58 protein-coding genes and 9 pseudogenes (2 of these 67 cut by a window edge) are annotated in these 57,671 nt (G+C 37.5%); 27 read left to right on the top strand and 40 right to left on the bottom strand.

The window, feature by feature from the left end; all coding sequences use genetic code 11:
• From AC012T_RS26595 to AC012T_RS26580, 4 genes are all read left to right on the top strand, one after another.
• Positions 1-521: the 3' end of an FAD-dependent oxidoreductase gene (locus tag AC012T_RS26595; protein WP_487066854.1), read on the top strand. 1,105 nt of this gene lie to the left of the window's left edge; only the last 521 of its 1,626 coding nucleotides appear in the window; the start codon falls outside the window, past its left edge; it ends in the stop codon at positions 519-521.
• A 121-nt stretch (positions 522-642) separates the two neighbouring features.
• Positions 643-966, top strand: coding sequence for a 4Fe-4S binding protein (locus AC012T_RS26590; RefSeq protein ID WP_487066852.1), 324 nt, complete (start codon positions 643-645; stop codon positions 964-966).
• A gap of 26 nt (positions 967-992) precedes the next feature.
• The gene (locus AC012T_RS26585) at positions 993-1,940 is read left to right on the top strand and encodes a D-2-hydroxyacid dehydrogenase (RefSeq protein ID WP_487066850.1); all 948 of its coding nucleotides are present in this window, start codon (positions 993-995) and stop codon (positions 1,938-1,940) included.
• Between the two features lie 85 nt (positions 1,941-2,025).
• Positions 2,026-2,835 carry a prohibitin family protein gene (locus AC012T_RS26580; protein WP_487066848.1) on the top strand — a complete coding sequence of 270 codons (810 nt, stop codon included), beginning with the start codon at positions 2,026-2,028 and terminating at the stop codon, positions 2,833-2,835.
• A 154-nt stretch (positions 2,836-2,989) separates the two neighbouring features.
• Here the strand turns inward: AC012T_RS26580 and AC012T_RS26575 are convergent, their stop codons facing one another.
• The 5 genes from AC012T_RS26575 to AC012T_RS26555 all read right to left on the bottom strand — a co-directional run bounded on the left by AC012T_RS26575 (position 2,990) and on the right by AC012T_RS26555 (position 7,247).
• The gene (locus tag AC012T_RS26575; RefSeq protein WP_487066846.1) at positions 2,990-3,436 is read right to left on the bottom strand and encodes a DUF7980 family protein; all 447 of its coding nucleotides are present in this window, start codon (positions 3,434-3,436) and stop codon (positions 2,990-2,992) included.
• Between the two features lie 128 nt (positions 3,437-3,564).
• Entirely contained in the window at positions 3,565-4,122 is a 558-nt protein-coding gene (locus AC012T_RS26570; protein WP_487066844.1) for a DUF1634 domain-containing protein, read from the bottom strand.
• A gap of 2 nt (positions 4,123-4,124) precedes the next feature.
• Positions 4,125-4,961: a sulfite exporter TauE/SafE family protein gene (locus tag AC012T_RS26565; RefSeq protein ID WP_487066842.1), complete on the bottom strand. Its 837-nt coding sequence runs from the start codon at positions 4,959-4,961 to the stop codon at positions 4,125-4,127.
• A gap of 79 nt (positions 4,962-5,040) precedes the next feature.
• Entirely contained in the window at positions 5,041-5,727 is a 687-nt protein-coding gene (locus AC012T_RS26560) for a cadmium resistance transporter (RefSeq protein ID WP_487066840.1), read from the bottom strand.
• A gap of 59 nt (positions 5,728-5,786) precedes the next feature.
• Positions 5,787-7,247 carry an APC family permease gene (locus AC012T_RS26555; RefSeq protein ID WP_487066838.1) on the bottom strand — a complete coding sequence of 487 codons (1,461 nt, stop codon included), beginning with the start codon at positions 7,245-7,247 and terminating at the stop codon, positions 5,787-5,789.
• Between the two features lie 780 nt (positions 7,248-8,027).
• Here AC012T_RS26555 and AC012T_RS26550 point away from each other — a divergent pair.
• Positions 8,028-8,681: a hypothetical protein gene (locus tag AC012T_RS26550; RefSeq protein ID WP_487066836.1), complete on the top strand. Its 654-nt coding sequence runs from the start codon at positions 8,028-8,030 to the stop codon at positions 8,679-8,681.
• 80 nt (positions 8,682-8,761) lie between these two features.
• On the opposite strand, the gene AC012T_RS26545 is transcribed toward AC012T_RS26550, so the two are convergent.
• Complete coding sequence (locus tag AC012T_RS26545; protein WP_487066834.1) at positions 8,762-9,517, bottom strand: phosphatase PAP2 family protein; 756 nt, start codon at positions 9,515-9,517, stop codon at positions 8,762-8,764.
• Positions 9,518-9,994: 477 nt separating this feature from the next.
• On the opposite strand from AC012T_RS26545, the gene AC012T_RS26540 reads away from it, so the two are divergent.
• On the top strand, positions 9,995-10,792 hold the full coding sequence (locus tag AC012T_RS26540) for a sulfite exporter TauE/SafE family protein (protein ID WP_487066832.1): 798 nt from the start codon (positions 9,995-9,997) through the stop codon (positions 10,790-10,792).
• Positions 10,793-10,815: 23 nt separating this feature from the next.
• Here AC012T_RS26540 and AC012T_RS26535 read toward each other — a convergent pair whose 3' ends face one another.
• On the bottom strand, positions 10,816-11,478 hold the full coding sequence (locus AC012T_RS26535) for a cadmium resistance transporter (RefSeq protein WP_487067151.1): 663 nt from the start codon (positions 11,476-11,478) through the stop codon (positions 10,816-10,818).
• 144 nt (positions 11,479-11,622) lie between these two features.
• Here AC012T_RS26535 and AC012T_RS26530 point away from each other — a divergent pair, with 144 nt between their 5' ends.
• On the top strand, positions 11,623-12,249 hold the full coding sequence (locus AC012T_RS26530) for a transglutaminase-like domain-containing protein (RefSeq protein ID WP_487067149.1): 627 nt from the start codon (positions 11,623-11,625) through the stop codon (positions 12,247-12,249).
• Between the two features lie 141 nt (positions 12,250-12,390).
• Positions 12,391-13,119: a cadmium resistance transporter gene (locus AC012T_RS26525; protein WP_487067147.1), complete on the top strand. Its 729-nt coding sequence runs from the start codon at positions 12,391-12,393 to the stop codon at positions 13,117-13,119.
• A 4-nt stretch (positions 13,120-13,123) separates the two neighbouring features.
• On the opposite strand, the gene cysK is transcribed toward AC012T_RS26525, so the two are convergent.
• Together cysK and AC012T_RS26515 are read right to left on the bottom strand one after the other, a co-directional pair.
• The gene (cysK, locus tag AC012T_RS26520; RefSeq protein ID WP_487067145.1) at positions 13,124-14,086 is read right to left on the bottom strand and encodes a cysteine synthase A; all 963 of its coding nucleotides are present in this window, start codon (positions 14,084-14,086) and stop codon (positions 13,124-13,126) included.
• Positions 14,087-14,104: 18 nt separating this feature from the next.
• Positions 14,105-14,587 carry an RrF2 family transcriptional regulator gene (locus tag AC012T_RS26515; RefSeq protein ID WP_487067143.1) on the bottom strand — a complete coding sequence of 161 codons (483 nt, stop codon included), beginning with the start codon at positions 14,585-14,587 and terminating at the stop codon, positions 14,105-14,107.
• Between the two features lie 245 nt (positions 14,588-14,832).
• Here AC012T_RS26515 and AC012T_RS26510 point away from each other — a divergent pair, with 245 nt between their 5' ends.
• On the top strand, positions 14,833-15,420 hold the full coding sequence (locus AC012T_RS26510) for a Crp/Fnr family transcriptional regulator (RefSeq protein ID WP_487067141.1): 588 nt from the start codon (positions 14,833-14,835) through the stop codon (positions 15,418-15,420).
• 212 nt (positions 15,421-15,632) lie between these two features.
• Here AC012T_RS26510 and AC012T_RS26505 read toward each other — a convergent pair whose 3' ends face one another.
• Positions 15,633-16,832: an AIPR family protein gene (locus AC012T_RS26505; protein WP_487067139.1), complete on the bottom strand. Its 1,200-nt coding sequence runs from the start codon at positions 16,830-16,832 to the stop codon at positions 15,633-15,635.
• A gap of 371 nt (positions 16,833-17,203) precedes the next feature.
• Between AC012T_RS26505 and AC012T_RS26500 the strand changes: the two genes are divergently transcribed.
• Complete coding sequence (locus tag AC012T_RS26500; RefSeq protein WP_487067137.1) at positions 17,204-17,821, top strand: DNA-3-methyladenine glycosylase family protein; 618 nt, start codon at positions 17,204-17,206, stop codon at positions 17,819-17,821.
• Positions 17,818-17,991, top strand: a pseudogene (locus tag AC012T_RS26495) (SAM-dependent methyltransferase); the annotation flags it as partial. The gene AC012T_RS26500 and the pseudogene AC012T_RS26495, both read left to right, overlap by 4 nt.
• Positions 17,992-17,997: 6 nt before the next feature.
• Here AC012T_RS26495 and AC012T_RS26490 read toward each other — a convergent pair.
• Positions 17,998-19,338 carry a transposase gene (locus AC012T_RS26490; protein ID WP_487059178.1) on the bottom strand — a complete coding sequence of 447 codons (1,341 nt, stop codon included), beginning with the start codon at positions 19,336-19,338 and terminating at the stop codon, positions 17,998-18,000.
• A 915-nt stretch (positions 19,339-20,253) separates the two neighbouring features.
• On the opposite strand from AC012T_RS26490, the gene AC012T_RS26485 reads away from it, so the two are divergent.
• The gene (locus AC012T_RS26485) at positions 20,254-20,892 is read left to right on the top strand and encodes a PAP/fibrillin family protein (RefSeq protein WP_487067135.1); all 639 of its coding nucleotides are present in this window, start codon (positions 20,254-20,256) and stop codon (positions 20,890-20,892) included.
• A 187-nt stretch (positions 20,893-21,079) separates the two neighbouring features.
• Here AC012T_RS26485 and AC012T_RS26480 read toward each other — a convergent pair whose 3' ends face one another.
• Complete coding sequence (locus AC012T_RS26480) at positions 21,080-21,361, bottom strand: hypothetical protein (RefSeq protein WP_487067133.1); 282 nt, start codon at positions 21,359-21,361, stop codon at positions 21,080-21,082.
• Positions 21,362-21,711: 350 nt separating this feature from the next.
• On the opposite strand from AC012T_RS26480, the gene AC012T_RS26475 reads away from it, so the two are divergent.
• Together AC012T_RS26475 and AC012T_RS26470 are read left to right on the top strand one after the other, a co-directional pair.
• Positions 21,712-22,077, top strand: coding sequence for a VOC family protein (locus AC012T_RS26475; protein WP_487067131.1), 366 nt, complete (start codon positions 21,712-21,714; stop codon positions 22,075-22,077).
• A 330-nt stretch (positions 22,078-22,407) separates the two neighbouring features.
• Positions 22,408-22,668 (top strand): hypothetical protein, encoded by a 261-nt coding sequence (locus AC012T_RS26470; RefSeq protein ID WP_487067129.1) that lies wholly within the window; start codon positions 22,408-22,410, stop codon positions 22,666-22,668.
• 522 nt (positions 22,669-23,190) lie between these two features.
• On the opposite strand, the gene AC012T_RS26465 is transcribed toward AC012T_RS26470, so the two are convergent.
• The 7 genes and pseudogenes from AC012T_RS26465 to AC012T_RS26435 all read right to left on the bottom strand — a co-directional run.
• The gene (locus AC012T_RS26465; protein ID WP_487067127.1) at positions 23,191-23,430 is read right to left on the bottom strand and encodes a hypothetical protein; all 240 of its coding nucleotides are present in this window, start codon (positions 23,428-23,430) and stop codon (positions 23,191-23,193) included.
• Positions 23,424-24,323 (bottom strand): hypothetical protein, encoded by a 900-nt coding sequence (locus AC012T_RS26460; protein ID WP_487067125.1) that lies wholly within the window; start codon positions 24,321-24,323, stop codon positions 23,424-23,426. Before AC012T_RS26460 ends, AC012T_RS26465 begins: the two co-directional genes overlap by 7 nt.
• A 271-nt stretch (positions 24,324-24,594) precedes the next feature.
• A complete protein-coding gene (locus AC012T_RS26455) occupies positions 24,595-25,635 on the bottom strand; it encodes a hypothetical protein (RefSeq protein WP_487067123.1) in 1,041 nt (346 codons plus the stop codon).
• Positions 25,636-25,742: 107 nt separating this feature from the next.
• Positions 25,743-26,162: a four helix bundle protein gene (locus tag AC012T_RS26450; RefSeq protein ID WP_487067121.1), complete on the bottom strand. Its 420-nt coding sequence runs from the start codon at positions 26,160-26,162 to the stop codon at positions 25,743-25,745.
• Positions 26,163-26,397: 235 nt separating this feature from the next.
• Positions 26,398-26,688 (bottom strand): annotated as a pseudogene (locus tag AC012T_RS26445) (ATP-dependent helicase); the annotation flags it as partial.
• 130 nt (positions 26,689-26,818) lie between these two features.
• On the bottom strand, positions 26,819-27,994 hold the full coding sequence (locus AC012T_RS26440; RefSeq protein ID WP_487063466.1) for an ISH3 family transposase: 1,176 nt from the start codon (positions 27,992-27,994) through the stop codon (positions 26,819-26,821).
• Between the two features lie 182 nt (positions 27,995-28,176).
• Positions 28,177-28,710: pseudogene (locus AC012T_RS26435) on the bottom strand (helicase-related protein); the annotation flags it as partial.
• Between the two features lie 480 nt (positions 28,711-29,190).
• On the opposite strand from AC012T_RS26435, the gene AC012T_RS26430 reads away from it, so the two are divergent.
• The gene (locus AC012T_RS26430; RefSeq protein ID WP_487067119.1) at positions 29,191-30,075 is read left to right on the top strand and encodes a DUF1186 domain-containing protein; all 885 of its coding nucleotides are present in this window, start codon (positions 29,191-29,193) and stop codon (positions 30,073-30,075) included.
• A 106-nt stretch (positions 30,076-30,181) separates the two neighbouring features.
• On the opposite strand, the gene AC012T_RS26425 is transcribed toward AC012T_RS26430, so the two are convergent.
• From AC012T_RS26425 to AC012T_RS26410, 4 genes are all read right to left on the bottom strand, one after another.
• Positions 30,182-30,532: a HepT-like ribonuclease domain-containing protein gene (locus AC012T_RS26425; RefSeq protein WP_487067117.1), complete on the bottom strand. Its 351-nt coding sequence runs from the start codon at positions 30,530-30,532 to the stop codon at positions 30,182-30,184.
• Positions 30,522-30,812, bottom strand: a complete 291-nt coding sequence (locus tag AC012T_RS26420; RefSeq protein WP_015213383.1) for a nucleotidyltransferase family protein — start codon at positions 30,810-30,812, stop codon at positions 30,522-30,524. The genes AC012T_RS26425 and AC012T_RS26420 overlap by 11 nt, the downstream gene beginning before the upstream one ends.
• A gap of 322 nt (positions 30,813-31,134) precedes the next feature.
• The gene (locus tag AC012T_RS26415) at positions 31,135-31,527 is read right to left on the bottom strand and encodes a type II toxin-antitoxin system death-on-curing family toxin (protein ID WP_487067115.1); all 393 of its coding nucleotides are present in this window, start codon (positions 31,525-31,527) and stop codon (positions 31,135-31,137) included.
• Positions 31,524-31,751: an AbrB/MazE/SpoVT family DNA-binding domain-containing protein gene (locus AC012T_RS26410; protein WP_016953657.1), complete on the bottom strand. Its 228-nt coding sequence runs from the start codon at positions 31,749-31,751 to the stop codon at positions 31,524-31,526. Before AC012T_RS26410 ends, AC012T_RS26415 begins: the two co-directional genes overlap by 4 nt.
• Before the next feature lie 420 nt (positions 31,752-32,171).
• Here AC012T_RS26410 and AC012T_RS26405 point away from each other — a divergent pair.
• Positions 32,172-32,730 (top strand): annotated as a pseudogene (locus AC012T_RS26405) (Uma2 family endonuclease).
• Positions 32,731-32,788: 58 nt separating this feature from the next.
• Here AC012T_RS26405 and AC012T_RS26400 read toward each other — a convergent pair.
• Both AC012T_RS26400 and AC012T_RS26395 read right to left on the bottom strand, forming a co-directional pair.
• Entirely contained in the window at positions 32,789-32,962 is a 174-nt protein-coding gene (locus tag AC012T_RS26400) for a hypothetical protein (RefSeq protein WP_487067167.1), read from the bottom strand.
• 9 nt (positions 32,963-32,971) lie between these two features.
• Positions 32,972-33,604 (bottom strand): type I restriction enzyme HsdR N-terminal domain-containing protein, encoded by a 633-nt coding sequence (locus tag AC012T_RS26395; protein WP_168540468.1) that lies wholly within the window; start codon positions 33,602-33,604, stop codon positions 32,972-32,974.
• A gap of 528 nt (positions 33,605-34,132) precedes the next feature.
• On the opposite strand from AC012T_RS26395, the gene AC012T_RS26390 reads away from it, so the two are divergent.
• The 5 genes and pseudogenes from AC012T_RS26390 (at position 34,133) to AC012T_RS26370 (ending at position 36,336) form a co-directional block, all read left to right on the top strand.
• On the top strand, positions 34,133-34,396 hold the full coding sequence (locus AC012T_RS26390; protein ID WP_168507672.1) for a hypothetical protein: 264 nt from the start codon (positions 34,133-34,135) through the stop codon (positions 34,394-34,396).
• A gap of 293 nt (positions 34,397-34,689) precedes the next feature.
• Positions 34,690-34,995, top strand: a complete 306-nt coding sequence (locus AC012T_RS26385) for a type II toxin-antitoxin system TacA family antitoxin (protein ID WP_168507674.1) — start codon at positions 34,690-34,692, stop codon at positions 34,993-34,995.
• Complete coding sequence (locus AC012T_RS26380; protein WP_487067112.1) at positions 34,983-35,483, top strand: GNAT family N-acetyltransferase; 501 nt, start codon at positions 34,983-34,985, stop codon at positions 35,481-35,483. Before AC012T_RS26385 ends, AC012T_RS26380 begins: the two co-directional genes overlap by 13 nt.
• 67 nt (positions 35,484-35,550) lie before the next feature.
• Positions 35,551-35,937: pseudogene (locus AC012T_RS26375) on the top strand (four helix bundle protein).
• A gap of 159 nt (positions 35,938-36,096) precedes the next feature.
• Positions 36,097-36,336, top strand: a complete 240-nt coding sequence (locus AC012T_RS26370) for a hypothetical protein (RefSeq protein WP_487067110.1) — start codon at positions 36,097-36,099, stop codon at positions 36,334-36,336.
• 294 nt (positions 36,337-36,630) lie between these two features.
• On the opposite strand, the gene AC012T_RS26365 is transcribed toward AC012T_RS26370, so the two are convergent.
• The 6 genes and pseudogenes from AC012T_RS26365 to AC012T_RS26340 all read right to left on the bottom strand — a co-directional run bounded on the left by AC012T_RS26365 (position 36,631) and on the right by AC012T_RS26340 (position 42,243).
• The gene (locus AC012T_RS26365; RefSeq protein WP_487067108.1) at positions 36,631-37,731 is read right to left on the bottom strand and encodes a tyrosine-type recombinase/integrase; all 1,101 of its coding nucleotides are present in this window, start codon (positions 37,729-37,731) and stop codon (positions 36,631-36,633) included.
• A gap of 317 nt (positions 37,732-38,048) precedes the next feature.
• On the bottom strand, positions 38,049-38,915 hold the full coding sequence (locus AC012T_RS26360) for a hypothetical protein (protein ID WP_487067106.1): 867 nt from the start codon (positions 38,913-38,915) through the stop codon (positions 38,049-38,051).
• Positions 38,916-38,917: 2 nt separating this feature from the next.
• Positions 38,918-39,979, bottom strand: coding sequence for an AAA family ATPase (locus AC012T_RS26355; protein WP_487067104.1), 1,062 nt, complete (start codon positions 39,977-39,979; stop codon positions 38,918-38,920).
• 52 nt (positions 39,980-40,031) lie between these two features.
• Positions 40,032-40,229, bottom strand: a pseudogene (locus AC012T_RS26350) (PIN domain-containing protein); the annotation flags it as partial.
• A 118-nt stretch (positions 40,230-40,347) separates the two neighbouring features.
• Positions 40,348-40,851 (bottom strand): Uma2 family endonuclease, encoded by a 504-nt coding sequence (locus AC012T_RS26345; RefSeq protein ID WP_487067102.1) that lies wholly within the window; start codon positions 40,849-40,851, stop codon positions 40,348-40,350.
• A gap of 288 nt (positions 40,852-41,139) precedes the next feature.
• A complete protein-coding gene (locus AC012T_RS26340; protein ID WP_487067100.1) occupies positions 41,140-42,243 on the bottom strand; it encodes an alkene reductase in 1,104 nt (367 codons plus the stop codon).
• Positions 42,244-42,314: 71 nt separating this feature from the next.
• On the opposite strand from AC012T_RS26340, the gene AC012T_RS26335 reads away from it, so the two are divergent.
• Complete coding sequence (locus AC012T_RS26335) at positions 42,315-42,938, top strand: TenA family protein (protein WP_487067098.1); 624 nt, start codon at positions 42,315-42,317, stop codon at positions 42,936-42,938.
• Positions 42,939-43,662: 724 nt separating this feature from the next.
• Positions 43,663-44,106: a DUF2214 family protein gene (locus tag AC012T_RS26330; protein ID WP_487067096.1), complete on the top strand. Its 444-nt coding sequence runs from the start codon at positions 43,663-43,665 to the stop codon at positions 44,104-44,106.
• Between the two features lie 188 nt (positions 44,107-44,294).
• Here AC012T_RS26330 and AC012T_RS26325 read toward each other — a convergent pair whose 3' ends face one another.
• Together AC012T_RS26325 and AC012T_RS26320 are read right to left on the bottom strand one after the other, a co-directional pair.
• Positions 44,295-44,894 carry a DNA-3-methyladenine glycosylase family protein gene (locus AC012T_RS26325; protein ID WP_487067155.1) on the bottom strand — a complete coding sequence of 200 codons (600 nt, stop codon included), beginning with the start codon at positions 44,892-44,894 and terminating at the stop codon, positions 44,295-44,297.
• A gap of 201 nt (positions 44,895-45,095) precedes the next feature.
• Positions 45,096-45,971: an alpha/beta fold hydrolase gene (locus AC012T_RS26320; protein ID WP_487067094.1), complete on the bottom strand. Its 876-nt coding sequence runs from the start codon at positions 45,969-45,971 to the stop codon at positions 45,096-45,098.
• A gap of 356 nt (positions 45,972-46,327) precedes the next feature.
• Here AC012T_RS26320 and AC012T_RS26315 point away from each other — a divergent pair, with 356 nt between their 5' ends.
• Both AC012T_RS26315 and AC012T_RS26310 read left to right on the top strand, forming a co-directional pair.
• Positions 46,328-47,203: a bile acid:sodium symporter family protein gene (locus AC012T_RS26315; RefSeq protein WP_487067092.1), complete on the top strand. Its 876-nt coding sequence runs from the start codon at positions 46,328-46,330 to the stop codon at positions 47,201-47,203.
• A gap of 85 nt (positions 47,204-47,288) precedes the next feature.
• Complete coding sequence (locus AC012T_RS26310; RefSeq protein ID WP_487067090.1) at positions 47,289-47,726, top strand: YidH family protein; 438 nt, start codon at positions 47,289-47,291, stop codon at positions 47,724-47,726.
• Here AC012T_RS26310 and AC012T_RS26305 read toward each other — a convergent pair.
• Entirely contained in the window at positions 47,723-50,380 is a 2,658-nt protein-coding gene (locus AC012T_RS26305; RefSeq protein ID WP_487067088.1) for a caspase family protein, read from the bottom strand. The genes AC012T_RS26310 and AC012T_RS26305 overlap by 4 nt on opposite strands.
• A 5-nt stretch (positions 50,381-50,385) precedes the next feature.
• Complete coding sequence (locus AC012T_RS26300) at positions 50,386-50,769, bottom strand: hypothetical protein (protein WP_487067086.1); 384 nt, start codon at positions 50,767-50,769, stop codon at positions 50,386-50,388.
• A 273-nt stretch (positions 50,770-51,042) separates the two neighbouring features.
• Between AC012T_RS26300 and AC012T_RS26295 the strand changes: the two are divergent.
• Positions 51,043-51,243, top strand: a pseudogene (locus AC012T_RS26295) (NACHT C-terminal alpha/beta 1 domain-containing protein); the annotation flags it as partial.
• 192 nt (positions 51,244-51,435) lie between these two features.
• Here the strand turns inward: AC012T_RS26295 and AC012T_RS26290 are convergent.
• Positions 51,436-51,600 carry a hypothetical protein gene (locus tag AC012T_RS26290; RefSeq protein ID WP_487067084.1) on the bottom strand — a complete coding sequence of 55 codons (165 nt, stop codon included), beginning with the start codon at positions 51,598-51,600 and terminating at the stop codon, positions 51,436-51,438.
• A 238-nt stretch (positions 51,601-51,838) separates the two neighbouring features.
• Here AC012T_RS26290 and AC012T_RS26285 point away from each other — a divergent pair.
• Positions 51,839-53,554: pseudogene (locus AC012T_RS26285) on the top strand (arylsulfatase); the annotation flags it as partial.
• Here the strand turns inward: AC012T_RS26285 and AC012T_RS26280 are convergent.
• From AC012T_RS26280 to AC012T_RS26265, 4 genes and pseudogenes are all read right to left on the bottom strand, one after another.
• Positions 53,554-54,138, bottom strand: a pseudogene (locus AC012T_RS26280) (RtcB family protein); the annotation flags it as partial. The pseudogenes AC012T_RS26285 and AC012T_RS26280 sit on opposite strands and share 1 nt — an antisense overlap.
• 493 nt (positions 54,139-54,631) lie before the next feature.
• On the bottom strand, positions 54,632-55,858 hold the full coding sequence (locus AC012T_RS26275; RefSeq protein ID WP_487067082.1) for a PQQ-dependent sugar dehydrogenase: 1,227 nt from the start codon (positions 55,856-55,858) through the stop codon (positions 54,632-54,634).
• A gap of 409 nt (positions 55,859-56,267) precedes the next feature.
• Complete coding sequence (locus AC012T_RS26270; RefSeq protein WP_487067080.1) at positions 56,268-56,696, bottom strand: hypothetical protein; 429 nt, start codon at positions 56,694-56,696, stop codon at positions 56,268-56,270.
• A 225-nt stretch (positions 56,697-56,921) separates the two neighbouring features.
• Positions 56,922-57,671, bottom strand: the 3' portion of a protein-coding gene (locus AC012T_RS26265; RefSeq protein ID WP_487059515.1) for an ISL3 family transposase. 498 nt of this gene lie beyond the right edge of the window; the window shows 750 of its 1,248 coding nt (coding positions 499-1,248); its start codon lies beyond the right edge, outside the window; it ends in the stop codon at positions 56,922-56,924.

Genomic DNA, 57,671 nt, shown 5'->3' with positions numbered 1-57,671 from the left:
ATAATGCAGCTTGGGCGCTATCTTCAGGGTATTGGGCAGGACAATCTGCGGCTACATACTCCCGTGATTTAGGTGTGCAAGCCAACCAAAGACCAGTTCAAGCTGTAGGTGGAACAGGATTTATATCTGGTAGTCAGCGTCAAACCAACAGTGAAGAAATAATTAAAGCTACTCAAGCAGAAGTTTTCCCTTATGATCGCAACTATTTCCGTAATGAACAAGGTTTGACCGAATCATTGCAAAGATTGCATTTCCTTTGGCATAAAATTCGCAACAGCGAGGTTGCAGATGATAGCAATATTGTTCGCACCAGAGAAGCAGCCGCAATGGTAGCAACAGCCAGATGGATGTACAGCAGCGCCTTGGAACGCAGGGAAACTCGCGGAATGCACAAACATTTAGATTATCCACAACAGGATGCTAACCAACAACATCATTTAATTAGTGGTGGTTTGGATCAAGTTTGGGTGAAAACTACACCTATTCAGGAAGTAAAACCAAAAGAACTGGTAACTGTGTAAATCGTAGGTTGGGGAGCCATCGCGTTTGACGGAAGGAAACCCAACATTATCAAAACTTTTGTTGGGTTGCGCTGTCGCTTAACCCAACCTACTTTAATATTAATTTTGGTGGTTTTTTATTATGATTGAATTAGTTAGTGAATCACGGTGCATTGAATGTAATATCTGTGTCAAAGTTTGCCCGACAAATGTTTTTGACCAAGTACCAAATGCACCGCCGATAATTGCCAGACAAAGCGACTGTCAAACCTGTTTTATGTGTGAATTGTACTGTCCAGTAGATGCGCTATATGTTGCACCGGATGTAGAACCTTTAGCAGGGATAAACGAACAATCATTAGAAGAAGCTAAACTTTTAGGCAGCTATCGGAAAAATATTGGCTGGGGAAAATCTCTCACAACTACAGCTAAACAAGATTCAACATATCAATTGTTAAAAAAATGAAATAAACTCTCAGAGATTTACTAGCCATGAAACTCATTTTACCAATAGAAATTACTAGCGAAATTGAACCTCATTTACCTGAGACTACTATTGTAGTCCGTGTAGATGGTGATGGCAATTTAGATGATGATGCGACAGATGCTGAAGTTTACTATAGTTGGTTTTATCTCAAACCTACAACTTTACATCGAGTGTTAGATGCTGCTCCTTCATTACATTGGCATCATGCTCCAAATGCAGGTGTAAATCATATTTTGACACCAAAATATTTAGAAAGAGATTTAATTTTAACCAATGGTGCAGGGATTCATGCTATTCCCATTGCCGAATTTGTAATTGCTTATTTACTTTCTTACAGTAAGCAATTACCAACATTATATAAGCTACAAGCTGAACATAATTGGCAAAGAGGCTGGCAATTTCAAGAACTACTAGATAAAACTTTATTAATTATCGGTGCAGGTGGAATTGGTCAAGAAATTGCTGTTCGTGCTAAGGCTTTTGGAATGCGTATTTTTGGTAGTTCTCGTCACCCAAAACCATTACCAAATTTTGACCGCGTGGTAGGTGCTAATGAGTGGAAAGAATTACTTCCAGAAGCCAATTTTATTGTTATTGCTACACCTTTAACGCCAGAAACAAAGGGAATGATTGATGTGGAAACTTTGCGTTTATTTCGCCCCGATGCCTATTTGATTAATATTGCACGAGGACCAATTGTTGATGAATCAGCACTTACCCAGGCTTTACAGGAAGGATGGATTGCTGGGGCAGCTTTAGATACAGTATTTACAGAACCATTACCAGCAGAGAGTCCTTTATGGTTATTACCTAACCTTTTTATCACACCTCACTGTTCTGGTCATTCTCCCAGGGCTAAAGAGCGATCGCTTGCCCTGTTTCTTGATAATCTAACCCGCTATCGTCAAGGGCTACCTTTACGTAATATAGTAGATAAAAATGCAGGTTATTAATCAGCCAATTAATTCGATGTTTAGGAGGATTTTTAGAAAAAAGTGATAAAAAAGCCTATCTCAGAGATTAGATCATGCCATAGGGATGAAAAAACATAACACTTTTAACAATGCTGGTAAACTGACTGCTTTACTATGTTTACTCACCCTCTTACTCACACCTTTTGTAATAGTTAATGCGGGTGAACGCGGTGTATTAATGCAATTTGGTCACGTCCAAGAACAAATATTAGGAGAAGGAATCCATTTAATTATTCCTGTCGTCAATACAGTTAAAAAAATCAGTATCAGAATTCAACAGCAGGAAATATCGGCTGAGGCTGCTTCTAAAGATTTACAGAATGTTTTTATTGATGTAGCTCTTAATTGGCATATTCTTCCAGATAAAGCCAACACTATTTTTCAACAAATTGGTGATACGACTAATGTTATTGAAAGCATTATTAATCCAGCAATTGAAGAGGTATTAAAATCAGTTATCGCCCAATATACGGCTGAAGAAGTAATTACAAAACGTGCCAATGTTAAGATAGAATTGGATCACGCATTAACCGCTAAACTAGGGAGCTACAACATAGCTTTTGATGATATATTTTTAGTTCATATTCGCTTTTCTGACAAATTTAGAGAAGCTGTAGAATCAAAACAAATTGCGGCTCAGGAAGCAAAGCGGGCAGAATTTATTGCCTTAAAAGCAGTAAAAGAAGCAGAAACTAAAGTTAATTTAGCTAAAGGTGAAGCAGAAGCTCAAAGCTTACTCAGAAACATTTTGACACCCCAATTACTACAAAGGCAAGCTATAGAAAAATGGAATGGGAAGCTGCCATTAATTATAGGTAAAGATAATCTGAAGCTTGGAAATATTCAGGAGTTAATTACAGTCGGTGAACATTAAATTTGATGAGATCATAGAAAACAAATTTTAGGAACTACTTAAACAAAATTATTTAGACATTTTTGAATACACATGAAATCGCTGTATTCTTTCGCTGTTGCCCGTTCCTTATTCCCGTACCCAATTAGGCAATTTATTTTGCACGAGTACTAAATTACCCATTAGCAAATAAAACAGGAGTATCAATAATCTTCAATTGAATTAAAAGTACAATCACTAATGTATATACAGTTGAAGAAATTAGACCGTGAAATAAGTCTTTTTTCAGATTACGTTCTTTGTCTTCTTGTTGAAACATATCTACTGAACCAAATTGCATCAACAGAATGCCTATAATATTTGATAACCAGTAGCCAAGAATAGTACAGGGAAAAAGTAATTTGGGCGATAATAAACTACATAAATACCCAAAAAAGTAAGCAATTGGTAAATTGAATAATAAATCATTCCACCAACATAGGGGAGAAAGCAAGTATCCCAGTACTAGCAAGAATCCACCTCTTAGTTTCTTCCAAATATTGATACTGGAATGTGCTGGAGGTATTGTTGCATTTTCACAACTGACACTGACTTCTGGACTTTCTGTTTGGAGGATACTCATAAAAACACACTAATTCTATCGACTTAATGTAGTTTAACTTGGAAAGCGAGAAAATGTCCAGCTTTTAGCAATAGTATAGCGATTGTCATAATAAACCTCATCCAAGTTGAGAACTAGAGTTTTTCAAATTAGTAATATGCTCCAATTAGGCTGTAAGTCAGACTAGCAAGGACTAATAATGTAATGATGACATAGATAAAATTTCGCTGTACAAGAAAAGTGAAGAAAGAAATAAACACACGTAAAATAGGGATAGCAATGAGTAGTAACAGTCCTAGTTGAATAATTCCTCGTCTGCTACCTGCTAAAACCGCATTTACTACACCTGTTGGGGAGCGAAACTCTGATGGTGTGCCTAAAAATACTTGATATTCAGCAGGTTCAGAGCCATGATGGATTAAGTACAATATTCCACCGAATAATACTACAGAACTAGCGATTAAAACTCCATACTTAAGGAGGTTACTGAGTAAATATTCTAATTGTTTTTCACTTGTTGATTTTGTAAGTTTTTGATTACTCACATTTTCATCATGATGACTTATTTGTGCTGCATGATTGAAACGCTGTTCTTTTAACTCTTGAATATCAGAATCTCGCTCCTCTAATTCAAAAGTGAAAGTTCCAACTTTTGTTTCTATCTGTGTTGTGCAAGTCCACCTAAAACCAGAATTTAATTTATACATAATTACAGCCCTCCTATTAGACTGTTATAGACCATTTTTAACGCCATTACTACCAATACAAAACTGAAAATAATTCTGAGAATTTGGGTTTTAGCACCAATTAAGATTCTGGCTCCCAAAAAAGCACCTGGCAACACTCCCAACATGACTGGCATAGATAAACCTGGATCTATGTATCCCTTTGTTAAATAAACACCTGCTGAAGCGGCGGCTGTTACGCCAATCATGAAATTACTGGTGGTAGTAGAAACCTTAAAAGGAAGACGCATGGCTTGATCCATCGCCAATACTTTGAATGCTCCTGAACCAATCCCCAACAGCCCAGAAAGCACTCCTGCTACTAACATAATACTAAACCCAGCAGGTAAAGCATGAACTTGGTAAGGGATTACACCATCAGAAGTAGGGTAAGTACCATTAAGCTGGAGATATTCTGCTAAGGGATCTGGTGAAATAATTTCTGTTTGTTCTGCTCTGGGTCGTTGAGATAGATATGCTGAATAAATTAGTACAATTGCCAGAATCAATGAAAGTATTTTTACAGTTACATGAGTGGCAATTAAAGCACCGATGAGAGCGCCTGTGGTGGTGGCTACTTCTAAAAACATTCCCAAACGCAGATTAGCGTAGCCTTTTTTAATATATGTAGAGGCTGAACCTAAGGATGTGGCAATGACTGATACTAATGATGCACCAACGGCGTAGCGAATATCAACACCAAAGACAGAAGTTAGTAATGGAACTATGACGACTCCACCACCTAACCCTGTTAATGCTCCGACTAAGCCGGCACTAAATGATCCCAGCCAAACTAGTAAAGAAAATGCTAGTATGCTCAATTTAAATTCCTCTTTTTTAATTTATATTTATGATGCCTAAATAATTTTAGTCAGCAGGATGTAAACATAAGCAAAGAGTTTATTTATGAATAAGATTGAGGAGGCTAAAACTATTACTGTCGATGAAAATAAAAGCACCTAATCCTATTAAGATAAAGGGCATGAAACGATTACCATATTTAGTGAAGAGATGAGCAATAGCTTGGTTGTGAGTTAATTTATGTGCTATGTAACACAACACTCCTACCAGGAGAAAGAAAACACCCAAAATTACTAGTAGGCTTTCCCAATTACTGCTGGCAAATATCGGCACATAAATACTAATGTTATCCGTTCCATTGGCAAATGTCACAGCTGCCACACTATAAGTTTGCAAATTGAAAAACTTCGCTAAGTGCGATAGCGAAGCGCTCCGTAGGAATCGCACAGAGTGCAGTGCCGGAGGCAATCGCTCTGAGACTTCTGTATCTGTCTCCACATCCTCGGATTCATCCCCTTCTGGATTAATTAAACTCTTGATCCCAATTATGATTGGGACTAAACCAAATAAGCCAATCCAAGGACGGGGTAAGATTAAACCGCCAAAAAAACCAGGCAAACTAGCCAAAATCAAGGCAGTGAAACCCAGATACTGACCGATAATAATGTGCCAACGGCGAAATTTAGCATTTACCTGAGAGAAAAATAAGGTCAAAATGACTAAATCATCAATGTTCGTGGCACTAAAAGCCATTGTTCCGGTACTAATTGCAGTTACTATACTCATAGCGATTTTAGATTTTATAGTTTGATTTTTTCCAATTACCAATTACCCATTACCACCCCTTAATAGTTATTTCTTTCTGCGAACCGGGCATGAATATCATCAACTCTTTGACGTATTCCTGCTACTAAAAGAGGAGAACGCTGTTTTTTGATGAAAAACCAACTACAAGTAGCAAAAAGATACAACAAGAACAAATAAGGAAAAGTATTATAAGGAGCTTCCGGTACTGGAAACAGATTACTACCAGGAATCCCTACACTCCCTAAAACGGGAATCATCATAAACGCCACAGCTAAAACTGCAAACACCACATCTATCGGTTGGAGTTTTCTAATTTTGTATAAATAGACTGGAGCCGCTACGGAAATTAGAATATAGACAGTTAAAAATCCATAACTGCAAATAGCTCCTAAATAGCCCATACACTCAAATAATTTGATATCAAAGAAGGACATCATCGCTGGAATAAAAAATGTCAATAGTGAACACATTGTTATCGCAACATGAGGTGTTCTATTAGCTGCGTGGGCGTTACCTAAAGAGGCGTGAAACAAACCATGACGAGCCATCAAAAAAGCTACTCTAGCCGCAGGATTAATACTGCCAAGAATGCAAGCAAAAAAACTAAACAACGCCCCTAAAGCCACTAATTCTCCTAAAAAGCCAACTCCTGCTTGTCGGGAAAGGAAACCCAAAGGTTCTTCGGTGTCAGTAATAGAGATTCCAGTACCTTGAAAACCAAGAATTTCTATATAGGTTGTGGAAACGAAAAATAATCCTGCAAGGACGACACTACCCATCACAGCCCTGGGTATGGTGCGTAATGGCTTTTTGGCTTCATCACCTAAGCTAGTAGCACTTTCAAAGCCGGAAAAACCAAACATTACCAATACCAGCCCTGTGGCTACACTACCAGGAGTCACACCAGAAAGGGTGATTTGGGACATATCCACAGCAAAACCTTTGTGCGCCCAAATGATCATGCACAAGATAATTATTAAAACTAAGGAAGCACCTTCTAGCCAAAGCATAGCTACAGCCGAAAGTTGGATATCTTTATAAGCTGCATACCAGGAAATACCAGCACCAATAGCTAAAAGTGTAATGCTAGAAGGATGAATACCCAAATGACCAATCAGCATTCCACTAAAATTAGCAAATCCGCACAGAACAGACATTCCCGTAAATAAATAAGCCAGCACTAAACTCCAACCGCAAATTACTCCTGCTGTTGCTCCTAAACCTTGGGTGATGTAGGAATAGAGGGAACCAGGAGACGCGGAACGACTAGCAAATTGGTTAATGTTAATGCTGACTAACAATAGCCCAACCAACCCAATCACAAAACTTAGCCAAGTACCATTTCCTGAAAGTGCCACAATTAAGCCAATATTAGATGCTGGAATAGTTGTGGGTGCAATTACAGCAAATGATTGCGCTAATACTTCGGAAAAAGAAAGGCAATTTGCCCGTAATCCATGAATACTTTGATGGGAAGATATTTCTTTACTCACTTTCATGTTTCTCTAATTTGAAATGACGCATATATAGATAGATGATGGGGAGATTTTAATGTTTGTCTGATAAATAACTATGGTTAATAGAAATGTAAAATCTTCTTTTTGTGTGGATGCTGTCAAGCCTATTAGACAGCCTTAAATTCTGCATCTCTATTAAGCTATGGATAATTTTAGTGATACATTCTAGGCTCGCCGATTCAATTATTTGTAATTTGTTTGCAAAACTCTCTCTAATAATAAGCTGCAACTGTTATTCATGGATAACCCCCATATCTATTAATTACAGTTACTATCATTAGTTGTATTTTATCGAACAAATCAAATACTACCTGATGTATTTATATTATGCAAGTGTTTAGTATTATTTTTTAGAAATTTTATTGATCATTGATAAATCCTCAAAAGTTCATCGGAGTTTGTGCGAATTGATTTGTATAAAAAAATATTTAGAAATTAATTATTAATAGTCTAAAAAAATACACTACTTCGTTATGAGGATTTTAGATTGATATATGACTAGAACCGTTGAAAAGGCTGGGAATATTGACTCAGTAAATACATAAATCAACTAAAATACTGGGTATTTTAACAATAAGAATGATATTGTTGCAAATCTGAATTAATGATGGTAATTTGAAATTGCTCATTGTTTGGTGAGTAAAAATAATTATGACTTTGTAGTTTTATTTTGGTCAGAAAAATAATTTTTGACGTTCTTTCAAATTGTTTGCTACTTCTGCTCACAGGGATAAGCTTATTATTAAGCCAGGAATTACTGCCATGAAAAGTTTGAAATACATACTGATGATTGCAATATGCTGTATCAGTCTATTATTTTCTGAATCTGCATTAGCAGATCCGCCACGATATAAGAAAAATCCTGATTACATAGCACTAACTCAACAACTGCATCAGTTAGAAACTGCTAAAGCTACACAAACTCCGCCTGAAGGCTATACACCAGAGCAAATTGACCAAGAAATCAGTGAATTAGAGTTTCAAAAAATCGCCTTTGAGTCAGGAATTGATTGGGGACAATGCAGTAATCAAACAGGAAAAACTCTAGCCATATATGGTCCAGAACCAAATTTGGAAGAAGATGATTACTCAAATGGAGCAGCATTATATTTTTTAGGTGATATTCAAACGACAAAAGACAGATGGAATTGCAAAGGAATATATCTACCCGCTGATGTTCAAGCTGTAGCTTTAGCATCAGATGGACAAAACCAAGTATTAACTGGTGGTATTGTCATTAAAGTTCCTAATGGCACTAAATTAGTGTTAAAAACCAATCCAGATACAGGTACAATTGAGTTTAGTCAAGCGGGGACACAAATTCTCAAACCTGATAAAATTAACTGGTTTATTCCTAATGTTTCCCAAGCAATTGTAGATGCAAGAGTTACTAACGCACCTACTAAAAAAGCTTAAAAAGGCAACAGGGAACAGAAGGTATATAGAATTGATACTAGATCCCCTACTTTTTCAAGAAGTAAGGGATCTGGATAGTCTCATTTTAATTTTGACGTGGTTAATTGTTTTTCTTCAGGAAGTAGAGTTGTTTCAGTTTGTATGTTGCTATTAGTAGCGGTGACTTTATACAAATTAGGCTTGATAATGAAACTGACACCAATAGCCCAAGCTAATGCAACCATCCAACCGGCGAGAATATCGCTGGGGAAGTGAACTCCAAGATAAAGACGCGTCCAAGCAATGGCTAAGAGGTACAAACTACCAATAGTTAGAACTAACCAGCGCCAAGGACGATACCAAGTTAAAATGACTAAAATTGCTACCAATGTCATACTTGTCATCGCATGACCACTGGGAAAGGCATAATCAAATTCAGGTGCTTTTGATATCCATAACTGGGGACGCACTCGGTGCATAAATTCTTTGGCTGTGCGGTTGATAAGGAGAGTTCCCAAAGCCGTAGTGAGTAAGTAAGCAAAAGTTCTCCATCTGCGATCGCGTAATAATAGAATAGCGATCGCACTTAACACAGGTAACGCAGTCCAGAATGACCCCCATTTAGTCAACACTACGGCGAAAATATCCAGTTGCGGATTAGCCGTAGAGTGAATTGCCCACAAAATTGGCACATCCCAAGGAAAACCGTCTTCACTTTGCCAAATCTTCACCGCTAGTATTTCTACAACCTGCAAAGGTAAATACACACCCATTAACATCAGCAACAAAGAACGCCAATGAGAAAGCAGGAGGTTTTTCAGAAAATTAAGCGGTGACTTGCGTCTATCCTTAAACATCTTTGGTTTATTTATAACTACAAGCCTAATTTATATTATGTCTGCTTGAATACTTTGATGCAAACCAACAGAGAGTTGTTGGATCATCAATTAGCCAGAAATTATATTAAACCATCAGCCATATCATATTTTTTTTAGTTGACTACTTAATTTAATTTAATCAGCAATACAATCCTACACAACTGTAGTTTGTATTGTTCTAGATTTTTGATCCTATGATTCTCTATCCTCGACAAGAGAATCACAGAAAAGAAGATAAGTTTACAGACATTGACACTGGACTTTTAACAATTTTAATATTAAAATACAGTAAGTCAATCGGAATAACGGACTTTATGCTAAGTTAAAAAAATAACCACCTGTATTTTCATCAAGAGTAAAACTCATCCTTTAGAAAGGATGACAGTTTATTCACCAGATTTATAATCATGCTCAACTTTTACACATCACCGCTAAAAACAACTACCAAATAGGAATATGGACTACTTATTACTACCAGTTTACAGTTTTTTTATTGGCATTGTCGTCGGTTTAACAGGAATAGGCGGTGCATCTCTGATCACTCCCATGTTAATTTTTGTTTTTCAAGTACCACCCTCTATTGCTATCAGTTCAGATGTGGTTGCTGCCACATTAATGAAAGTAGTAGGTGGGGTCAAACACTGGCAACAAAAAACTCTTGATTTAGAAGTAGTCAAATGGCTGGCAATAGGTAGTGTTTCCGGTTCATTGCTAGGTGTAGGAGTTTTACACCAACTCAGACAAAGTGGAGAACATAACATAGATAGCCTCTTGCTGCGGTTACTGGGAGTCATGATTTTGATAGTTACATTAACAGCATTAGTCCAAATGTTGTTAATGACATTTTTTCCTAAAGTCAATTTACCCGAACTGCCAAAATTAAATTTAAAAACTAATCAAGGACGTTTTCTCACCGTACTTATTGGTGCAATTTTAGGTTTTTGTGTGGGTATAACAAGTGTCTCATCAGGGTCTATGTTTGCCTTAACTCTGATAGCATTTTTTCGGTTAGATGCACGCAAATTAGTGGGTACAGATATTACTCAAGCAGCGATTTTATTAATATTTACATCCCTAGGACATTTGACATTAGGAACTGTTGATTGGAGTCTGGTCATACCTATTTGGATAGGTTCTGTTCCAGGAGTTCTCATTGGTGCAAAACTTTGCGAGATCACCCCTCAACGTCCACTAAAATTTATTATTTATAGCATCTTAATGATGGTAAGTTGGAAACTAGTTGCACAAGCATAACTACCTCCGCAGACCTCTGCTTTTTAATTTTTCTTAAAAGTCAATAAATCAAAACTACCTCGTTCGTACATAATAAATAAACCCAAACCAATTAACACAAAAGGAACAATAGCCTTACCATAGCGACTTAAAATATTACTAATAGTAGATTGACGGTTTAATAAATAAGCAATGCTATACCAAATACCTACCATGACAAAAAATACTGCCAAAATTATGCCTAAACCAACAATATTTTGACCTGCAAATAAAGGCATATAAATACTAATATTATCACCGCCATTAGCAAGTGTTATAGCTGCAACTTTATAAGTGTTTGGATGGAGAATACTCAATAAAAAAGAAGATGCAGTTTTAGACTGTGATGACTCGGCAAACTCAATATTGACTGTCTGAACTTCTGTACTTTCTTCTTCCCGATTTATTAATTGCTTGATCCCAATAGCAATTGGTAATAGTCCTAGTAACCCAATCCATTCTCGCTGGATGACTAAACCACCAAAGAAACCTGGTAAGCTGAGGATAATAATAGCTGAAAAGCCAATGTATCGACCGATAAAAATATGTCTACGGCGAAAATTTCTATCTATCTGCGAAAAAAATAGTAACAGAATAATGATATCGTCAATATTAGTGGCAGCAAAGGCAATTATCCCTTCTGTAAAAGCGGTAGCAAGCCTACTCATGGTGAAATTTTATAATCTACAATTTATCAACATACCAAATTTTAATTCTTTAATTGCATATAAAAATATTTTTTAACTGACTATTACACTAAAAGCTCAAAATTCATGTATTCTAAATACTATTCATTTTAAAAAGATTGACATATGGAAGAATATCTGCAATCTAGTAAAATTATTGATTTGCAGCATCCTTTAGTTATGGAACTGGCGCGAAAAATTGGTTCACAATATCAAACTTTGGAGGAAACTGCTCAGGCTTGTTTTGAATGGGTACGGGATGAAATTCGTCATAGCTACGACTATCAAATGAATCCTGTTACCTGTAAAGCTTCAGATGTACTTCAATACAAAACAGGTTATTGCTATGCGAAAAGTCATTTATTAGTAGCACTGCTTAGAGCTAATGGAATTCCATCAGGTTTTTGCTATCAGAGATTGAGCATTAATGATAATGGTGAACCTTATAGCTTGCATGGATTCAATGCAATATATTTACCGAAAATAGGTTGGTATCGTGTTGATGCTAGAGGAAACCGTCAAAGTGTTAATGCTCAATTTATTCCCCCAAAAGAGCAATTAGCTTTTAAAATTCAATTTCCCGAAGAAGCCGACTTTCAAAACATTTTCGCTGAACCGCTTGAACTAGTAGTAGAAGCTTTAGAAGCTTACAATACATGGGATGATCTGCTGATTAATCTTCCTGATATTCCTCTAAAATCTTTTAAAGAATATGGAATGATTGTAAATAAAGCTAGACCTATGGAGTGTTAGCCAAAAGTACGATACCATTCTTATCCAGTATTAATGATGCGTTCATAACGCACTACAAATTTTAGATTTTTAAAATTAGAAGTCCTTGATCTGAAAATGGCTGTAGTAAAATATTTATCTGCAAAATCCAGGGATATGTAAATGAGCAATATTATTACTCCAATACTCACAGGGGTAGTTGCCTTTAGCGCTACTAATATTGATGATATTGTGATTTTATTGGTGTTTTTTTCTCAAGTAAAAGAAAATTTTCGACCTTGGCAAATTGTTATGGGTCAATATTTAGGTTTTACTATTCTCGTCATCTTCAGTTTACCCGGTTTATTAGGTGGACTGATTCTGCCTCAAGCATGGATTGGTTTACTAGGTTTAATTCCTATAGGTATTGGTATTAGTAGCTTAGTGAATAGAGAACCGGAACAATTAGCTGATATTTCAGAAGAGATAAGACCATCTGTTACATTAATAAACAATAATTTTTTAACCCCACAAATTTACACCGTGGCAGCTATAACGGTTGCTAATGGTAGTGATAATATTAGCATTTATATACCGTTATTTTCCAGCATTACCTTAGAGAGTTTTTTAATAATTATCGGTTTATTTTTTATCCTTTTAGCAGTTTTGTGTTATTTAGCATATCAATTAACCCATCAGAAAAAAGTAGCTGATTTTTTTACCAATTATGGTAATTATCTTGTGCCGTTTGTGCTGATGGGTTTAGGGGCTGTGATTGTATGGAAAAGTCAAGCTTTAAGTCCGCTAAAACTCCTTGGTAGTTGTGTTTGCTTGTGGGTTTTGCTGAAAAAAAATGATGGTAACCAAGATGAAAAAGAGGAGGAAGTAATTGTTACTATCACAAATGATTAAAGCTTCAAACTTTAATTAACCATTCATTCTCATCAGCATCTTTAAATAATGAGGTGCTGAGGTAGCGTTCACCAAAGCTAGGTTGCACCATAACTATCAATTTATCTGCATTTTCTGGACGCTTGGCCAGTTCCAGTGCTGCATATAAAGCCGCACCAGCAGAGATTCCTGATAGCAGTCCTTCTTCTTTTGCTAACCGACGACTGTAGATAATTGCTTGATCATCTGAGACTTGAATAATTTCATCAACGAGTTCTGTTCGATAGATAGCGGGAACAAAACCAGGGCCTATCCCCTGAATCTTGTGTGGGCCTGCTTTTCCTCCTGCTAACACTGGACTGGTTACTGGTTCAACTGCTACTGCTTGAAAGCTGGGTTTGCGTTGTTTAATTACTTGGGATACACCCGTAATTGTTCCTCCAGTTCCTACTCCTGACACGAGAATGTCCACTTCCCCATCTGTATCATCCCAAATTTCCTCAGCGGTGGTGCGGGCGTGAATTTCCGGGTTAGCAGGATTGCTGAATTGTTGCAACATATAGGAGTTGGGGGTGATGGCGACGATTTCTGTGGCTCGTGCGATCGCTCCCCGCATTCCCTCAACCCCTGGTGTTAACTCTAATTGCGCCCCATAAGCTTTTAGCATGAGTCTTCTTTCCTGACTCATTGTATCTGGCATTGTTAAAATCAGACGGTAGTTTTTAGCCGCTGCAACCATCGCTAAAGCAATTCCTGTATTTCCAGAAGTTGGCTCAACTAAAGTAGTTTTACCAGGAATAATTAAGCCTTGTTCCTCTGCTGCTTGAATCATACTCACGCCAATTCTGTCCTTAACAGAAGCCGCAGGATTCATACTTTCTAGTTTGACAACAATCTGCGCTAATGCTCCTGAACTTTGAGGAATCTTGTTTAACTGTACTAAAGGCGTTTTACCTACTAACTCGGTGATATTTTTCGCTATTCGCATGGCTTTACCTCTTGATGACTAAATGTAATACATGGGATTATTTTGGGCGCGAGTCTCTGTTTCCTGGCGTAAATCTTGGAGTGTATAGCTACGTAACACCTCAATTGAAGCCGCGTTAGCTTGCTCCCAGATTTCTAGAACCAAAGTCTTTTCTATCGTTGGAGTCTCAGCACTTTCTTTCTCTTTCCGTTCACCTTCTACCAAGGTGACAATTTCTAGCAAAGTAATTTGCCAAGGTTCGCGCATTAACAAAAAACCTCCTTTAGAGCCACGTTGACTCTGTACCAAACCCGCACGCCGCAGTTGAGTGAGAATTTGTTCGAGATAGCGTTCTGGTATGGGTTGCTTGGCCGCAATCTCGTTCATAGTCAGAGGCACTTTTTTATCGTGATGGCTGGCTAGTTCTAACAGTGCTAGGAGCGCGTATTCCACTTTCGCAGAAAGATCCAGAAGAGCGTAGTTTTGACTATTCAAATCTGTATTCAGAATACTACTGTACATTGATAGAGTTATCGGCTTTTAACCGAAATTATTTTGCTTTTAGGTGTCAGATGTGATAGTGCCACACCTACAATCAGTAAAATACCATAACTCTATCGGATTTGTGGTGTTTATGTACAAGATTCTCAAAATTGCTTAATATTTCGTGGGAATTATCCTTATCTATCTGGCAAGAGCAATGCTTTTTAGATCGAGAATCATGTATACTACGGTTAGTATATCGGAAATTTGTAATATATAGGCTGATGTCATTATACACAAGTCTTACTCAATCATCTACTAACAATACTCAAAAGCATTTCACCAGGCGATCGCTATTGCCGATTCAAAAAAATGCTCTGTGGCAAATAGAAAGCGGCTTTGTTATGACATACACTTATCTAGAAGACGGCACTATAGTAGCTTTGGGATTATGGGGTCCAGGGGATGTGGTTGGTGAACTTCTATCGACAATGAAGCCCTATCGGATGGAATGTTTAACCAAAGTAGCCGCGACTGTTTTAGCTGTGGATGATTGCCATCAACTCACACAGACTTTGCTTTATCACATCCAACAAGCGGAAGAATTAATGGTGATTCGCAGCCATAAAAAAGTGGAGGCTATGCTGATTCAACTATTGGCGTGGCTATCAAAAAAGTTTGGCTCAGAAGTAGAGAAAGGGCGTTTAATTGATATGCGTCTGACTCATGAAGATTTAGCAGCACTGATCAGTTCTACCCGTGTGACTATCACTCGTATACTAGGACAATTGGAACAGGAGAGATTAATTGATAGACTTTCTCTGCATCGAATTATCGTACGACAAGAGGATATTTGGTATTACGAAATTTAAGAGACTTCCAATAAAATATCCCATGAATTCCAATACTGCTCCACTAGGGTTTTGGTCTGTTGTTAATGAGAAAATTATCCTTATTAACAAGGACAACCTACTCCCCTGGTAGCAAAATTACCCATATTGTTGAAAGTTTTATTGATTGATTTGTTAAAATCTAAATTACTCCCAAGGCGATAAGGATAATAAATACTGAGTTCTGCTCCTAACTATTTTAACGTCAACTCCTCACGTTTAGCAGAATTAACCATCTTCACCAAAAGCTGATTCAGATAACTTTGAGCAAAAATATACAAACTATCCCAAATTTCTTGATTACGACAGATTTTCGCACCCACCGTATTACCAGCAATTTTCTCGGAAATTAAATACTTCCGAAAATAAGTACCCCACAACTGTTGAAGAAAATCTTCAGCCAAATCCTCAAAAGGCACAATCCAGTTATAATCTTTATCTAGAAATACCCTGTAAGACGCAACTATTGGTAACGCCAAATCTCCAGGCGCACCAAACCCAAAAGAATATTTACTGTCAGCCAGTAGAGTATTTTTCCGCATATCAATAGATGCTAAATCATTGATCCCTTTTCTTTTTGGTTTGCTGATATATTCTTGAATAATTTCATACAGCCTTTGTTCTATCCACATAGCTTTAGTAAGCAGAGGCAGTAGTTTAATTAATCTTTCCCTCTCAGCATCAGAAAGTTGACTAGGAGTATTGCTAACAGCCGGGTGCTTACTTCTCGTATTACCTTCAGGATTGTATCTATTTCTATCCAAGCAGTTTAGTAACTTGAACAAATGGGTAACATTGCAATGGGTATTTTTAGGAACACCGCTTTGGTTCTGGTAATAAGCTACTCTAAATTTTCTACTTTCTTTGAGTTCTAACTGGGCTAAATAACTTTTGATAAAGTCATAATCTCCCCTAGCATTGACCTTAGAGCGAGAATCAACAGGTGATGTAGTATTTGATGCTAAAGCTATATCTTTAGCTTCAGTTTCTTCTAATCCAACGTGGATAGTAATTTTGACCCGTGCTACGCTCAGGTCATACTTGTAATTTTTAGCACTATCAAACGCTAAAACAGTGTGTCCACCATTAATAATACCATCGTTACCACCCTCAGCAGCTTCTAAAACCTCTAGTTCCAGTTGTTTTTTATCCTTACTGGGTTTAACTTTATTGGCACACAGAACTATACCACTGTGACGCTCGAAGAATTTCTGTGGTTCGGTAGTGAGAGAGTCAAAGATTTGCCTGTATGTTGAACTTTTGCGGTTTGGTTCTCTGATGTTTGGTTCTAGAGGTAAGTCTGTAGGGAATGTATCTACATGGGCAGTAGCGATAATGCAATCGGGGTTAGCATAGAAATAATTGTCTACTTTAATAATCCAGTTTTTTGGCATGGTTGATTTTTCTTTTTAGTAATTATAAGGATAACGGGGCGCAACACAAAAAACTTACTATTGCAGGTAAACGAAGTACAAAGCTAGTAGTCTGTCAAGAAGTCAGAGGGAACAGGGAACTCTTAACAGTGAAACCCACCCTTCACCCTTAAAAGGGTGAGATTGAAAACTTGGACGTGTGCTGCGTAGCGTATGACTCCTACGTCGTCATGCAAGCTATAGCCATAGGACTAACTCCTGAATTTTGCTGTATATGCTTTCCTTTGGAGAGCATAAGACGTTGAAAACGAAGGGGAACGGTTGTTAAATTTTTGCACAGATGTGGGAATTATAACCAATTAACCAATCAGAGTGGATGACTTCAAATTTTCATGAATTACGCAGTTGCTATTGACACATTAAAACAAGCAGATCCAATTTTAGCCGAGTTAATAGAACAGGTCGGGGAGTGTAAACTCAATCAAGTCCAGCAAACAGGGGATTTATTATCTTCACTTTGTCGGTCAATAATTTACCAACAATTATCAGGTAAAGCAGCAACAGCTATTCACCAGAGATTTTTACAACTTTACACTGTTTTAACCCCCAGGGATATTCTCAACACCCCAGACGATGTTTTGCGAGAAGTTGGCATTTCTCGTCCTAAGATTTCATATCTGAAAGACTTAGCACAACGATTTGATAAATTACCCACCATAGATGATTTGCTGTTAATGGATGATGAAAATATCATCAAAACCTTAACTGAAGTCAAGGGGATTGGACGTTGGACAGCACAGATGTTGCTGATGTTTAGATTACATCGTTGGGATGTTTTACCTGTAGATGACTTGGGTATTCGTAATGCTATCCATCGCCTTTATAGTCTACCAGAAATTCCTAATAAACCAACTGTAGAAAAATTAGGAGAAAATTGGAAACCCTACCGCACTATCGCTTGTTGGTATCTGTGGTCTAGCTTATCAATCACTAAATCAGAAAAATTATGAAATTAAATGAAGTTGTGCCTTGGGGTAGAACACTACAAGAGTATAAGCTCATGTTTAATCTATCTGAAACAGACCTAAACAAGAAAATTCTTGGCTGTGGTGATGGTCCAGCAAGTTTCAATGCTGAAATGGCAGAACTGGGATATTCAGTTGTTTCCATCAATACTGTAGCCAAATTACGAGGGTTCAACGGCTGTAGAAGCATTGTGAATACGACCAAGAGAGGTAAGCTTGGCAAAAATCTGGGATAATAAAATAGGCTCAGGCTGTTGCGGAAGCATTTTTAATATTTCCCGAACATATCGAAAACCCCGACAATAAGCCTGAAGATCAACAATGCCAGCACCGGGATTATCTTCACGAAACTGAGCTAGAAGATAATGAGACAAATTGACCATAAAAAAAGAAAGATTAACAGCATTAGTCACAGCAGTTTGACCTCTGTTCATAAAATCTTCCAATCCCCAAAACTGTTTGGCATCTCGGAAATTAAATTCGATTTGGAAGCGCAACTTATAGTAGTCAATTATTTTTTCAGATGATAAAGTTAAGTCACTAGAAAACAGAATTACGTGACTGCGAGCATTAGTTTTGAGATTGGTTTTCACCAAAATAACTACATTCAGTGGTTGGCCAAATTCTTTGTGCAGTAGAGTAGCTTGATAAGTATCAGTTTTAATATCTTCTTCAAGACTACTTTGACGCAAATATGCCCCAGGAATATTACGCCAGTCCAACTTCTCTCCGTATTTACGACGGGAACGATGATTAGGGTCAGGATTGTGGTAAGGTATATATAATGCCGAATCGTGACGTAACTTGGAAATTATGTGTAACTTTACCTGCCTAGCCATCTGCAAAGCATTATTGTTCCCAAAGTGACCATCTACGACCAAGTAAGTGAGGGGAATAAAGTTAGCTATTAACTTAAATAGCTCATTAATCATCTTCTTAATTCTTAGCAATTCAGGTGTAAAAGTCACCTCCTTTTTATTTTTGTTTTTACTTCCTTTTGGTCGTCCCCGTCCACGTTTTTCTTGAGGTTTTACTTCTGGACTTGGCGAGACACTACTTTTTTCTACATCGCTTTTTATTACCTGTTCTATCTGAATCGGAAATGAGTGTCTTTGTTGAACACTTACTAATGATAATGTAAAGAAAGATAGTCCCAATATTGGTTTACTTATTAGACTGGAAAAGAACCTATCTAATCCATAGGTTTTTTTCCCGGCTTTGCTTATTACTACTTCGTCTCCTGCCAACAAATAAACATCATTTGGGCAGAACAAATGCCGCCGAAAAAACACCCAGAACACCGTTGTCCACGGTATGACTGTACGAAAAAATCTGATTACCGTCCGATAACTACCACCACTAAGCGTCCAACGCGATATTCCCAACATTGTGACTCGCCCGCTCATGGCTAACATGGCCGTGATGATCTGGCTTAACTGCCGCATCGTCGTCACTTTTATTTCTGGTAGTAGGCATTGCAACAGTGCTAGTATGTCAAACATGGGCTGTATGTGGCTTTCGAGTTGTCGTTGTGGAAGACTATAACTCTACTACATCAGCCCTCTTTTTATACTCTTTTTTTGGCTACAGTATTGTTTGTGTAAACCTTATTCTTTCGTACTAAATGGCGATGCTTGCGGCGGGCGTAGCGATGCTCCAGAGGAGCCGCTATAGGCATCGCTATTTACAGGGAAGTTGCTCCAACGCCTTACCCGTAGTAAAGTTTGCACCTTTTAACTCCAAGAAAGCAGAAATTTTCATTTAGTGCGCGACAACAGGGGCTAGATCCCCTATAACTCCGTTGAAAATTTTTCAATTAGTCTGCGAACCGACAATCTGGAAACGCACCGATACAAAAAACTATATGTTTAAGACCATTTGGGAATAACACCACCTTGCCAACAAGCTTTAGAAGCTGAAAGTAACCCAAACATAGGAGTCCAAAATTTATCCCTTTTTTGGTGAATATCCGTAAGGACATTCCATATTATGTTTAGTTCTGTTAGTAACCCGCTAAAATAGAATCAAGATTTGTAAAACTTTTTGCGGTGCTGCTTAATTTTGTGGTAGCAAGTCCTGTCTATTTTGACAATACCTTCGCCAAAATCTTGAACCCCTATTGATATCGTCACGATTTTATTGACTTTCAGCCCTATATTTTGCAAATTGGCGAAGGTATTGTTTTGAAACCTGGAGTTTTTAAGGAGAGTATATTATTGTTTTGTGGGTTAAGTTCTCAGCTTTGCCCTCATTGGTGAAAAACTATGGCTTTCAACGTAGACGCGGTTCAAAATAATGTTTCATACACTTCTTGAACGGAAATAATTACAGATTCACAGCGATGTCTGCGGCGTTCTGTAGGAAGTATCGCCTTTTTAGGTTACAGTCTTCTAAGTATTCTATAACTATTTCATCTAATGAATAATCAAATCTTAAAGGAAAAATTACAAGCAACAATCAAAAAGATTCAAACTAAAAATGATGGTTCTCCTGTTACTAATTTGAGGCTGAATAAAACTTTAGTTGCAGAAATTGAACAGTTAGCAATAGACTTAGAAAGTTTCAATCCTCATCCGCAACTTCTTCTCAATGCTACTGCTTTATTAGAAGGAGCTTGGCAACTGCAATACTCTACAGCTAGAGAAATCCGTTCTTTAGATTCTCTACCATTGGGTTTACGAATAGGTAAAATTTATCAAGTAATTAATGTTGCTAATAAACTGTTTTTTAATCTGGCTCAAGTTAAGCATCCTCTGAATTTAATATCAGGATATGTGAAAGTAACGGCTAGTTTTGAACCTGCTCTAGATACATCGGGTTTAGCAAACAAACGCATCAATGTTGATTTTGATAAACGTTATTTGGCGATTGAGAAAATTGTAGGTATTGACACGCCTAAACTAAATCCCTTTAAAGTTGTAGCGGCTAATAATCCTCAAGGGAGAATTGCCACTCTTGATATCACTTATTTAGATGAAACTTTAAGAATTAGACGTGGGGGAGACGAAAGTTTATTTATTCTCAATAAAGTCAATGATTTACCTAATTTATCCTAAAAATGGCTAAGAGCTTAATTTTTAAATCATCGCTAAAAGTTTGATAGCGTACCCTACGGGATCTTGTCCAGGAGAGAACTGGCGCTGCTGCAAGCAGATCACATCAAGTATAGCTATTAGCCATTTGCAGTATATCTTCTGAATTGAGATAATTGCAAGATGCTAATATAAGCTCCATTTTTCGATGTTACCCAGATATAACTACAGTGTTTTCTTTCGTGGGGATAAGGACTCCGTTGAAATAAGTTTTTTTGGAATTATCTATAGTGTTAATTTTCTGATTGCTGTATTTATTATCTCCACCTATAGTTTGTTTTTTTGACTTATTATCGTCTAAATAAATATAGGGATAAACCTGCGTAGATTCGCAATAACCCCCTAATAAAGTCTCTGCTTGGGCTGGGGTAATATCTTCAAAAAATAATCTGATATCAATTTGATAAAAATCAAAATCTATGAATTTAGTCATTTTTCTAATTCCAGAATAATTCCAGAAGATAACCTGCTTTGACTCTAACTTGGCAAAATTGTTCATAATTTTCATCTATCTGGTGGATAATATTGAAGTTACTAATTGTCTTTCTAATGGTAGATTGTGCTAACGCATTCTGTAATTTTGGGCATTTTCTTATTTTTCCTGAAAAACGGGAGGAAACAATAGTTTTTGAGTAAATATGTTTTGATTACGGTAGACAACTAAAACTATATATACTGTAAGATAGAAGAAGTCTCAAAAATTGACTAGCACAAGACATTGTTACTATCAACTTTTATACATAGTGGAAATTAATTACTTTATAAAACCAGAGGTGTAAAAAAATGACAATTACCCTTAATCACACTATAGTACCAGCACATGATAAGGAAGCATCTGCACAGTTCTTTGCCCAAATTTTTGGTTTAAAGGTAGAACCTCCCCTTGCTCACTTTGCTGTTGTGCGTGTAAACAATCAATTGGCCTTTGATTTTGATAATAGAGAAAATTTTGAGTCACACCACTATGCTTTTCATGTTACAGATCAAGAATTTGATGCTATCTTTGCACGGGTGAAGGAAATGGGATTGGAATACAGTAGCGACCCTATGCACCAACATCAAGGTGAAATTAATCACAGAAAAGGTGGTCGAGGTTTTTACTTCTATGACCCCAATGGTCATAACTTGGAACTGCTGACCCGTGAATAAGGAACTTCCAAATAAAAAAATACCCCATTGGTTTTAGTGCGGAAAGCTTACCTGATAATCTTTTTGAGTTCTGTCTTGCGTTACTAGCTTCTGAAGCATAAATTGAGCATTAGAGTCAAAGTTACATAAATTTTCGGTACAACACTTTTATTGTCCAGAAAAATATTGTATCCTAGTTTTCCCAATGTAATTTTGGATAACTAAACTTCATCAAAACTTTTTGCGGATTTTTCTGAAGATGATTGAAAGACTACCCTAGTCTAGCTCATAATCTATGTGAAAATTCTCAATCTTTTATATGCTGTTTTCAAAACTTTCAAGGGCTAAATTATGAAACTAATTAAAAAATCTGAAAAGCTAATTCTCAACAAAATCAAAAGTATGGAGTCAGAAGAAGAAAATCTCCCAACTGAGATTATTAATGCTCCAGAACCCTTGCTTGAGGAAACCAGAGTAATCAATGTAGAGAATCAACAACCTAACTATATTCCTTGCCGAGATAATCCCATAGTTTACTCTGTTGGCAAAACAGGATGGCAGGTTTCTGAAATTTGGAAGGAGATGAGATTAGATGATTTTTGTAATAGCTAGTAAGTAGATTGAGCGAAAAATTTCAATTCATGTAACGGTATGTAAAGTTATCTCAATGCGATATTCTGATTGAGTTTGGGGCATTTTACAAAACGCAATACATTTTGCTTTTCTTGTGTATACTTATTTACCGCCATAAAATCAAGAAGTTGATACAGTCGGCTTGGGAGCTAACTCATGATGGCTAAAACCCTGATTATTGCGTCAGTTTCCGAAAATTTGTCATTGAGTGAATATTCTTTGCGGATTGTTTTGTGCGCCATGGCGCACAAATTTCCCAGAGATAAATTTTGTGCGCCAATTTTTTCTGCCCCCCAACTCTGTTGATATGACGCTTTTTAAGTAATTACACAAAAATTGGGGCTGAAATCCTTGACTAGTAAAGAATTGGTCAATAACCAATATGTCATTAATTCTGTCTTGCTACTTATTACATTGTCACAAAATTTACATAATATCTATCAGTTAGAGAGCGAAAGCCTCTTCCTATCAATAAACGATAAGCTTCATGACAGCGGTTAATTAAAGCCTTAACAACCCTGCCTTTTGTAAACGTGAGAGTAAACCAGGACGATTGCTGTAATCTGTTTGCATTTCCTGAACGCGTAACTTAAACTGCTCTAGTTTTCCTTGATGTTCAGCTAAATCGCGTAGATTTCTCAAATGTGCAATTGCATCATCATAGGGTTTAGATTGTTTGAGAGCAATTAATCTAAAAACTTCTTCCCATAATTTGGCTTCCTTGGGAACTAGTGCTAACAATTGACGAATTCCTGCCTCCTTTGCCGCTTTAGCTCTTGTTCTTGGCGAAGTTTGCTACAATCCTCCGCACTAGCTATTAGTTGAAAAAGCAATCGTCTATTACCATTACCTTGAACTAAAGTAAGTTGACTATTAGATAATTCTTTCAATCTTTTTGCTAATTGAACTCCAATTAATGGCTCATTCTTGAGGACTTTAACCAAAAATTCGTTGCGTTCTGCTTCTGGTAAACTTGGAATTAATGCTTCTAAAGATGTAAATTCTGCCTGTGTAGAATTACTAGCTTTTGCTGCTACTGTAATTAAATCATTATCAACCTTAAAAAACTCAACAAAACTTTGCAGCGAGTCCGACAACTTTTGTAAATTGGCAGGTACAGGTGGTTCTAGTACATCTGACTCATCTTCAGATAGCTCATAATCATCGCATACTCTAGTTTTCGCTTTTAACCAAGCCAAATATAAAACCCGGCAATCACCTTGCAATAATTCATTTCTCAGTGATGCTAAATTAGATAGCCAACCCTCACCTTCTATCCAATCTTGATATTCTTCATCATTAATATTGATATCAAGAATTAGATAATTTGAAGTATTAGAAACAGAAATACAATCATCTACATAATATTGCTTAATCAAAGTAGCATCTACCAGTTTTTTCGGCAACCGAAATAAAAGCTGTCGAGTTCCCCAGTTAGCCATGTACAACATGACATCAAAACACTTTTCTAACAAATCTTGGGGATTGCCCCGAAAGTCACCGTAACTATAAGTGAAAGCTGCTTTTGTTGGTGATAATTCCACTCGACTAGAAAGACTTTCAATGTAACTTTGTTCAGTTTTTGTTAATATTCTATCTAAAGCTTGAAATTCATAATACTGGTATTCACTCATAATTATCCTCTTTTATTAAGTGGGTATTGGGTATATCTTAATTGTTCATGTCCTATTCCCAATATTAACAAATAATCTATTCATAAATAAATCCAAAATCCAAAAATTAAATCGAATCGCTATATAGCAATCCCCAAAAAATGTGAACCAAAATCATTCCATAAACTCCATATTTAGCCTTCATGAGTTACTTTATAAATCAAATCAGAACTTTCGTTGTATATTAACTTTGATTTTAGAAAAAATTGTCCCTTGGGATTTGACATATAAATCATTTATTCCAAACAGTCGAAGAGATAATTTTAGCATCTGCATCATCTAAATAAAAATTATAAACAGGTTCACCAGAAACTTCACAACGCAATGGTTCAATAATTTTAGTAAAAGGATTCCAAACTGCTGTGACAATCCGTTTCGCTTTCTTTCTTTGTAAAGAGAATTGAATATGTACCGTAGGTAAATGGATAATCATGGAACTGTGTAACCAAGCCTCCACACTCATTTTATAACGCTCTTGCACATCCAACAATTTTCTCTCTAACTCTTTATTTGTTGCTTCAATCCTTGCTAATTCCTTATCTTTATCGGCATCTATCAAACCTTTAGATTCTATCTTCCTAAGAATTTCGGCACTGATTGTGTTGTAATAATCCTTGAGTCTCTCTTCATCTCTAGTTCTTGCTCTAATTAATTTAGCCTGCCAATTTTCCAAGGTTTGACTAACTAATATTTCGCTGCGGGTTTCAATTAAATTTAATAAATCAGCAATTGGTAGTGATAATTCTAAATCTTGTTCATCAACTGCAATTCTATCAGCTTCCCAGAATAAAGCATCACCAATTTCTACTGGTGTTACTCCCGTTAATTCATTGATAATGAAGGAAACTAAACCAATTCTTTTCTCTTCAGCATTTGCTGTGTAAGCTACATTACATAAAATATAACGGGTGATTTCTGGTTTAGCATCAACAAATTTAATTAAGCCATTTTGAGCCACAAATCTTTCCGTAAGCAGCTTATCAAAATTCGTACTTTTGAGGTATCCATCATATTTAATACCTAATGCACTAACTTGTCCTGTAGTAGATAATAAATCAGATAATTTATTTAATACTTCGGAATGATAAGTAACAAAAACACTTTGAGATACATCAGCTTTTGTTGTAAATGTCACATCTTCTGGTAAGGATAGCAGTGACGCTAAATTTTCAGTTAGCAAAACATTCAAAGTGTGTTCACTAGCTGGTTCTGCGATACCATCATGTAACGCAATAATTTTTTCTAACGTGGAAATAATTGGATCTGATAACATCTGGGGACTGGGGACTGGGGACTGGGGACTGGGGACTGGGGATTGGGGACTGGGGATTGGGGATTTGAGAATAACTTAGTATAAAAGTGGTGGTAAAATACTAATTTCTAATCTTTAGTTACTGGTTCTTGAATATATTGTTTTCCATACTCTTCTCCACCTTGTTTTTGAGAACGAATAAAGCGACAGTACCCATTAAGACCTTTTTCAATCTGTGCTTCAATTTGATTTACCCAAGCTAATTGTTCTGTTGTGCAGAATCCAATCTTTTCAGCGATGATGAAAGCACTTTTAGTTTCTGCTAAAGACCCACGAGCAATATACATAAAACGTAAGCGGTCTAGATAGTGATAACGCCCATAGCCTTCAGCTATATTCAGTAATACACTACAGGATGCTCGGCGCAATTGATCACTGAGATTATAACGTTCATAATCTGGCAAAACATCTGCTAGTCTATAAGCCGCTTTGAGTAATTTTAAACTATCCTGATAAAAATCCAAAGATTCAAAACCTCGATTTTCCATCTGTATAAAAAGTCTGACAAAATTAAATTCACTTGTTAAAAGAGGGAACAGGGAACAGGGAACAGAAAAATCACTTGTGTAATTAATTCTGTCCTATTACTTAAAATCCCCAACCCCCAAGTCCCCAAGTCCCCAAGTCCCCAATCCCCAATCCCCAACCCCCAACCCCCAATCCCCAATCCCCAACCCCCAAGTCCCCAAGTCCCCAATCCCCAAGTCCCCAAGTCCCCAATCCCTACGCCTCAAAATCTTCACCAAAAATCTGTTCATCTAATTCCTGCACTTGTTGATACTGGTCTTTAGCTTTCAACAAATTATCTGCTAATTGGTCAAAAGCTGTATCTAATTCAGGTTTTTTCTGATTTTTAAACCAAATCTCCATGACAATTTCACTAAAATCAAATTCATCATCTACATTCCCTAGAATTGTCTCAATCTCTCCTACCACCAATTCAAACATATTGATTTTGTCATGCAATATTCGCAGAATATATTCTTCAATACTGCCTTTTACAGTAAACCAAAAAGTTTTTTTCCTAAGAGCAAAAGCTAAAAAAATAGTGGTTTTTAATACTTAATGATACACAATCCTTTAATCAGCAAACATAGTACAGATAATTTTTACTTATAATTTATTGATTAATAATTTCTTGATGTTAACCTGATGGAATGTAGATGCCTTGGACTACTTGATATTTACGCTCAACAGCCTGAGATAAAAAGGCTAACATTTGTTTGAGTACGAAAAGCGTGCGATAAATTAATCGACTACCTTTCCTCTTACGACTAATTTTGCACCACAGGATATTCACCCAAATATTAACTAAAAGAAAGGATATACCAACGAATAATAATCTCAAAGCAGGCTTTTTATTATTCGTTTTTATACGACAGATATTTTTCAACCGATAGCTAGTTTCGATTCCAAATCTTTTTCGATAATCTTGATAGATATAATCTAAATTCGTTTTAATTTTATGCACAACATAAGCCAAATATTTTACCCCATGCTTATTATGTTTTCCCTTTCTATATTTACAGATAATCCATAAATCAAAAGTAACTGAATCGTCTTTATCTCTTGTGATAGTATGGGTGGTTTTATAACTTTTTTTACCCTTCAAAAATTGCTTGATTCCTCCTTGTTTTCCCGTTTTAATAGCAGGCATCATAAATGGTATATCTAATGCTTGCAACCATCGGATTACAGGAGTGTTAAAAAATCCCCTATCTAGATAGAGTTTTTTAACATTTATGTTAAGAGAGTCAAGTTCTGCCAATAAATAAGTAATTATTGCAACACTAGTATCTAATCGTCGAACACCTCTCACTGCAAGAGTTACACGCTTATTTTTGCTAATAACATATAAGGTTGCATAGGCGTAAAATGAATGAGTACCAGATTTTGCTTGACTTCGATATATGTAAGGTAATTCCTCATCCGTTGGTTTACCATAATAGCAAATTAAATTTAAATCAATCGCTATTTTTAAGCACCCTTTTTTTAATCCTAAAGGAATTCGACTTTTCAACGCTTGATTTATTTGCGCCTCTAATTCCTCAAAATTGTTGATTTTATTGAGATGATATCTAATATCATTAGCTGTGGGAACATTCTTTAATATTTTAGCTGTATTCTCAATACTATCTCCACTGCTTGCTGCTTTTATGAGGATCTCAAATAAAGTTTTTTGGTCACATATCCCTTGTGTTTCAATCGAAAAATTTTCTACTAAACATTCAATAACCTCATCCAGAGTTTCTGAGTCTGTTAAAATTGGTTCTTCTGTAAACTCGTTCCCCTTGGCTTTTTTTAGAGATGAAATAGTCAATTTTTTTAGATAAAATACAATTTATTACTTTGATTATTTCACATTTTGACCCACTGCAAAATATGATAATTATTTTTTATACAAAGAGTATTACATAATACTCTCTTGCTATACGTATTTATTCGTGATACCTGCTGCATCCCTAGTGGATCGCTCTCTTTGAAAAACTTTTTGGTTTACTGTTTTAAACAAAAGTTAAAAATAAATACATCTTGAGTTTGGCCAATGCGGTGAATACGACCAATGCGCTGTTCTATTTTCATAGGATTCCAAGGCAGATCATAATTCACGATCGCATTTGCAAACTGAATATTCCGCCCTTCTCCACCTGTTTCCGATGCTAACAACACAGAAACACTATCCCGAAAAGCAGCGATTGCTTCATCTTTGGCTTTCAAGGACATCCCCCCTTGAAATTCTGCAAAGGGAATATTTGCTGCTGACAGGGTTTTAGCCAAATATTCACTGGTGGCTTTGTGAGTAGTGAAAACCAATGTTTTCTGACGAGATTTGGACAGCATTTCTACCAATACTCTCGCTTTCTCCACCTGCTTCACCTGTGCAGCACGTTTAGCTAAAGACTTCAATTCTTCATCGTCAGGTATGCGTTTAGTCAATTGTTTGAGAGAGTCAGCCAAAGCACCAGGGGAAGAACCAGCCCGCATTAACAAATTAGTTCGAGAAAGTCTGTCTAACTTATCTTCAGAAGAACGCAAAGTCCAGGTGATCGTATTTACCTGCTTTGAGTGCTTCTAAGGCTGTGGAGGAGTTAAATTTAAATGTATAATTTTGATTCATAATGCACTCAGAGCGAACCCTTTTGACCTGACTAATACCTTTTGTCAGTTTAGGGAGTTTTTACACTAAATTCAATTACGAGATGTTGGTTTTGATAATTTGTAACCAATTTCAACGTCCTCAAACCACGTAAATTGATGAAAATTTTTGTTCCAGGACACTTGTGCCTATTTGGTGATTTGAGGATGAGTCATTAGCTACCAATAAGTAGGCCAGTGTTGAAAATTGTCGTGATAACAAGGCAGAAGGGAAGATCTTTTTGGGCAACTTTACTTTCGGTTACATACTACTCTCCGAGAAGCCGCTCCGCGTCTACGGTTTTTTTTACGCCATTCTACTTAATTTTTGCCTAATCATTAGTATATGATTTTAATGTCAGCCAACAATTTAGCTTGAAAATGCAACTAGAAGAAATTTTATCAGAACTAGAAAATAACACTGGTAAATTCCCCCGTTTGGCTTTAGAGAGAGCCATTCAAGAACAGGAAGCCATTACTCCTTTGTTATTAGCGACTTTAGAAGAAAGCACAAATAATCTAGAAGATTTATTAGAAGAACCAGATTATTTCTTACATATTTATTCCCTGTTTTTACTAGCACAATTTAGAGAATCTAAATCTTATCCTATCATCGTCGATTTTTTTTCAACTCCGGGGGATATCTCCCTAGATGTAACCGGAGATGTAGTAACTGAAGATTTAGGTAGAATTCTTGCTTCTATCAGTCACGGAAATCTTGACCCTATTAAGCAACTGATAGAAAATCCAGCAGTTAATAAATTTGTGAGAGGTGCTGCTCTAAAATCCTTAGTAATATTACTTGTTCAAAAAATTATTTCTAGAGAACAGGTCATCCAATATTTTGAGGAACTTTTTTTAAGCAAGCTGGAAAAAGATAATTACTATATGTGGAATAAATTAGTGATTAATAGTTGTGATATCTGTGCTATTGAACTTAAAGAGCATATAGATAGAGCTTTTGAAGAAGATTTAATGGAAAGGTTTTTTGTAAATGAAAATAATGTCAATAATTCTCTAGAAATGGGTGTGGAAGCAGCCTTACAGAAACTGCATAACAAACAGCATTATACTTTGATTAATGATACAATATTAGAAATGGAGTCTTGGAATTGCTTTCGAGCAGATAAGCCAAATAAAAAAGATAATTCTCCGATTAGTGTAGCAGGGTTTACTCTAACATTAAATAAAAATAAAAGTCAAGTTGATAAAAAGAAAAAAATGCAGAAAGAATCTCGTCGAAAAAATAGATCGAAGAAAGGCTAATTTTCTTGAGCTTGGTTTTTTCAAGATCACAAAAAAAAGGGAACATAAAGTTTCCTATTCCCCTAAAACTTTAGTTCTGATTTTAAATTCCCAACTCCTCAAAAATTTAACCATCGCCAAATTCTTGTTGAAAAATAACCTCAATTTGTTCTTGCAGAAGTGGAACTTTATTCTGCACAATGTCCCAAATCGTTTCATTTTCGAGACTGAAATAAGCATGAGCTAAAATATCTCTTAAACCTGCTATTTTCCGCCACTCTACCGTAGGATAACGATTTCTAATTTCTGTCGGTACTTGCTTAATTGCCTCGCCAATAATTTGCAGATTTCGCAGCACAGCATCAAACCTTAACTCATCTTCAAAAAACTGGTCATAGCTGATACCTTCTGTATAACGCAAAACCTTGTGACAACTGTTCAAAATATCCTCAAAATACAGTCTGAGACTACGAGACATAGATTGCCTCTGTTTCAACAGCATCTCTAATTTGAGGCTTTAACATCTTCTTGCTAACTACATCTACGGGACATCCCAAACTATCCTCCAGAAAAAACTTTAAGTCCATGTAACAGTCAAACGTCACCTTGCCCTCAAACTCCACTAATAAATCAATATCACTTTTAGCTGTGGCTTCATCCCTCGCTACCGAACCAAATAAAGCCAGAGACTTTACACCATAACCACGAATTTCTGCCCCATGAGCTTTTAAAAAAGCGATTAAAGTTTCTCGTTTCATTTTTTTAATCCTCAAACATTTTTCACTCTAATAAATCGGAAATAGTCTTGATAAGTAGTCGGACAAAATTAAATTCACTCGTTGAGAGAGGCAACACTTAAGTAGGTTAGCGTTAAAAATAGTCGTTGGGGCAAGGCAGGGAGCAGGGGAAAAAAGGGTTTATTTACTTTTCTTCACACATTTTGGTTATCTCACGTCCACCTGACTTAAAATAGATTTTCATCCCTCCTGGTGTACGCAGTTCATGATGGCTACTTAACAGGGAACAGAAAAATCACTTGTTGTAATAAATTCTGTCGCATTACTTATTGCATCAAGTTATTCATAGCAATTGACCAGCATATTTTCCTAACCAAACCTGCAAAGTATTTTCGTCAATTTCCCCAGATGCTAAACTCTCCATCACTAATACTATCTCTTGCTCTGGTGCATTGAAACCATAAGCATTCACCCCCAAAAAAACATACATCGCCATAAAAGCTGTACGCTTATTGCCATCCGCAAACAGATGATTTTTACACAAAGCAAAACCATAAGCCGCTGCTAATTCCAGGAGCGAAACTTCCGGCTGATAGGAAAACCGATACCGGGGACGGGCTAAACTTGCTGCTAATAACGGGCTATCTCTCACCCCAGATAACCCACCATACTGAGAAATCAAATCCTTATGGATAGCAAGCACCATCTGTTCAGTTAGCCAGGTCGGTTCATTCACTTAGCGAGTTCCTTCAACGCCTGACGAAACTTCTGGCTACCTTGACGATAAATGGCCATTGCTTTCTCAAACTCAGGATCATAAGGACTAAGCTGGAGTCCATGTTCAGTTTCCGTCACAAATACGGTATCTCCTTCGGAAAGATTGAGTTTTTCTAACAACTCCTTAGAAAAAGTCACCCCTACTGAATTACCAATTTTGCGTAACTTTAAGGTTTGGATCATTAAACTTTCGCCAATGTAATTACGAGTGTAACTACTATTTTAGCCTTAAATTCCCAACTCTGCAACTCCCAATGGCTTACGCCACGCTCTGCTATCGGCAGCTACGGTGTACACACAAGCCTTGCTCCCAAAGCAACTCAAAAATGTGATCCATGGATCACATTCTTCTAAATAACGCAGATCCTAGTACACTGCGGCGTAAGTAAACCAACCATTCTCAATCGCTAAAAAACTTACTCCATATTACTTTTGACTTTTGCCTTGCGGTACTAGTGGGTTGGGGTGGAAATTTCAGGCAGAAGATGAGTTGTATTATCCAGTTCGGCAGTGATACCCCTTCACAGTACCTAATGTCTCATCTTTGTATTGAATTTTGAGCTTAAAATGAAAATCACACCCTAGATACAAGGAAAACTCACCATGACAGTTACTACTGCTAAATGGAGTTTAGACGACTATCATCGCATGATTGAAATTGGCCTTTTAGCTAGTCGTCAGGTTGAACTACTAAATGGAGAAATTATCAACATGGCACCGTCAGGACCAGAACACGCACAAATTAATACTGATTCTGCTGAATATCTGCGGGAATTACTTGGTTCAAAAGCATTGGTAAGAGATGCAAAACCTATTACTATTGGTGAAAGTAATTCAGAACCAGAACCAGATTTAGCACTCTTTTGAACCACGGCGCGCTATTTATCGCAGTCACCATCCTTATCCTGAAAATATATTTTGGTTAATCGAATATTCTAAAACTACCCTGAATAAAGATTTAGATGTAAAACGCAAAACCTATGCTGCTGCATCAATTCCTGAATATTGGGTAGTAGATTTAAAGAATCAACAAGTAAAAGTGTTTAGAGAGCCAATAAATGCTGATTACTCCCAAGAATTAACCTTGACTTTAGGTGAAATATCTCCGTTAGCATTTCCAGAAATTAAAGTTTCTATTCAACGTTTACTAAAAGGGTTTTAATTTAATCATGTCTGTGATATGCATAGCTAAAAGCACATTTATTACGACATTTTGAATATTATTGCTTATTGATAAATGACGAATAACCTTCACTTGTCAGAAATGTATACATCCTGAATAGGGATAATTCTGATGGACTGAGTTGGGTGAGTTCAATAGATTCACCGATTAACCAGGTGGCGAAATCATCTGAAAATGACTCTGCTAAAAAGCGACAGATATTATCAAACATAGACGATTCCTATGTCGCGCTGAACGCTATCGCCTCCATTCCCAAACGCTTCAATACCTGTAATACACTATAAAGCTCATTATCAGGATTTACCAAAGAAAACAGCCGTGAATTAGCATATTCATGTTTCAATACCTTTAAAAATAAAAACTCATTACCATTGGTAATCATACCAAAGGTTGGTAGGACAGTTTCCTCATTACCCAACATATAAGCCAAAGCTTGAGGAATTGCGCGTGTCACCGCAAAATCACTCCGTTTTGATTCAATTACCAACAACCAAAGCCGATTTTTTAACACCAAAACATCAATCCGCCCCCGAATAATCGTTCCCTCATCCTCCATTTCTAAAGCCACACCCGTTTCTGTTTCAATCCTAAATGGCTTATGATAAAAACCAGCTAAATCTAACAAGGGCGCAAGTACCACCATCTTCACCGTATTTTCTAGCATTGGGGGATCATCCATCAATTCTAAAAAATTAGCCTTCACCCGATCTAATAAATGTTGCTCTTCTTTGTTCAAAGCCTCAAGCCCATCCAACCACTCAGGAAAAAAAGTAGCATCTTGAACGATTTGAATGCCAAAATTTTGCTTTAATTCCCGTAGCGTCACATCCTTGGCCGCAATAGACTGAACCATTTTGATATTTCTCCTGACGAAATTTTAGGCTCAAGTGTACAGAAAAAGCTATTAAGCCTGAAACCTTTGCTCCCGTATTTCTCACGAATAATGTAATCGTAATTTGTATAACCCGGATAGAGAATCGGTTTCAGCCATTTTTTACAGGGTTGATTTTTGATGCAGTGTGAAACTCCAGAATCCAGATTTTATAAGGGTTTGAGAATTTTGGTGAGAAATACGGTTACTCTAACTAAATTTTAGCTTTAAAGTAGTATCCCTGCACCTCAATAACCTACAAAACTAATTAGTAAACCATAGTATAAATCAAATCAACTGTTTTCAGTTAAGATTATAGATAGGGTAAATTGGGAAGTTGGATATGACAGTACATCAGAAGTTTAGTAAACTTGCTAAAAATTTACCCCTTAGACAGAACAGCAAAACTTGCCAATCAAATAGCTAAATTAAAAGAAGAAATGAACTAGCTTAATTACGTCAAGCTTTTAAAATATCTCAATCTCAATTAATAGATTTATAGGAGAAAAAATGTCTAATCATTCTGGTAGTTATATGCTAAATGAAATCTTGGAGTTAATGGAACAAGAACAGATTTTTGGTTGGTTAGGCAAAGAGAAAACCCAATCTCTTGTTAGAAATATTACTAACACTGCGTGTCGAAAATATGACTGTAATAGTGGAGAAATTTTAGAGAATTTTACAGATCGCTTTGAGTTATGCTACGGCTGTCTTGCAGATAGCAAAGACCTTGAAAACGGACTTTGTGAAGTGTGTCGAAATGATATGGGATAGATTTAAAAAGAGGCAAGGGAGCCGGCGGATGTTCAGACGGGTATGTCAACAATAAAGTTCATGTGTTGACATTGTGTATACGATTATCTATAATAGGCGTAATGGTAGGGTGTTGATTTTGATGAAATTTACCCGTTTTTAGTTCATGCAAATTTTGTGTCCATGTGAACGCAAAGTCCATTTAACATAGGCTTTTGCTCCAATAGATACCAGAGATTTTGCATGAATTTTTACCCCCTCAAACAGAATCAACACCCTAGCGTAATGGAGTAATTAAAATTCAGAAAACTAAAATGGTAGCTTTCTTTGAAATGGATAATCCTGGACGAAATCAGGTTATTAATATTAGAGTTCAAGAAAAACAGCGTAATTTAATTGATTATGCTGCATCAATTCTTGGTAAAACTCGTTCTGATTTCATGCTAGATGTCGCTTGTAGAGAAGCAGAAAAAGTAATTTGCGCTCAAACTTTTTTTGCTTTAGATGAAAAAAAATATCAAGAATTTCTTGATATTTTAGACGCACCACCTAAAGTAGATGAGGAACTACGTAACTTTTTAGCGGCTAAATCACCTTGGGATAAAGAATGGCAGAAATAAAAATTATAGAAGCTCCTCACCCAATTAATTCTAGCCATGATATATCACAATTCAAATCAAGGTCTGAAACTTTAAATAATTGGTTGAAGGAAAAAGCTTTTAAAAATGAGGGGGATACTGCCAGAACTTATGTAGTAACTTGTGAAAACAAAGTAATCGGTTATTACTGTTTGGCGAGTTCTGGTGTATATCACTCAGTGGCTATTAGAAAAGTCAAGCAAAATGCGCCAGATCCATTGCCTTGTATGCTTATTGGTAGGTTAGCTGTTGATGAACAATGGGAAGGGAAAGGTATAGGATCTGGTTTATTAAGAGATGCAATTTTTCGGATTTTACAAGCATCCAAAATTGTAGGAATACGATGTATTTTAGTTCACGCTAAAGATGAAGAAGCTAAACAATTTTATTTAAAACATAAATTTAAACCCTCACCAATAGAACCTTTAACATTAATGTTGCCTTTACAAGATATTGTTGCAAACCTTTAATAACAGAATATATTTGGCTCTACCGGACTTAGTATGCTAAACTCGGAGGGAACAGGGAACAGAAAGAATGTCAGATATTAATGACTTTAAAGACTTAATAATTTGGCAAAAAGGGATGGATATTGCTCAAAGATGCTATTTCCTCACTAAACTTTTTCCCAAGGATGAGTTATATGGTATGGTTCAACAAGTTAGAAGAAGTGCTGTATCTATTCTAGCTAATATATCTGTTCGCGTAGCGTCCCGTTAGGGAAGGATATGGACGAAGATATAAAAGGAGAATATATAAGATTTTTAAACATAGCTCAAGGGTCAGTTAATGAATTAGAAACTCATCTAATTTTATCTCACCAAGTAGGATTATGTTCAGAAAAAGATGTAGAAATCATTCTTAATTTATTATGCATAAGAAAGCAGAATGATTATTAGTCTTATTAAAAAACTAGAAAATTAAAATTTTTTCCCTGTTCCCTGTTCCCTGTTCCCTTCTCTCAACTTCTCTGTTTAGCATAACAAGTACCGAAGAACCATATATTTTTAGTTGTCGGAGTTTTTTGCTAGTTATACCCAAGAGCGAATGATTTCTATTCATAAAAAAAGAATTAACAAAGCCATGTCCAAAGAAATATTTCCATCAACCTATGAGTGCGACTGTGGGTATCTGTGTTATTTCTTTGAAAATACAATCAACGAAATGAAGCTGATGAGTGAAAAGAAAAAGACTTTTCTTCGAGACTCTGGAGAGCCAGCACATACTATTGTATTTGATAAAGGACAAATGGTGAATATTGTTTGCCCCAAACGAAATCACAAGGGAACTAAGGGAAGTTCAGTTGACACATCAGAAATGTGACCCATGGCGCACAAAATCAACAAGTAGGTTTTTGTTGACTGTAATTAGGGCTTGCTGAAAAAGTCTTTCCGTTAGGGCTAGAAGTCAGGAGTCAGGAGTCAGGAGGAAGAATTAGAAGGACATCAGAATATTCTCAAATCTGGGTAAATGAACGGTTTTTGATGATTTCATCGCTTATTTCTTGCACCTTTTTCTACTTTTTCAGCCTGAAACTGTTGATATATCTAGGTTTTTGGTTTATTAAGCAAGCCCTAATTAAACCCACTAAATGTGACCCATGGCGCACATTTCTTCTCAAAACCTCGGCAACACAGTCCCCGTTCCCGCATCCTTTTTAGAACGAACATAGGTCTTAGTAGTATCACTCTTACTATGCCCCAACTGGTCTTGCACCTCAAACAGTGATTTACTATCCACCGCCCGCGACGCGTGGGAATGGCGCAACCAGTGGCAAGAAAACTTCACCTTCGCCACCTCAGATATATCCTGAATCAACCTTTTAATTGCCCGGTCACTCAATGGCAACCCCCGTTTTTTCGGGTCAGGTGACAGATTCGGAAACACTGGCATCTTCTCACCTGCCATTCCCCGGTACTGCTTAAATATCAGCGAAGTCTGGTGGTCCAAACCTATCTCCCGGTACTTCCCCCCCTTACCCCGAAACTTAATTGTGTAATATCCCCTGTACCTATCTTCGGGTATCGGGTCGGGTTGCCATTTAAAGTTGTGCCAATATAAACCCGGATAATCTTCCTTCGGCTGACCCGGTTTATCACCAGGAACCGTCACCCGACCAACCTCACCTACCCGCATCCCACTATAAAAAAGCAAAGAAAAAACTAGCCAGTGCTGTTCCCCCAATCGCTGGGCAACATCAGCCAACTGCGCCATCTCCCAATCTTCTAAATAACGCTCTGCCTTCGGTAAGTCACTGAAATTATCGTAATTTATAGTACTAGCGATATTCCGTAAAAAATAGCCGACATTCTCCTCATGACCATAACTCCAAAGAGAACGCAACATCAACACCTGGTTAGATTTAGTATAAGGGGAAACCTCACCCCAACTAGCAATAAATTCCAGTAACTTTGGTGGCTGAACTAATCTCAAATCCCGTACACCTTGATTTTCCAACCAAGCGAGCAATTTTTGACCAAAGCGATAGTATTTTCGCTTAGTTTGTTCCCGGTTCTGTGACCCTGCCCAAGCCAAAATTAACTCCTCATCATTTGCTACAGCAGGTGTGCGGTAATAATATTGACGAATCACCTCCTCTACTAATTCGGCGGTAACAGAAGCAGAAGTATCACGAGATACAACCTGACTGGAGGAGGGAGGGAGAATTTCTACGGGGCTAACCTTAACATTAGTAATATCCATCTGGGAAATAACCATCACATGACAACTAACATCTAGCTTCCTGGAAGCGTGGTTTCAGGAAGCTTTTTTTATATTCTATCCTCCCGTGAATGTGCAGATATTAGATATTGGTGAAAAAATCTTTCCTGTGATTAACGGCAGCTAATAGCTATTAGTGGCAATGAAGTTATCAGGTAATTCTTTGAGGGAAAGCGTTAGCGGTAGCTTACCGTATCCCTCACAGGACCGCAGGCATAGGTATCGCTTCTTAATGGGGGAGAAAGTAGAGCGATGGGGGGGGGAGATATAGCGAATCTGACGAACAGCGAAGCTCACAACCGGACATGATATGACTATTGAAGAGAGCTAATTCTGTTTTGTAAATCAATTAAATCAGGGTATTGATTAATATCAAGTTGATTCAACGCCCAATCAAAAAACTTGTCCAGAGCAATGTATTGAGCTTTTTGTCGCTGCATAGCTTTTTGAATATCTTTACCATGAAACCAAATCAAATACTGCTTCTGTGTCCAAAATTCCTCTTGGGCAAATTGCTGTTGATATGCAGCGAAGTTTTGTTCAAATATGTCCGGTGTAACAGTTCCAACGGCTTGTTGGAACTGGTTGATTAATGCTACAGCTTGAATTTTACAGTCTTGAAGAGTCAGTGAAGTTGGGAGTTTACCACTACCACCTGTCCATGTTGTCTTGAGTTGATGCCGAGTTGTACTTGATTGCAACAAGTCAGCTAATGCCCATCTTACTGTTTGATAATCTCGCAAACTTCTTGCAGCTTCTTCAATCCAAGCTGAAATCACCTCAATTCCTGGTGAATCTCCATGTCCCCATTTAGAAATGGGATTTTCTTGTTTTTCTAGATATTTTGTATGCCAATAATTGTGAATTAAATCGGCATTGATTAAATAATTCTCCACACAAGCTCGATGGGTGAGCAACATGGAGTTAAGTGGTATCAACTCAATATTAGCAGTAGGTTTAGCGTCAAAATCACGGTCACGAAAAATGATGTATTGTTGATTTGTTGCTCCCTCTCTAGAAAAGTAACCCTGAACAAAAACCGAAAAGGTAAATTTACTGCCAGCAGGAACAATTGTGGGCTTATTTGTTAAAATATTTTCGACAACTCTGTTAAGTAGTCTAAAATCTAAGCTACTTTGCTTACCTTCACAGAAAATAATTTTGCCACTAACAACACTCACAACTACACCTCTAGCCTGATAATATATGCTTCAGGTACTAATTGCTCTACATAATCAGAGTGAGTTGTAATAATAAACTGATTATTTGTACCTAATTTGGGTAAAGCTCTCAGCAATGCTTGTTGCATTGGGGGATGTAAATGTAACTCAATTTCATCAATCAGAATCACAGAGTTGTGAATATTCCAACTAGCAAAGTCCATTAGCATTGGGAAAATAGCACGTTCACCACCGGACATCTCAGAAATTTCGTACTGGTTTCTACTGTCATATAGATAAAACCAAGGTTCACTCAAGATATCGTCCACGTTCTCTCGTGGAACTGGACCTTCAAAACTGCGTTCTGGAAAGACTGCTTTGTAAGCACGTTCAATTTCGGCGTATAAATCCTTTTGTCCTGGGCGTAGGTTGGGAATTTTACCCGTTTCTACATCTTGATGGAATTGTCGCCATTTAGAAAGGCGATCGCGCAACAGGTCTTCTGTAATTTCTAGTTTGCGGTCTGGGTCTTCTGTGGTCAGGCTAGTTGATGTTCTCTGTTCTGTGTACCAAAGAATTGTACCCACTCGTTCAAATACTGAAAATCCTTCAGCGCGGAGTAGTTGTTTAGCGTATTCTCGTCCTTTAAATTGAAATAATTCCGCAGCACTATCTGCTAGAACACGCCCATTTCGCCATTTAAGGGAAACAATATGCTGTTCAGCAGGAGGTTGCAAATCACGCCCCATCTCGCGTAATTTCTGTTGAAAATCGCGCACAGCTTGGAGTTCACCAGATGAGAACTGCACCTGTACAGTCACATCAGGTTCAAATGCTCCCCAGTTACTCCCCAGTAGTTCATAGTTAAATCCTGCCCATTCTAAATCTGAGGGTTCTTTTAAGCGTCCGGTTGCTGTGCCGAGAGTTGCGGCGATCGCTTGTAAAAGACTTGTTTTTCCAGCACCGTTCATGCCGATGAGAACAATAATATCTCGCGCTAAACCAGTTTCTGGATCTGTGAAATCAAATAATGGAGAAGACCGGAATTTTTTAAAGTATTTTAGCTGTAAGGATTGAATTTTCATGTTTAGATTCTCCAGAAGAGGAGAAACAGAGTTTAAGAAAAAGTATAATTTTTCAACTTGTTAACCACGATTCAATAGACAATGTTTTTACTTGTTTAATACGCTGAAAATCGCTATCGGCTGAGACGATGGTAAGATTATGTTGTAGAGTGAACGCTGCAATCCACAAGTCATTTTCACCAAAACCTAAATCAGTTATTTTAGTTTTTCTCCGCTTGCTTTTTTCTTTGGGTGCAAATTGATTGAATAAATCCGTAATGAATTATATCAACATTTTTTGTAAAATTGATTGAAGTATTAACGTATGACATTTTGAAGTACGGAAAGCTGGTTAGAAGACCTGAATCCTTACAATTCTTCTTTGCCAATCAGCGACTCATGGCAAAAATTTGTTCAGCCGTTAGGGAAATGTTGGGAAACAATCTCGAATCAATTCGATTATTTCCTTGAAACACCTTTGGGGGTAAATACTCACCATCTTCAAGTTGGTAAATTGTAATAGTTGGTTGTTTGGGAGAGCCAATGAAGCGAATACCACCAAAAGCGGCATAGTCCACGATGATGTACTCTAAAACGCCTAAATCCTCATATTCAGCAAGTTTTATTAGGTAGTCATCCTTCCAATTGTTACTAACAACCTCTATGATTCCTGGTGGGGGAATATATGCAGCAGCAGAACTAGAGAGAGTTTTCATCCGCTGCCATTCTTCCCTAGCAAATATGACAATATCAGCTTTTCGGCTTTTTTCTTTTTCTGGTGGTGCTGTTTTTATCCTGCTCTGCTTTGACTGGCGCGATACATACGGCAGGTGATTTTCTTGGCAGTGATTTTCAAGGTAGGCACACAGCCTCTGGACAAGTATTTCAAGCAATATGGCGAATTTTTTCTTGAATCGTTGCTATACCCCGGAGAGAAGCCGTGTGATGTGAAAGCATCACGCACGGTTTTGAAGCCGAGTATGAGGGGTGACTCTCATGCTTAGGTTAACTGAGTGTCAAGCTGTAATTACCAACGCCGACCAACCGCAGGCGGCGATTGCGCGGAGCGCAGTGCCAGAGGCGATCGCTACGAATCACAAAAAATATTTCTAGGCAGCTTTTGGGAGTGCCAATTACCAAGCTAGAGCAACTCTTAAAATCGGCACTCCGAGGTCATAACTTTACGCTTCTTCTAAAAAGGGATAGTCAGTGTAGCCCTGTTCTGTGCCGCCGTAAAAGGTACTGCGATCGTAGGGATTTAACGACGCATTCAGGGCAAAACGTTTCACAAGGTCAGCATTGGAAATATAGATGCGACCATAGGCAATTAGATCAGCTTCGCCCTTGGAGATGATTTGTTCGCCAATTTCACGGTTTAACCCGCCAGCGGCAATAATTTTGCTGTTAAACAGGGGACGGAAAAAACCAGCGGTGAGGTCGCTACTGAGATGTTCTAGGGTATCTTGGTTGGCATTGAGACGGGGTTCGATGAGGTGCAGGTAGGCTAAGTTAAATTTGTTGAGTTCCTGCACGACATAGCTGAAGAGGGTCTTGGGGTCTGAGTCGCCCATGTCGTTAAAACTGCCGGAAGGAGATAATCGCAAACCAACGCGATCGCCACCCCAGACTTCAGTTACAGCTTCCAAAACTTCCATCAAAAAACGCGATCGATTTTCTACTGAGCCGCCATAGGCATCGGTGCGGTGGTTGGTGCAGTCTTGCAAAAATTGATCAATTAGATAACCATTTGCGCCATGTACTTCAACGCCGTCAAAGCCTGCTTCAAGCGCATTTTTCGCACCTTGACGATATTGGTCAATCACGCTGGGGATTTCTGCGAGTTCAAGGGCGCGGGGCGCGACGTAGGGTTTCATGCCTTCGTAGGTTCCGACTTCTCCTGTTGGGGCGATCGCGCTAGGAGCAACAGGTAATTCACCATTTGGCTGAAAATCAGGATGGGAAATGCGCCCAACGTGCCAGAGTTGCAGAAAAATGCGACCACCTTTGTCGTGAACCGCTTGGGTAACTTTTTTCCAGCCAGCAATCTGTTCAGAGGAATGGATGCCGGGGGTAGCGGGATAACCTTGTCCTTGGGGACAGACTTGGCTTGCTTCGGAAATAATCAGTCCAGCGGTTGCTCGTTGTGCATAGTAGGTGGCATGGAGTTCGTAGGGAACGTTGCCAGCCGCAGCACGACAGCGGGTTAAAGGAGCCATCACTAGACGATTCGGTAAGGTGTAAGTACCAAGTTGTATAGGGGTTAATAATTGCAGTGTGTTATCCATTAAGTCTAACTGGAATCGTTTTTAAGTACCTAGGATAATCTATCTTAATGGAGCAAGAGATTGAGGTAAAAATGAGTTTATCTAGTGAATTGTGGACAACAAATCAGGATTTAGCCCTAGCTTGTTTAGAGCATCCTTTTGTCCAAGGTATTGGAGATGGTACACTCAAGCAAGAGAAATTTGCTTACTATGTGGGACAAGATGCTTTTTTCTTAGAAGCTTTTGCCCGTGCTTACAGTATTGCCGCAGCTAAAGCACCAGATTGGCAATGTTTCACCATATTTCATAATTTAGCTAGTGGTGTTTTGGAAGAATTAAAGCTGCATGAAAATTATGCTCATCAATGGGGTGTGAATATCAGTGATGTAGAACCAGGAACAGCCACCCGTCGCTATACTGATTTTTTATTGGCCACTGCTTGGACTGGGGAAGTGGGTTTAACTGCTGCTGCGATGTCTCCCTGTATGCGTTTGTATGCTTTTTTGGGAACAAGTTTAGCAGCGAATGGTATTCCTGAACACCGATATACAAATTGGATTCAGACTTATGGTGGTACAGAATTTCAACCATTAACACAGCAATTAGATAGTTTAGTTGATAATTATGCTGTTAATTCCTCTAAACTTTATTCAACATACCGCTATGCTATGCTATGTGAATATGATTTTTTTGAAGCGGCTTGGATTTTGGATTAGTTGATTAATTACATAATTAGGGCAATCACGAGATGCAGCACAGCTATTACTTAATTGTTGATTTCTCCTAAGAATAATGTTTTATTTTAGTCACTAATTCTTGCCGAGCTATAATAGATATTATTCTATAATTTTTTCCAGCACTTTTGAGTCAAAAAAATAGGCATAATGGGATTCACCATTGATTTGTTTTAACCAAGAAACTCTTAAAGATAGTACTGTAAATTCTGTTTTATTTGTATCTTGAATAGGAGCTTTAGAACAAAACCTGATCTGAATATAAATCACTCCATTTTTCTATAAATTTTTGTTTAAACATTTATTAATTTCTTGCTGTAAACATAAGGATTTATGTGTTAATGATTCTAAAGGACTTCCCAAAGTAATATATTCAACTTTTATGTCATCATCTTGAAAATCTGCGTAAGCATTCAGCCGTCAGCCATCAGCTATTTACCTGAAATATTGAACTACAAAGAATGAAAATAAACAGAAGTACATAACATTTCTAAGATTAAAACGTCTGAATCCTTGCTATTGGCTGATTACTGATTACTGATAGCTGAATACTTACAAATCTACCAAGGTATCCGTCGCTACTAAAGTTCCTAAACTATGAGCAATGACTTTGAATATTCTGAATTATTGATTACTGTTATTCACAGATAATGGTGCTATTTTAAGGTTGTTGTGTGTTAGTAAAATAAATAAAAAATCCCTAAAAATGTCTGTAAATATTATAGTTGCGTATTTACATTATCTTAGTTTCCTATTGTGCTTTGGTGCTTTGACATTAGAAGCATTTACTTTAAAAAAAGAGTTGAATTTGCATGAAGCTTGGAAAATAGTAATTGCCGATGCTGTGTATGGTATATCAGCAGTTGGTATTCTTGTTACAGGTATTTTGCGTGTTCTCTATTTTGGTAAAGGTACAGAATACTATTTAAATAATCCTTTTTTTTACATTAAAGTAACAATATTTCTGCTGGTAGGTTTATTATCTATTTATCCTACGGTTTCGTTTATTAATTGGGTAAAAGATTTACTCCAAAATCAAGCACCTAAACTAGATACAATAAAACTCAATCGTCTACTGTGGTTAATTAGAGTTGAACTGATGGGTTTTATTTTGATTCCGTTGTTGGCAACAATTATGACAAGATATTAATAATTAATAATTGATAATTAAAAATGGATAATTGACAATTATATAGGACTCCTATTTGAGTTATGAACTGTTCTTTTTAACTAACCACAGAGACACAGAGGACACAGAGGTAGAGAAATAAGAGATGTTCACATTTCATTTAGGATAGCTATATATTTTACTAATTATCAATTATCAATTATCAATTATCAATTGTTTAAACTCTGCCACAAATACCAACAAGCAATGGTGCGATAAGGTTGCCATTGTTGGGCGATTTGTTCTAAGGTTTTTTTATTGGGCAAATCATCCAAATTATAAAGATTACGAATAGCAGCACGAATACCCAAGTCATCAACAGGTAAAATATCCCAACGATGTAATCTGAAAATCAATAACATTTGTACAGTCCAGCGTCCTATTCCTTTGACTACAGTTAAGGATTTAATGATTGTTTCATCGTCCATTGTTTGCAGTTCATCTATGTTTGGTAATTCTCCAAACCGTTGTGCTAAATCTTTGATATATGTAATTTTAGGACGGGAAATACCCACTGAACGTAAAATATCATCGGGTGTATTGAGAATATCATTAGCTGTTAATGAATCAAGATAAATTTGTAAAAATCTCTGGTGAATAGCTGCTGCTGCTTTTCCTGAAAGTTGCTGATAAATGATGGCGCGAGATAAACAATAAAATAAATCTCCGGTTTGTTGTACCTGGTTTAGTCTGCATTCTCCTATCTGCAATATTACATCTGCTAAAATAGGATCTTGTTTCAGTGTTTGGATAGCAACAGAGTAATTTATCATTAGACCTCTTGCACAATTGTTCCTGTGCTACAATTAGGAGTTTTAGGTTTTATGTATATTTGGGTATTGTTGCGATAGCTGCCCTCGCCGAAGGCATCGCAAATTTAAAGATAGTCGTTTAATTCTAACTTTTGGCTAAAATTAAGGCAAACCTCTATTTTAACATAAAATGAATTCTGCAAGAGGTCTATTAATTAGCTATTTCCTCAATTTTTCAATGCTGATAGTGAGAAAGGTAATAATTTCATCTAAGAGTAATTTTGGTTCATCAACACGAATTAAATGACCGCTATTTTCAAATATTTTCAAATGGGCGTTAGGAATAGCTTGGGCAATTTCTTCCGAAAATTCTGGGGGACATATCCAGTCATGTCGTCCGGCAATTACCAGTGTTGGTGAGGTAATTTTATGTAATTCGTTGAGGATATTATAGTTTCTTAAAAAGCCACTAAAGGCAATGTTAATAGCATCAACTGAGAGGATAGTTTGGTCTGAGTCTGGGGAATTTGTTTTCCGGTTATTGCTTTGGCAATACATTGGATTCATGATTTTAAAAAATTGCCGTAGCTGTTCTTCGTTTTCAAAATTACCTGCCCAAAGTTTAGCGGCGATCGCTTTTTGTTCTGGGTTTCCGCGTTGTGCTAAAATTTCTTGAGCGCGTTGTAAAAAACGGGAACTGGCGGTTGTGGCAATTACTATTAAATGAGAAACATTTTGCGGATATTTGATAGCATAGGACAGGGCAACCATACCCCCATAGGAAGAACCAATTAAAATGATTTTTTCTAACCCCAAATATTGGCGTAATGCTTCCATGTCCTCAACGTTATTTTCTAGGGTATAGGTTTCTTTTGATCCACGTGCTGACCTTCCCTGACCCCGATGATCAAAATACACCATTTGTAGGTGATGACTGAGGGGAGAAAAGCAGGGTTTATAACTTGTGTGGTCTACTCCAGGTCCACCATGAATGATGAAAGCAACTGGTTTTTCACGTATTCCCTGTTCTTCAACTGCTAAACCACAACCATCTATATCAAAATATATTTCTGTATCTCTTATTTTTGCTTTCATTTTTAATTTTATACTCTTGAAAATCTACAGTTTGCACCAGTAAATTAGTAATATTAGTAGAGGTAGATTGGGGAAACTTCAAAATTTTAATTACCCTTAAAAAAATAGTTGTAGCTTTTCTACTGTTTAAATTGACTTGTTGTTGTGCATTCTAAATGCACAACAGCTTATCATCCCTATTCCCAGATATCTTAACCAGCAAACTGTTCAAATGGTTTAATCCTACCAAATGTAGATGATTTAAACACATTCGGATTTGAGCATATATATATTTAGGCGATTTGTTGTCGTGACTCAGTGTGATTTTGGAATTTTTTAGTGATTTTTTATCACCCAGGATCAATCATTTGAAAGCCATGCACCATCCTTTATTGCTGATTTTCGTTAAAATCACGATTTTTTCTTTGATGTTAGCCATAGGAAGCAATCTCTGTTTTGAGGAAATGCTCTCACTGTGGCGAAAACCTGTTTTACTATTCCGTGCGCTTTTAGCTGTTGTGGTGCTAGTTCCTCTAGTGGATATTCTCCTGCTAAAACTGTTTAACTTACAGCCAGAAGTGATGACAGGATTAGCCTTGTTAGCGGCTTCTCCAGGTGCGCCTCTGACCACAAAAAGAGCGCAAATGGCTGGATGCAGATTCTCCTACTCAGCCAGTCTTCAGCTAACTCTCGCTATACTTGCAGTCTGCGTTACTCCCATCACCTTGGGGATTTTTTTCACCCTATTTCAGCATCTTGCAGAAAAAGTGACAATTTTAGAAGTCGCTCGACAGGTGATTATAGTACAGTTATTACCTGTCAGTCTCGGTTTTTTACTGCAAAAGTTTGTTCCTAAATTTACCGAAAAAATCGCCCAACCCTTAAATTTTATTGCTAATAGTCTTTTTTTGGTGCTGGTTATTTTGGCGTGTATTTTAGGAATTCCTCTGTTTTTCCAAGTTTGGGGATTACCAATGGTTGTGATTACAATTATGGTAATCGCCTCTCTCGCAATAGGACATAGTTTAGGAGGTAACAATGATGATACTCAGTCAGTTGTAGCGATTCCTACGGAGCGCTTCGCTATCGCCTGTATTGCTCGTAATGTCGGTTTAGCTTTGTTTATCGCTATTTTGAATGACGTACAACAAAAGGTAATTCCCACACTCATAGCTTATGTAATTGTAGGAGCAGTTCTAGGTGGTTTTTACTCAATCTGGAATAAACGCAAATTAGAGAAACAACCTGCTTAAAAGCAGTTTTTTAATTCCTCTCTTGCGGCTGGAGCGTGAGAACAAAAATGTATTTCATTGATTTATTTTCTTATTCAAGAACTTGATGAGTCAGCCACCCATAAACCCAGAAACACCTGAACAACTTTCTACCAATGATTTAGCAGCAGATAGGACAGAACTAGCTAAATACCGCAGTCGGGCAGCAGCAGACCGCACCTTAATGGCGTGGATACGCACCTGTCTTTCCTTAATTGGTTTTGGTTTTGGTATTCCCACCATTGTCAGAGCGATTGAAAATACTCGTCTGAGTCATCATCTTAACCCAGTCAGATTTTCGGTAATTGTGGGGTTGTCTTTCATTGTTACGGGAATGTTGGGAATGGTTTTAGGGTTGAGAGAACACCGTCGGTTACTTAAACAAATCCAAAATAATCGCTATACCTACGAAACCTCTCACAGTGCGGAAATTATCGGCGTGGCTTTACTTGTAATTGGCTTAGTTAGTTTTATTGGTGTAGTAATTCGGGCAATGAATTTTTAAAGATTTAAGGTTAGCTCTTTTTTTAAGCTTAGAAATTGTAATTCATCTAATTTTTCAACCCAATCAGGCAAACTTACAATATTATTCTTATGTCTCTCATTAGCCAAACTTTGAGACACTGCCTCAAATCCAAATTTAAGTCTCTGGAATAGTTGTTCAAATGTCATTTGCTCAATGTCATGAACGCCATACTGTTTAGCTCTTTGAAGATTCTCCTTTAGATCACTTATTGTTTTTTTCTTGTTTCTATCTCCAGGATCTTTTTGAAATTTAACTCTTGTAGCAATTCTCAGTGCAAGTTGGGCTGAAGCACCTAAAGCTTTTGCATAAACATCAGCAGATTTATTACATAGATAAAAAAAGGCAAATCCTAAACTTGAAAGGTAAATCATTACACTTTCACCATCAAGGACTGGAATTGTATTATCAGCTAATGCGATCGCACATAACCACACCGAATATAAATAGTTGCCATTTTCTCTTTCTGCAATAGCCCACGGATGATAAAACTTTCTATCTCTTGTACTGAAAGAAGATTCACGAAAGAGTCTGATACTTTGTGGGAATTTATAATTATCAAGATAAAGTCCAGCTAAATGAGTAAAAAGTCTACGATCTCTTTCTATTTGATAATCAGAGTTTAAATACAAAACTTCTGCAATCTGAATTGCTAAATCAATTCTAGGATTGGGTTTACTATTGGCAAAGTGATTAGGAAAGTCATATTGCCAGTTCATTATTTCTTGACCTTTTCTGCTGATAACACCTTTACCCACTAGCTTCTGAGCAGATTTAGCTAATCTAGGATAGACATCATCCTCAAAATTTATAGAATAAGGTGGACGTGATAGAATTTCATACGCTGCCTCTGCTATAACTTGCTGGCGTGTCACAATAGGTTTATTTCCATCATGCAGGATAATTTCATTGCCTAATTCTTCCAAAATATCTGCTCGTATCTGAGTTGGGCTATACTGAATCGCCTCTGCTATGACAGAATATTTTAGAAAATCAAGTCCTTCTTTGTGCATAGCCACAATACAAACATAGGCATCTAGAACATATTTTGCTCTTGGTTTACCTTTAATATCAATTAGTATCCTTTCGACTCTCTCCTTTGCAGTTGTACCTTCACAAATTTGCAACATAGCTGCTAGAAATGCTGCCTTTTCTGATTTTTGTTTTTCTAGTAGTTCTTGTATGGCATTTTCTTCACTTTTATTTTCTAACTTTCCTGCTTTTTGCCAAGCTTTTATAATCTTTCTAGCTTCATCTTCTTTCAGCTTAGGCATAGAAATTTTGGTGCGACGCTGATCCCATGTCAACTCTTCACCATAATTTTGCCAAACAGTATCCCGACAGCAAAATAAAAACTGAATATCTTGTTGACGACGAGGTAGTGGCTCTGAAAAAAGCTCATGTACTGCTTTAATCAGTTGTCTAGAAGGGTTGTCAGCAACTATTAACCATCTCTGGTAAACACTAAGCGGAGGTAACAGCATGAGAATATTTTTCAAATCAGCAATAATCGGATCTTCCCACCAGATAATCCGAAAACTGGGTTCAAACCTAGCTAAATGAGAAATAGTCTGACGCAGTGCAGTTGATTTACCCTCACAACCAGGTCCAACAAATACTGTCAGTCTTAACCCACGTTCTGGAGTTCTTTTCAATGTATCTATCAAATCACCAACGATATTTCTCTGTGGAATTTCTTCACAAAGAGCTTCTTCCCAACCTGGATCACGCACATCAAAATAGCGGACAATTAAATCTGGGGAAATATTTTGAGCTTTTTGTTCAATAATTTCTTTTTCTACCTCAAACCATCCATCAGGAAGTTTTATTTCTTGATCAGTTGGTGATTCGATCAGCTTAGGTGATGCTGGACGTATTGGTGAAGGAATTAATTTAGGTTTTTCACCAGTTTTGCCATTAGGATTTTTAGTTATCCAAACATCTTTATCAGCTTTGCTAATTTCAAAAACTGGACTTTGAGCATACTGGCGATATTTAGAATCTGTAAGTTTATTTTGAATATATGTAACAATTTCATTGACACTAATTAACCCATTATTTGTTGTCTTGCCATCTAAACCTTTTTCAATGCCTTCACATAGTAAATGGGTAAAAACACTATGTGAACCATTATCTAGTTCATAACTTTGCTGACTTTTTTTGGAAGAAGTTATTATAGCTATTCCTTGTGGTATATCATCCTCACTAATAAATACATTTTCATTACTTTTAGTACCAATAGCTGCACCACTATGGCAAGTGTCTAAAATTAGAATTGCACGACCTACTCCATTAACTTCTAACTCAGTAATGAGGTTCTTGAATGGGTAAACGCTTTCCCCAAAACGTAAACAATAGTTATTCTTTATTACTTCTCCATGACCTGAAAAATAAAAGATTAGTTGTGTTGTGGAATCCCAAGATGTTAATATTAATGAAAGGGCTTGTTCAAATTCTGTTTTGCTACCACATTGAGGAATCAATTGAGATAGTTTAGGGTCACAATCCCCAAGGTTTGGTTTGGTTAAAATTTCAAAAACCTTAGCAGCATCTCTTTTCGATGCTCTTAATTCCTCACCAGTTAATGCTGCTGTTACAAAAGCAATCCTTTTTATTTGATTATTCAAATGTGCCATTAATATTATTTTTTAGAGATTTTTATTTCGATATTTTCACTAATATCTGTTGGTAATAAAGAAATTATTTTTAAAATTCTATCCGCTTCTTCTCTATTAGTATTATCTAGGATGTATGTTTCGTCTCCCGAATAAATAAATAATGTATACATGGGATGCTCAGACTTCCAATATTGAACAGCACTAATTGCTGTTTGAACTCCTGTAAGTGCAAGACCAGCAATTGTCAAGGCTATTGTTAAACCACTATCTTTTGCTCCCGACTCAGGTTTGGTCTTCTTTTGTGCAACAGAGACACCGCATTCTTCTGTAATTAAGTCTGCAAGCTCAATTAAATCATTGGATACTTGCAGATATATATCACCTTCATATTTAATATCCACATTCATTTGAGATATCCCCTATTTATATTACGCAGATTTGGCACTCTATATGTCATATTATAACTCCCGGTTCGCCCATTGTAAATGGCTCTACCGCTCCCTTTATGATATTTTACAAATATATCATCTAAACCCTTGCTCTAACTGGATTTGAGGGTTTAATATCTTCAAAAATAAGCGGTCACTTTTAATTTAGACAAAACCCATATACAGTAATGGTTTTGGACATATGAAAGAGATATTTAATCATAAGGGGAACGGTACAACCAAAAACATCTACAAACTGAAAACTTAGCCTTAATTATCAGCAACTGCGAACCAAATCAAGAAATGATCAAATTTTGCAATAAACTAACAGATGTCTTACACATTGCCTTTATCACAGAACAACCTCTAGAACCTGCATTTCTCACAAACAATGTAATCGCAGTCTTTCCAGCCCTTACAAAGAAATGGTTTTATAGATTTTTCATGCGATGATTTTTGTAGCAGTGTGAAAATCCAGAATCTAGATTTTAAAAGTTTTTGAGAATTTTGGTGAGAAATCCGGGTAGAAGCACCATTAAAAGGTTTTCCCAATCAACCAAACTTACTCAATGTTATTCAACATTGGATTAATGAGATATAGTGCCGGAACTATTTTCCCCAGATTCATCGGCCAGACAAAAGCGATTATACTAAACTAATCTTTTTGGGAGTATAAGACACAAATTGTCTCTTGCTTTTCTTTTCTTGTTCTTTTAAATCTTGATAAATTGCCTTTAAATCGTAGTTAAATTGTCGAGAATGTGCTTCCCTCGTTTGACGAATTTCTTCTACAATTGGATCTTCCCACATAAATTTTACCTCTCTATAAGTTCTTCAGAAGTACAAATGATTACAGGTTCGTAGCCTCTAGAACGACAAATACGCTCAATTTCTCTAAGAATTGCTTTCATTGTTAGTTTGCATTCACACAGTTAGTTTTCTCGGTATGGTAATTCAGTCCATGAATTTATAAATTACCCCCTCCTAAAGAGGATATAAAATTTCGGGGCTTTTGTTAAAAATTACATATTCTCAAAAGTTTATATTTATGTCTCTGCGTGAATACAAACCCGGAACTACCTTCCCCGGTGTCATCGGTCGGACAGTTGATAAATCCAGTCCAGCTTGGCCAGAACCTTTACGGGCAAAAGAAGGTACACCAAACGTCCTATTTATCGTCTTTGATGATACAGGCTTTGGGCAATTTGGCAGTTATGGAAGTCCCATCAAAACACCCAACCTAGACGCATTAGCCGCCAATGGCTTACGCTACAACAATTTACATACAACGGCACTGTGTTCCCCCACCCGTTCTTGCCTTCTCACTGGGCGCAATCACCATTCCAACGCCATGTCCTGCATTACAGAAGGGTCTACGGGTTATCCCGGTGGTAATGGGAATATTCCCTTTGAAAATGGGTTTCTCTCAGAGATATTACTACAAAAGGGTTATAACACCTATGCGATCGGCAAATGGCATTTAACCCCCTCAGACCAACTTTCAGCCGCAGGTCCCTATGACCGCTGGCCTCTTGGTCGCGGTTTTGAACGTTTTTATGGCTTTTTGGGCGGAGAAACCCACCAGTATTATCCTGATTTGGTTTATGATAACCACACCGTTAAGCCGGAAAAGACCCCCGCAGAAGGCTACCATTTAACGGAAGATTTAGCAGACAAAGCCATTAGCTTTATCGCTGATGCCAAGCAGGTTGCCCCAAATAAGCCTTTTTTCATGTATTTCTGCCCTGGTGCGATGCACGCTCCCCATCATGTACCCAAAGAATGGGCTGATGCCTACGCTGGACAATTTGATGATGGTTGGGAAGCTTACAGGGAAAAGGTTTTTGCCCGTCAGCAAGAAATGGGGATTGTTCCCGCAGATGCCGAACTTTCTCGCCATGATCCTGATGTCCCGCACTGGGATTCCCTCTCCGCCGCAGAAAAACAGCTTTATGCCCGGATGATGGAAGTATATGCTGGTTTTTTAACCCATACTGACTACCATATCGGTCGTTTACTCGATTTCCTCAAATCTATCGGTGAGTTCGAGAATACTGTAATTATGGTGATTTCGGATAATGGCGCAAGTTCGGAAGGGGGACCAACTGGTTCAGTGAATGAAAACCTCTTTTTTAACAATGTGCCAGAATCCCTAGAGGAAAATCTCAAAGCCTTGGATAAACTAGGCAGTGCAGAAACCTTTAACCATTATGCTTGGGGTTGGACTTGGGCAGGGAATACGCCTTTTAGGCGTTGGAAACGGGAAACCTATCGAGGGGGAATTAGCGACCCTTTAATCGTGCATTGGAGTCAAGGCATTGAGGCCAAAGGGGAAATTCGGACTCAGTACGCTCATGCGATTGACCTTGTGCCGACGGTGCTGGAATTACTGGAAATTGCACCACCAACAACGATTAAGGGTGTGACTCAATCCCCCATTGAAGGTGTCAGTTTTGCCCATACTTTTAATCATAGTACCGCACCTACTAAGCACCTGACCCAGTATTTCGAGATGATGGGACATCGTTCTCTTTACTATGATGGTTGGCGGGCGGTTTGTCCTTGGCCGGGTTCCTCATTTACAGAAGCAGGGCAGTTTTTTGGTGAGGCGATTTCGGCGGAAACTCTGACGGATTTGGATACTCATCATTGGGAACTGTATCACGTCGCCTCAGATTTTGCGGAAAATCACAATATTGCGGCTGATAATCGTCCTAAGTTAATTGAGATGATTGCTACTTGGTATATTGAGGCTGGCAAGTATATTGAACCTTCTAGGAAGATGCGCTCACTTTCTTGGGAAATTTGTTGTAAGTCAGATTTAACGACACTCCCCGTAGGCTGATCTAGCATGGCATCTAGCCAACCAATGACCCCATACTGAAACAATGCTTGCATGGTTTGAGCAGTCATTGTTACATCACGAGTACCAAAGAAGTAATCTCCTTTCATCTGTTCTACAAACAGGTCACGCTTGGACAAGAATTCATTGATGGTTAAAGAAGCAACATGAAGGCGCATCCCGCAGTTAATGTCAGAACCGACAGCCGCAGGGATGACTTGAGCCTCTGTTTCTACTACTGAACCAATGGCAACGCCAGCATCACCGGGGTGAAAGTCTGGTGTGGCACAGGCACGACAAACACATCCACCGGAGGGATGACGAATATTAGCCAGATTTGCTAACTGCTTGAGTGCTTTGGCTTCTACAGGAAAACCTTCAGGTAATAGGATTTCTGCTACAGGGGAATTAGGTAAATGAACGGAATAGGTGTGATTATTATAGGTGACATCTAGACCCTGCCGAGCTAAGGCTCGTAACAGGCGTTTGAGATTTTTTGGCTGCATGAATACCTCTTGGGAAGCCTTGAAAAAGACTCCTTGTGTTGAAGAGTTGGAGGACGTGGGTTCAGCAGCCGCGTCTGGTAGTAGTGTTTAAGGTTATTTTCCCGGAATTATGGGGAAAACAACGGGTAAATTTTTTGCAAACAAACTAAGGTTATTAATTATATTCAAACACAGACTGGGAAGATATGGCAAGCTTTGGGATTTCAATAATGGACAATTAACAATGAACAATTGACAATTACCTCTACCTTAAAGTCAGAGGATTGAGAAAGCGGAATTTTTGGCTTTTTTCCCCTTGAAAGGGGAGGTTTTAAACCTTGAATGAAACAATTATCAATTTATAAACAAAACCTATGCAAAATCCTATTTCTTCTAAGCGATTCTACCCCAATCGTGAGAAAGTAAATAAAAATCTTTGTTTTATAAGCATTTGAGGCTGTTGAACGCTCACGGATCATTTAGGATTGCTATAGGCGATCGCATTCTCAGGTTTTTATCGAGTAATACGCAGAATTTTATCCCTCTGTGGAGGACAATTTCCCCTGCCATCACAATTACTGGTGGTAACATATAATTCACCATCTGTCCCCATAATTGCTTCTCGCAGCCTTCCATATTGACCTTGCAAATACACCTCATGACGTTCAATTTTTTGGGGAGATTGAGGATTGAAAACAACGCGCTGTAAGTGTTGAGAACGAAGAGTGGCAATTATTAAGCTCCCTTTCCATTCAGGAAGAGAATTGCCTATATAAATTACTGCACCACCAGGAGGTAAAGCTTCACGCCAAACAATGGACGGAGTAACCATTCCTTTCTGTGATTCACAACGGTAGATAGTAGGCCAGCCCAGGTTATCTCCTGCTTTTGCTAAACTGAGTTCATCGTGACCTCTTCTTCCCAAATCTCCACTAGGTCCGTGGTCTGTCACCCATAGTGTTGATTTATCCAGCCAATCAAACCCTTGAGTGTTGCGAATCCCAGTGATATAGACAGGATTGTTAGCAAACGGATTATCTGGTGGCACTTGTCCATCAAGAGTGACACGCAAAATTTTACCAGCAAGGCTATTAACATCTTGGGAAATCTGCGGTTCTCTGGCATCACCAGTGCCAATGTAAAGCATTCCATCAGGTCCAAAGCGAATACGACCACCGTTATGAAATTGCGCTACGGGAATATTATCAACAATTACTTTATCCGGTGAAGCAGTAAGTCCATTCGGAGATAGTCGCCATCTTTCTACACGATTAACTTGTGATCCATTTTTATCAGCGGTGTAGTAAATGTAAAAAAATCGGTTTTTGGCAAAGTTGGGATGGGTGGCAATACCCAGTAAACCATCTTCACCGCTTTCTGTGACATTGATAGTAGCTACTGGTTGGGGAATCAGTTGACCATTCCGTACCAGGCGAACTCGTCCCGGTCGTTCGGTAACTAACATATCTTGATTAGGCAGAAAAGCTATTGCCCAGGGAACTTCTAGACCTGTTACGACTTCTTCTACCCGTAGTTTTACCTGTCCTTGTGAACCGAAGCCATTTTCTACTAAGGTACAGGCTTGATTATTAGTAGCTGTTTGTTGGCTGACTTGTTGGGCTGTTTGTGTTTGTTGATGAAGAGTGTTTGCGGACTCAGTTGTTGTTAGGTTGCAAGCAGAAAGTCCTATTAAAACCATGCCAAAAAGTAATTTTGCGGCCAGAGTTTTTGTCTGTTTCATGATTTGTTTTGTCTACAAAATTGCTACCTGCATGGTCTTGGGAATGGCTCAATAATAAATTTACAGCACTTACCGATGTTATGAGGTACAAAAACAAATCATCAAACTCTTGTGGTGCGGGCATCTTGCCCGCCAAAAGTGTACTTCATATCTTCAGAAACTGCTGTATCCCTTTTCTGTCACTTTCCGTGAGGGCAATCTCTGGAAGCCTCTTCACGCAATCAATACAAGTCATCCTATTAGAAAAAAATCGGTGTTGGATTTTTGAATAGCAAAAAATCGGGCGATTGCCTACGGCACTGGCGAAGCCAATCGCCTGGTAGATAAAAGCTCTACGATTCAGAAATGACAAATTTTTTCGGAGAGTGACAGAAGAGGGGTATTTTGCACGACTACTTAATATAGTCAATCAATCCCAAGAGCGAGTTAATGGATCAATGGGTATACTTGGATCAATCTCAATCACCGTGATTTTAGCATTCTCCACCACCGTATTTCCCATAATTGTATTGTGCATTGCCTCAAACTTCGATTCTTCTTCAGCAATGCGTTCGTAGTGCAGAATAACATGATAATGCTTGGCAATTGGTTCTCCAGAGTCTGAACGCTCCACTGTTTCCCAATCTATATTTTGTCTTTCTTCCGCTATTCGGCGATACTCATCAGCTAGTTGTTCTAAGGCAATGGCGATGGCGTGTTCTTTTGTTTGACCATAACATTGCCAATTCTGTCTGGTATCATCTAAAGACGATGACATCTGGCAAATGTACTGTGCATTTTCTTGAGGTTGTACTGTGATTGTAATACTTACAGTAATGTCGTTGTTCACTTCCATCATAATATTAAATGTGCTTGAAATACGAGGTTTTAAATCTTGAATGAAACGAAACAATTGTCAATTAATCGTAAGGATTCAGGATACAGAATACAGGATAGCCTGCGGCACGGCTACGCCTACAGAATTAATGAGAGTTTTTGATTCATTGGTTGTTGACGAAAAAACTTGCTCCTGTAGATTCCTGCTACAAAAAATATTCGGCTCTTCAGTAGTTGCTATGCTAAACTAATAATATAGATGCCAATTAAGTAAACATCTAACTCGGAAATTATCAAAGTTTCTAAACCCATAACTAGAACGTTTGATCAGCTTAAGTTTGTTATTAATTCCTTCTACAGTACCACTAGTTGTTCGGTTATCAAAGTAAGCAATAATTTCATCAAACCAACGAATAATAGTATTGTTACTATTTGGGAAATATTTTTTAGCTTTTGATAGCCACATACCCAGTTTAAAGACTCCCGTATACCAATCACGAGTATTATTAAAAATCGTTCTAATTTTCTCTTTCAGTTCATGCATTACTTTCAATACAGGGGATACATTTTGAACTTGAATAAGTTTGTGTAATTGCTCCTCATTTAAATTCTCTTCATTCTTAAGTAAGGGATATTTACTATTTTTCAGACCTGATAATATTTGTTCATATTTAGATTTTTCTTCTGCTGAATTTGCTTTTTTAATTAACTCTTCTACGCTGCGTTTTTCTTTTTTTCTTTGTGTATCTAGTTCTTTATTTATCTGTGCCATTACATGAAATCTATCTGCTACTACCTGGGCATTTGGCATTAATTCTATGACTAAATTTTTATAGCCTTGCCACAAATCTATACTGACTTCTTCTATTTGTTCTAAAACCTCAAATCCCCATTCCATAAGAGTTTTCTTGATTATTTCTTGCGTACGTCCATTTAATATAGTAATTAGTTGAGATGTATCTAAATCTATTAAGACTGCACAGTAATTACCTTTGCC

The organism is Anabaena sp. EIM26, from assembly GCF_057568715.1.
The sequence above is the reverse complement of the archived record's forward strand: the minus strand, read 5'-3'. Positions and strand labels throughout refer to the sequence as shown.

Coding starts and splice junctions, on each gene's coding strand:
- AC012T_RS26590 (WP_487066852.1), top strand. CDS start 643: ATGATTGAATTAGTTAGTGAATCACGGTGCATTGAATGTAATATCTGT.
- AC012T_RS26585 (WP_487066850.1), top strand. CDS start 993: ATGAAACTCATTTTACCAATAGAAATTACTAGCGAAATTGAACCTCAT.
- AC012T_RS26580 (WP_487066848.1), top strand. CDS start 2,026: ATGAAAAAACATAACACTTTTAACAATGCTGGTAAACTGACTGCTTTA.
- AC012T_RS26575 (WP_487066846.1), bottom strand. CDS start 3,436: ATGAGTATCCTCCAAACAGAAAGTCCAGAAGTCAGTGTCAGTTGTGAA.
- AC012T_RS26570 (WP_487066844.1), bottom strand. CDS start 4,122: ATGTATAAATTAAATTCTGGTTTTAGGTGGACTTGCACAACACAGATA.
- AC012T_RS26560 (WP_487066840.1), bottom strand. CDS start 5,727: ATGAGTATAGTAACTGCAATTAGTACCGGAACAATGGCTTTTAGTGCC.
- AC012T_RS26555 (WP_487066838.1), bottom strand. CDS start 7,247: ATGAAAGTGAGTAAAGAAATATCTTCCCATCAAAGTATTCATGGATTA.
- AC012T_RS26550 (WP_487066836.1), top strand. CDS start 8,028: ATGAAAAGTTTGAAATACATACTGATGATTGCAATATGCTGTATCAGT.
- AC012T_RS26545 (WP_487066834.1), bottom strand. CDS start 9,517: ATGTTTAAGGATAGACGCAAGTCACCGCTTAATTTTCTGAAAAACCTC.
- AC012T_RS26540 (WP_487066832.1), top strand. CDS start 9,995: ATGGACTACTTATTACTACCAGTTTACAGTTTTTTTATTGGCATTGTC.
- AC012T_RS26535 (WP_487067151.1), bottom strand. CDS start 11,478: ATGAGTAGGCTTGCTACCGCTTTTACAGAAGGGATAATTGCCTTTGCT.
- AC012T_RS26530 (WP_487067149.1), top strand. CDS start 11,623: ATGGAAGAATATCTGCAATCTAGTAAAATTATTGATTTGCAGCATCCT.
- AC012T_RS26525 (WP_487067147.1), top strand. CDS start 12,391: ATGAGCAATATTATTACTCCAATACTCACAGGGGTAGTTGCCTTTAGC.
- cysK (WP_487067145.1), bottom strand. CDS start 14,086: ATGCGAATAGCGAAAAATATCACCGAGTTAGTAGGTAAAACGCCTTTA.
- AC012T_RS26515 (WP_487067143.1), bottom strand. CDS start 14,587: ATGTACAGTAGTATTCTGAATACAGATTTGAATAGTCAAAACTACGCT.
- AC012T_RS26510 (WP_487067141.1), top strand. CDS start 14,833: ATGTCATTATACACAAGTCTTACTCAATCATCTACTAACAATACTCAA.
- AC012T_RS26505 (WP_487067139.1), bottom strand. CDS start 16,832: ATGCCAAAAAACTGGATTATTAAAGTAGACAATTATTTCTATGCTAAC.
- AC012T_RS26500 (WP_487067137.1), top strand. CDS start 17,204: ATGAATTACGCAGTTGCTATTGACACATTAAAACAAGCAGATCCAATT.
- AC012T_RS26490 (WP_487059178.1), bottom strand. CDS start 19,338: ATGTTTGACATACTAGCACTGTTGCAATGCCTACTACCAGAAATAAAA.
- AC012T_RS26485 (WP_487067135.1), top strand. CDS start 20,254: ATGAATAATCAAATCTTAAAGGAAAAATTACAAGCAACAATCAAAAAG.
- AC012T_RS26480 (WP_487067133.1), bottom strand. CDS start 21,361: ATGACTAAATTCATAGATTTTGATTTTTATCAAATTGATATCAGATTA.
- AC012T_RS26475 (WP_487067131.1), top strand. CDS start 21,712: ATGACAATTACCCTTAATCACACTATAGTACCAGCACATGATAAGGAA.
- AC012T_RS26470 (WP_487067129.1), top strand. CDS start 22,408: ATGAAACTAATTAAAAAATCTGAAAAGCTAATTCTCAACAAAATCAAA.
- AC012T_RS26460 (WP_487067125.1), bottom strand. CDS start 24,323: ATGAGTGAATACCAGTATTATGAATTTCAAGCTTTAGATAGAATATTA.
- AC012T_RS26455 (WP_487067123.1), bottom strand. CDS start 25,635: ATGTTATCAGATCCAATTATTTCCACGTTAGAAAAAATTATTGCGTTA.
- AC012T_RS26450 (WP_487067121.1), bottom strand. CDS start 26,162: ATGGAAAATCGAGGTTTTGAATCTTTGGATTTTTATCAGGATAGTTTA.
- AC012T_RS26430 (WP_487067119.1), top strand. CDS start 29,191: ATGCAACTAGAAGAAATTTTATCAGAACTAGAAAATAACACTGGTAAA.
- AC012T_RS26425 (WP_487067117.1), bottom strand. CDS start 30,532: ATGTCTCGTAGTCTCAGACTGTATTTTGAGGATATTTTGAACAGTTGT.
- AC012T_RS26420 (WP_015213383.1), bottom strand. CDS start 30,812: ATGAAACGAGAAACTTTAATCGCTTTTTTAAAAGCTCATGGGGCAGAA.
- AC012T_RS26410 (WP_016953657.1), bottom strand. CDS start 31,751: ATGATCCAAACCTTAAAGTTACGCAAAATTGGTAATTCAGTAGGGGTG.
- AC012T_RS26400 (WP_487067167.1), bottom strand. CDS start 32,962: ATGTTTGATAATATCTGTCGCTTTTTAGCAGAGTCATTTTCAGATGAT.
- AC012T_RS26395 (WP_168540468.1), bottom strand. CDS start 33,604: ATGGTTCAGTCTATTGCGGCCAAGGATGTGACGCTACGGGAATTAAAG.
- AC012T_RS26390 (WP_168507672.1), top strand. CDS start 34,133: ATGTCTAATCATTCTGGTAGTTATATGCTAAATGAAATCTTGGAGTTA.
- AC012T_RS26385 (WP_168507674.1), top strand. CDS start 34,690: ATGGTAGCTTTCTTTGAAATGGATAATCCTGGACGAAATCAGGTTATT.
- AC012T_RS26380 (WP_487067112.1), top strand. CDS start 34,983: ATGGCAGAAATAAAAATTATAGAAGCTCCTCACCCAATTAATTCTAGC.
- AC012T_RS26370 (WP_487067110.1), top strand. CDS start 36,097: ATGTCCAAAGAAATATTTCCATCAACCTATGAGTGCGACTGTGGGTAT.
- AC012T_RS26365 (WP_487067108.1), bottom strand. CDS start 37,731: ATGGTTATTTCCCAGATGGATATTACTAATGTTAAGGTTAGCCCCGTA.
- AC012T_RS26355 (WP_487067104.1), bottom strand. CDS start 39,979: ATGAAAATTCAATCCTTACAGCTAAAATACTTTAAAAAATTCCGGTCT.
- AC012T_RS26340 (WP_487067100.1), bottom strand. CDS start 42,243: ATGGATAACACACTGCAATTATTAACCCCTATACAACTTGGTACTTAC.
- AC012T_RS26335 (WP_487067098.1), top strand. CDS start 42,315: ATGAGTTTATCTAGTGAATTGTGGACAACAAATCAGGATTTAGCCCTA.
- AC012T_RS26330 (WP_487067096.1), top strand. CDS start 43,663: ATGTCTGTAAATATTATAGTTGCGTATTTACATTATCTTAGTTTCCTA.
- AC012T_RS26320 (WP_487067094.1), bottom strand. CDS start 45,971: ATGAAAGCAAAAATAAGAGATACAGAAATATATTTTGATATAGATGGT.
- AC012T_RS26315 (WP_487067092.1), top strand. CDS start 46,328: ATGCACCATCCTTTATTGCTGATTTTCGTTAAAATCACGATTTTTTCT.
- AC012T_RS26310 (WP_487067090.1), top strand. CDS start 47,289: ATGAGTCAGCCACCCATAAACCCAGAAACACCTGAACAACTTTCTACC.
- AC012T_RS26305 (WP_487067088.1), bottom strand. CDS start 50,380: ATGGCACATTTGAATAATCAAATAAAAAGGATTGCTTTTGTAACAGCA.
- AC012T_RS26300 (WP_487067086.1), bottom strand. CDS start 50,769: ATGAATGTGGATATTAAATATGAAGGTGATATATATCTGCAAGTATCC.
- AC012T_RS26290 (WP_487067084.1), bottom strand. CDS start 51,600: ATGTGGGAAGATCCAATTGTAGAAGAAATTCGTCAAACGAGGGAAGCA.
- AC012T_RS26275 (WP_487067082.1), bottom strand. CDS start 55,858: ATGAAACAGACAAAAACTCTGGCCGCAAAATTACTTTTTGGCATGGTT.
- AC012T_RS26270 (WP_487067080.1), bottom strand. CDS start 56,696: ATGATGGAAGTGAACAACGACATTACTGTAAGTATTACAATCACAGTA.